Raw genomic sequence first — 55,702 nt, 5'->3', positions numbered from 1 at the left:
GTGCTGTAATGAAACGGCAGGGGATCGAAAGGAAGGCAGCGCGGCCGAGGGAGGCGTGCTGCACCATCTGGAGCGCGGACGCATGTCCTTGAATCCATCCACGGCCGGCTTGCGGCCCGTGCCGGGCGCGCGCAGCGCGCTCGCCGAACGCTTCGCGCGTGTCCGCGCGCGCACGCTGGCGCTGGCCGCCCCCTTGTCCGCCGAAGACCAGTGCGTGCAGTCCATGCCGGACGCCAGCCCCACGAAGTGGCACCTGGCGCACACGAGCTGGTTCTTCGAGGCCGTGGTGCTGGGCCCGCATGTCCCCGGCTACGAAGCGTTCGAGCCGCGCTGGCACCACCTGTTCAACTCCTACTACGAAGCGCTGGGGCCGCGCCATCCACGGCCGCAACGCGGGCTGCTCACGCGGCCCCTGCTGCCGTCGGTGCATCGCTACCGGGCGCACGTCGAAGCGGCCGTCGAGCAGTTCATGGCAACGGCGGACGACGCCACCTGGGATGCGGTGCACCCGCTCCTGGAGCTGGGACTGCAGCACGAGGAACAGCACCAGGAGCTGATCCTCACGGACATCCTGCATGTGCTGTCGTGCAATCCGCTGCTGCCCGCGTACGAGCCGCTGGAACAGCCCGCGCTGCGGCTGGCGGCCAGCACGCCACCGGTGGCTTGGGTGCAAGGGCCCGCGGGGCCCGTGCGCATCGGCCACACCGGCGAAGGTTTCGGCTTCGACAACGAGACGCCGCGCCACACGGTGTGGCTGCAGCCTTACCGCATCGCGGATCGACTCGTGACCTGCGGCGAGTACGCCGACTTCGTGGAGGACGGCGGGTACCGCACCGCGTCGCTGTGGCTGTCGGACGGCTGGGCGCTCGTGCAGTCGCAGCAGTGGCAGGCGCCGCTGTACTGGATCGCGCCGGACAACCCGCGCGCGCCCGCGTCGCAATGGCAGGTGTTCGGCCTCGACGGCGTGAAGCCCATCGACCCGCACGCGCCCGTGACGCACCTGAGCTTCTACGAGGCCGCGGCGTTCGCCGAGTGGGCCGGCGCGCGCCTGCCGACCGAGGCCGAATGGGAAGCCGCCTCCGAGCTGCCGGGCATGCGCCAGCTGGCCGACCAGGCGTGGCAATGGACGCGCTCTTCGTACGACCCGTATCCGGGCTACCGCCCGTGGACCGGCGCCGTCGCCGAATACAACGGCAAGTTCATGGTGGGCCAGGTCGTGCTGCGCGGCGGCAGCGTGGCCACGCCGCCGGGCCATGCGCGGCGCAGCTACCGCAACTTCTTCCCGCCGGCGGCGCGCTGGCAGTTCAGCGGGCTGCGCCTCGCGAAGGATGGGGCATGCTGAGCGAGTTCGCACGCGACCTGCAAGCCGCGCTGGCGAACCAGCCGCACGCGATCTCGCCGAAGTACTTCTACGACGCCGAAGGCTCGCGCCTGTTCGACCGCATCTGCGAACTGCCCGAGTACTACCCCACGCGGACGGAACTCGCCATCCTGGAGCGCAGCGTCGGCGAGTTCGCGGCGCTGGCCGGGCGCGGCGCGGAGATCGTGGAGTTCGGCGCCGGGTCGCTGCGCAAGGTGCGGCTGCTGCTGCAGGCCTTCGACGCGCCGGCGCGCTACCTGCCCATCGACATCTCGGGCGAGCACCTGCGCGATGCGGCGGCGATCCTGCGCGGCGAGTTCGCGGGGCTGGAAGTGCGCCCTGTCGTGGCGGACTACACGACGGACTTCGCGCTCGCGCCCCACGAGGGCGCGGGCAAGCGCATCGGCTTCTTCCCCGGTTCGACGATCGGCAACTTCACGCCGGACGAGGCGCTCGTCTTCCTCCAGCGTGCCGCGCGGCTGCTGCAGGGCGGCGCGCTGCTGCTCGGCGCCGACCTGGTGAAGGACCCCGCCGTGCTGCACGCCGCGTACAACGATGCGCAAGGCGTGACGGCGCAGTTCAACCTGAACCTGCTGGCCCGCGCCAACCGCGAGCTCGGCGCCGGTTTCGTGCTGCCGCAGTTCGCGCACTACAGCTTCTACAACGCGCCGCTCCAGCGCATCGAGATGCACCTCGTGAGCCGCGCGCGGCAGGCGGCGACGGTGGGCGGCGAGCGCTACGTCATCGAGGAGGGCGAGAGCCTGCACACCGAGAACTCGTACAAGTTCACCGTCGACGGCCTGCGGGCCCTGGCGGAGCGCGCCGGCTTCCGCCCCGGGCCGGTGTGGACCGATCCCGACCGGCTGTTCAGCGTGCACTGGCTGCACGCACCCCCAGGAGCTTCGCGATGAAGGCAGTGTGGAACGGCGTGACCGTCGCCGAGAGCGACGACACCGTGCTGGTGGAAGGCAACCACTACTTCCCGGCCGATGCGCTCAGGCGCGAGTACGTCACCTTCAGCAACCACCGCACGTCCTGTCCCTGGAAGGGGCAGGCGAGCTACTACTCGCTGCTGGTCAACGGCGAGATGAACACGGACGCGGTCTGGTACTACCCGGACCCGAAGCCCGAGGCCAGCATGGTGAAGGACCGGGTGGCGTTCTGGAAGGGCGTGGAAGTGACGGAGTAAGACGCCGTCCTCCCCGCGCAGGCGGGGATCCATGCAGGGTCCCTACGAGCAGCTCGCTCCCCCGCATCCGCTGATCTCCAGCGCCGGCAGCCTCTCCGGCTCCCGCACCTCGCCCGTCTCCGCGTCATAGCCGACGCCGCGCAGGTGCAGCGCCAGCGCCGCATCCATCGTCTGCGCGTGCTGCGGGAACCACGCCGCGAGCTCCTGGATCATCTGGCGCGCCGGCCGGAGGTCGCCGTCCCTGGCGCTGGCCGCGCCTTCGCGCAGCACGTGCAGCACCACCTTGTGCTGCGTGCTGTGGCAGTTGCCGCTGGCGAAGCCGGTGGAGAGCATCCACTCGTCCTCCCGGCCGAAGTGGTCGGCCGTGTGGGCGATGAGCTCGTCCCAGAGCGCCGGCAGCGCGTCGTCGCCGGCTTCCTCGCAGCGCGCGAGCAGGTCCACGAATTCCTTGTGGGTGTCGTCCATGAAGGACAGGCCGAGTTCGAGCGCGTCGGACCAGGGCAGGGCGGGCATGGGATCTCCTTCTGGCCGGCAGCTTAGAAGCCCGCGCGCGTGCCGATGTTGATGCACGTCACGGAATGGCGCCGCGTGCGATTTGGTTAAGCTAGCGCATGCTCCTGCGCCCCGCCTACACGTACCCGGACCAAGTCGCCACCCTGCTGCGCCAGCAAGGCTATGCCGTGCTGAGCCCCGACGGCGTGGGCGAGCTCGCCGGGTGCACGCGCGCCGAACTGCAGGCGCTGCTGCCGTCGTGGAACGGCCTGCCCCCGGACAACTACCTCAAGGACGGCGGGCGCTACCGCCGCAGGCGGCATTCCTGCTTCGTCGCGGACGGCACCGCCCTCACGCTGGCGCCGCATCGCGCGCACTGGCAGCCGGTGGAATACAACGCGCTGCACGGCGGCATGCAGCGCTGGTTCGAGCCCATGCTGCCGGAGATGGTCGCGCAGCCGGCGTGGACGCGCCTGCTGCAGGCGATGGCGCGCGTGGCGACCGACCTGCGCGGGCCGCAGCCCTGGTACATCGAGGCGCACCAGTTCCGCATCGACACCGAAGGCGGCATCGGCCGCCCCACGCCGGAAGGCGCGCACCGCGATGGCGTCGACCTGGTGGCGGTGTTCCTGCTCGCGCGCGAGAACATCAAGGGCGGCGAGACCCGCGTGTTCCAGGCCGACGGACCGGCGGGGCAGCGGTTCACGCTGACGGAGCCGTGGAGCGTGCTGCTGCTGGACGACGCGCGCGTGATCCACGAGACGACGCCGATCCAGCCGGTGGACGGGGCGGGGCATCGGGATACGCTGGTGCTGACGCTCAGGGCGAAGGGGTTCCAGGGGGATTGACGGGGGGTGCGTCATCGCTGGGGTGCGCGCGCTTCGCGGGCGCAACCCAGCCTACGGTGCGCGCGGGCTCGTAGGCTCGTAGCACCCGCCTCAATCCCGCACGTCCGCCACCGGGTTGCTCCCGAAATCCGGCCGATCCAGGAACGCGAGAACCCGCGCCGCCGCCTCTTCCGGCGACGCCAGCGCCCCCTTCTCCTTCAACCCCACGAAATTCCCCCGGTCCGGGAAGCGCTCGCCATCGGCTTCGCGCAGTTGCACCTGCATGTCCGTATCGATCACCCCCGGCGCCAGCGAGCACACGCGTGCCCCATTGGGCAACGCCGCCTGCTCCAGCGCCACGCAGCGCGTGAAGTGGTCCATGCCCGCCTTCGCTGCGCAGTAAGCAGCCTGCGACGCCATCGCGCGCCTTCCCAGGCCGGAGGAGATGTTCAGCACCCGGCGCGGCACCTTCCAGTCGGCCGTCGCGCGCAGGAACACGCTGGTGAGCAGGATCGGCGCCTCGAGGTCGACGCGCATGGCGTCCTTCAGCTCCGCCAGCGGGATGTCCTCGATCGAGGCGATGCGCGGGATCAGTCCCGCGTTGTTGATCAGCGTGACCGAGGCGAGCGTGCGCTGGTCCTGCGCGAGCAGCCAGGTGTCCAGCCGGCCCGCGGGGGTGTCGGCGCGCGCCAGGTCCTGCGGCCACTGCTCGCACATGCGTCCGAGGCGCCTGGCTTCGTCGGCGAGCGCGTCGCTGGTCTTGCGCGAGATGCACAGCAGGTCGTGGCCGGCCGCGAGCAGCTGGCGCGCCATCGCGTGGCCCATGCCGCGCGAGGCGCCCGTGAGGAGGGTGAGGTGTCGCTGGGTCATGGGGCGATCCTATGCGCTGGCGAGCACGATGGGGAAGTCGGCCTGCAGGCCTTCGCCCGAGCGGCGGAAGGGCACCGTCACCAGAGCGCGGTCCTCGCCGAGGTTGCGCCACAGGAAGTCGCGCTCGTTGTGCGGGTCGCCTTCCACATAGAGCTGGGTCGTGAGCAGCTCGCGGCGATCGAGCTTCACCTTGACGTGGATGTGCGGCGTGCGCCCGCTGTAAGGCGCGGGCCTGATCGTGCGGAAGCGATAGCGGCCGTCGGCGCCCACCGTCACGCGGCCGAAGCCCTGGAAGCGCGGGTCGGCGGTGCCGCGGTCGCCCGGGTGGTGGTAGTGCCCGGCCTGGTCGCATTGCCAGATCTCCACCTGCGCACCCGCGACGGGCCGGCCCTGCAGGTCGCTGACCGTGCCTTCCACCCAGGCCGGCTCGCCCAGCGTGTACTGCAAGGCACCGTTGCGCAGCAGGTCGGCGTCCGCGTCCTTGGGCAGGGCCACCGGATAGAAAGGGCCTTCGGTCTGGCGCGGCGTGGCGCGCAGGGCCGCGGAGGGCTGCGCGCGCGCGCCGCTCCAGCAGAAGGGCAGGGCGACGAGCGCGGCGGCGGCCGCGCGGCGGGAGAAGCTGGGCATGGCAGGCTCCGTCATGGCAGCCCCAAGCATCGCCGAAGTGCGCGTCGCTTGCTAGAACGGCACCGCGCTCGCGAAGGCGAGCGGCTCGCCGGTGGCCGGATGCGCGAGCTGCAGGGCGCTGGCGTGCAGCAGCAGCCGCGGCGCGCGCTGCACCGTTTCCGGCGGTGCGTACAAGGCATCCCCCAGGATGGGATGCCCGATGGCCTGCAGGTGCACGCGCAATTGGTGCGAACGGCCGGTCACCGGCTCCAGCGCCACGCGCGTGCTGTCCGCGTCCTGGGCGAGCACCGTCCACCGGGTCTCGCTGGGCCGGCCGTGTTCGCGGTCCACTTTCTGCCGCGGCCGGTGGGGCCAGTCCGCGACGAGCGGCAGGTCGATCACGCCCTGCGCCCCCGGCGACGCCAGCCGGCCCGCGACCACCGCCTCGTAGCGCTTGTGCACCCGGCGCTCCGCGAAATCGCGGCTGAGCACCCGCTGCATGTGCACGCCCCGCCCCATGAGGAACAGGCCCGAGGTGGCCATGTCCAGCCGGTGCACCACCAGCGCGTCGGGCCACAGGGCCTGCGCGCGGGCCGAGAGGCAATCCTGCTTGTCCTCGCCCCGGCCCGGCACGGCCAGCAGGCCCGCCGGCTTGTCCAGCACCAGCAGGTGCTCGTCCACCCAGACCAGCCCTTCCGATAATCCTGGCATGACCGCCATTTCCTCCTTCTCGCCTTCCCTGCAGACCGTGCTGCTGCTGGTGGGCTCCAACGTCTTCATGACCTTCGCCTGGTACGGGCACCTCAAGAACCTCGCGACCTCGCCCTGGTACGTGGCGGCCCTCGTGAGCTGGGGCATCGCCCTGGCCGAGTACCTGCTGCAGGTACCGGCCAACCGCATCGGCTTCCGCGACGCGGGCTTTTCCGTCGGCCAGCTCAAGATCATGCAGGAACTCATCACGCTCGCCGTCTTCGTTCCTTTCAGCCTGCTGTACCTCAAGCAGCCGCTCAAGCTGGACTTCCTCTGGGCCGGCCTGTGCATGGTGGGCGCGGTGTATTTCATATTCCGCAATTCCTGACAGGGTGCGGCGGGTAAACTCGCCGCGCACCCACTACAAGATTCCGAGCTCTCCCCATGCTCTTCAAGAAACTGCTGCCGAAGGAAGGCAACTTCTTCGAGATGTTCAACCAGCACGCCGAGCGCATGGTGGAGGGCGCGCACGCCTTCGCCAAGCTGGTGGCGAACTACAGCGACGTGAACCTGCGCGAGCAGTACAACCGCGAGGTGGACCACGCCGAGCGCTCCGCCGACAAGGTGACGCAGGAGGTCAACCGCCTGATCCACTCCACCTTCATCACGCCCATCGACCGCGAGCAGATCCACACGCTGATCAACACGATGGACGACGTGGCGGACCTGATCCAGGACTCGGCCGAGACCATGGCGCTCTACGACGTGCGCCACATGACCGAGGAGATCACGCGCCTCACCGACCTTTCGGTGCGCTGCTGCGAGCGCGTGCAGGAGGCCGTGCAGCTCCTGAGCAAGCTGTCGGACCACCAGAGCGCCGTCGCCGCGCTGAAGACCTGCGAGGAGATCGACAAGATCGAATCGGACGCCGACCGCGTGATGCGCTCCGCCCTCAGCAAGCTGTTCCGCGAGGAGCCGGACGTGCGCGAGGTCATCAAGCTCAAGGCCATCTACGAGCTGCTGGAGACCATCACGGACAAGTGCGAGGACGTGGCGAACGTCGTCGAAGGCATCGTCCTCGAGAACTCCTGAGGACGGCGCATGGAAGTGACGCAAGCGGCCCTCTGGGTCGTGATCCTGCTGGTGGCCGTCGCCATCCTGTTCGACTTCATGAACGGGTTCCACGACGCGGCCAACTCCATCGCCACCGTGGTCTCCACGGGCGTGCTGAAGCCGACCCAGGCCGTGGTGTTCGCCGCCTTCTTCAACATGGTGGCGATCTTCATCTTCCACCTGAGCGTGGCGGCCACCGTGGGCAAGGGCATCGTCGAGCCCGGCGTGGTGAACACGCACGTGGTGTTCGGCGCCCTGGTGGGCGCGATCACCTGGAACGTGATCACCTGGTGGTACGGCATCCCCAGCAGCTCCTCGCACGCGCTGATCGGCGGCATCTGCGGCGCCGTGATCGCCAAGGCCGGCGCCAGTTCGCTGATCGCGGCGGGCATCTGGAAGACCGTGATCTTCATCTTCGTGTCGCCGACGCTGGGCTTCATCCTCGGCTCGCTGATGATGGTGATCGTCTCCAACATCTTCCGCACCACGCGGCCGAACAAGGTGGACAAGTGGTTCCGCCGGCTGCAGCTGGTCTCGGCCGGCGCCTACAGCCTGGGCCACGGCGGCAACGACGCGCAGAAGACCATCGGCATCATCTGGATGCTGCTGGTGGCCACCGGCTACGTCGCGGCGGAAGCCGACCGTCCGCCGAGCTGGGTGATCATCGCCTGCTACATCGCGATCGGCCTGGGCACCATGTTCGGCGGCTGGCGCATCGTGAAGACCATGGGCCAGAAGATCACCAAGCTCAAGCCCGTCGGCGGCTTCTGCGCGGAGACCGGCGGGGCGCTGACGCTGTTCATCGCCACGGCGATGGGCATCCCGGTCTCGACCACGCACACGATCACCGGCGCCATCGTCGGCGTGGGCTCCACGCAGCGCATGAGCGCGGTGCGCTGGGGCGTGGCCGGCAACATCGTGTGGGCGTGGATCTTCACGATCCCGGCGAGCGCGTTCGTCGCCGCGATCGCGTACTGGGTCAGCCTGCAGCTGTTCTAGGGCCTCACGCGGCGAGCCGCCCCGCGCGGGCGGTGTCGCCGAGGGCGGGCACGTCCGGGACGTCCGCCGACCCATGTTCCGGCGCATGCCGCAGCGGCTCCGTCGCGGGCGCCAGGTGCGCCGGGCCGATCTCCGCGAGCGTCCGCGCACCGAGCAGCGCCTGGGTACGATCGATTTCCGCGTGCATCAGCGCCAGTGCGCGTGCTACGCCCCCTTCGCCGGCAGCGGCCGCGGCGAAGAGGATCGGTCGCCCCGTGAACGTGCACACCGCCCCGAGCGCCAGCGCCTTGGCCACGTCCGTGCCGCGGCGGATGCCGCCATCGAGCAGCAGGGGCAGCCCCGGCACCGCGTCGCGGATGGCAGGCAGCGCGTCGAGCGGCGCGATCGTTCCATCGAGCTGGCGGCCGCCGTGGTTGGAGAGCACCAGGCCGTCGGCGCCGAGGGCGCGGTAGCGCAGCGCGTCTTGCGCGCTCACCACGCCCTTGACCACCAGCGCGCGGTCCCAGCAGCCGCGGATGAAGCGGAAGTCGTCCCAGGAAAGCGGCGGATGCGCGGGGCCCGCGGGCGCGTCGGTCACGCGGTTCAGCGGCACGTCGTCCTGGTTCTCCATGCGCGGGATGCCGCCGGCCAGGACGGTGCGTGCCGCCGTGCCGAGCAGCCAGCCCGGGTGCAGCAGGGTGTCCGCCATGAGCCGCAGCCCCGGGCGCACGGGAATGGAGAAGCCGTGGCGCAGGCTCAGCTCGCGGCTGGGCGGCACTGGCGTGTCCACGGTGAGCACGAGCACCTGGCACGACGTGCGGTGCAGGCGCGCGAGGAGACGGGAGATGCGCGCGCGGTCGCCATCGACGTACGCCTGGAACCAGGCCTGCGGCCAGGCCGCGAAGATGCGCTCCATCGGCGTGAGCGATGCCCCGCTGAGGATGAAGGGCACGCGCGCCGCCGCGGCCGCGCGCGCCATGGCGGCGTCGGCGTCGAAGCAGAAGAGGGCGCTCACGCCGAGCGGCGGGATGCCGCAGGGCGACGCGAAGGACTGGCCGAAGAGGGTGAGGTCCTGCCGGCGCGTGGGGCCTGCGGCCAGCGTGCGCGGCACCAGCGCCCAGCGGTCGAAGGCCGCGCGGTTGTTCGCGGCGGACCAGCCGTCGGCGGAACCGCCGGCGACGAAGCCGTACAGGCCGCGGGGCAGGCGCGCGCGCGCCGCCGTTTCGAAATCGTGCAAAGACAGGTACCGCTCGTCCGCGTTCATGCGCGGGATCATAACGAGCAGCGCTGGATAATCGCCGCATGACCGAGCGACTGGACCTCCTCACGCTGCGCGTGGTGATCGCGGTGGCCGACTCCGGCTCGATCAGCGCGGGCAGCGACCGGCTGCAGCTGGCGGTCGCTGCGGCGAGCGCGCGCATCTCGTCGATGGAGGCGAGCCTGGGCATCCGCATCTTCGAACGCTCGCCGCGCGGCGTGGCGCTCACGCCCGCGGGCCGCATGCTGGTGCAGCGCGGGCGCGAACTGCTGGATGGCGCCGACCAGCTCGCCACCGACTTGCGCGACTGGAGCCTCGGCCTCGCGGGCCACGTGCGCATGCTGGTGAATGCGTCCGCGCTGCTGGAGGTGCTGCCGCCGCGGCTGGAAGCGTTCATGCGCAGCCATCCGCGCATCCACGTCGACGTGGAGGAGCGCATCAGCCCCGAGATCCTCGGCGCGCTGCTCGAAGGACGCGCCGACGTCGGCGTGGTCGACGTCGCCATCCAGTCGCGCGACCTCGCCTTCACGCCCTTCTTCCGCGACCAGCTCGCGCTCGTGGTGCCCGCGCAGCATCCGCTCGCGGGCGAGCGCGAGCTGCGCCTGCCGCAAATACTGGCCGAGAACTTCATCGTGCTGGCGGGCGCGAACGCCGTGGCCACGCGCCTCTTCAACGCCGCAGCGGCGATCGGCGAGCCGATCCAGGTGCGCATGCAGATGCGCAGCTTCGATGCGGCCTCGCGGATGGTGGCGGCCGGGCTCGGCGTGGCGGTGCTGCCCATGGAGGCGATCGCGCCGCAGCTCGCGCACCTGCCCGTGAAGGCCGTGCCGCTGGCGGAGGACTGGGCGCAGCGCACGCACTACCTCGCGCTGCGCACCGCGGTGGAGGCGCCGGCCGCGGCGCGCACGCTGGTCGAGGCGCTGCGCTCGGGGTAAACCCGGGGATTTCGCCTTTCGCGAAAGCCCCCTTCGCGCACACCGCTTGCCCGCGGGGCGGCCGAGCCCGCAGACTCGCCGCGGTATGAAGATCGCATCCGTCCGAGCGACCCCGCTCAACCTGCCCATCACCATGGGCACCGGCGCCCGCGCCAAGTCCACTTCGCTGTCCCTGTGCCTCGTCGACGTGGAGCTCGATGACGGCCGCGTCGGCACCGGCATGACCGCCATCACGGAGGAGGAAGTCATCGCCTCCGTCGTGAACGACGTCGCGGGCCACGCGCTCGTGGGCATGGACCCGCTGCGGCACGAGCAGATCTGGGACAGGTTGTACTGGCTGCTGACCCCGCGCGGCCAGTCGGGCTACGCGAGCCACGCCATCGCCGCCATCGACCTCGCGCTGTGGGACCTCAAGGGCCAGATCCTCGGCCAGCCGGTGTGGAAGCTGTTCGGCGGCGCGCGCGCGCAGGTGCCCGTGTACGCCACCTTCGGCTTCGCCTTCTTCGACCGCGAGGAGCTCGCGGCCGCCGCGAAGAGCTGGGTGGAGCGCGGGTTCAAGCGCCTGAAGATGACGGTGGGCCACCACGCGCTGCAGCGGCGCGACGAGCCGCGGCCGCTGGCCGAAGTGATCGCCGAGGACGTGAAGCGCATCGAGGCCGTGCGTTCCGCCGTAGGCCCCGACGTGCAGATCTTCATCGACGCGAACTGCAGCCTGGACTACTTCCACGCCTCGGCCCTCGCGCAACGCATCGAGGACCTGGGCATCGCCTTCTTCGAGGAGCCGGTGTCGCAGAACGACATCCCCAACATGGTGAAGCTGCGCCAGAAGACGCGCATCCCGCTCGCCGCCGGCCAGAACGAAGGCCTCGCCAGCCGCTTCCGCGACATGCTGGCGGCGCAGGCGGTGGACGTGGTGCAGCCCAACGCCTGCATCACCGGCGGCTACACGCAGTGCCTGCGCATCGCGGGCATGGCGGCCGCGTTCAACGCGCAGTTCGCCAACGGCGGCGCCTGGCCGCACCACAACATGCACCTGCACGCGGGTCTCGCGAATGGTTCGCTGGTGGAATACCACTCGGTGGCCGTCGAGGTCTGCAAGCAGGTCTTCGACGGGCTGCCCGAGCCGACCCATGGCATGCTGGCGCTGCCCGACACCCCCGGCCTGGGCTTCAAACCGAACCGCGAGCGCGTCGCCGAACTGGCCAAGCGCCCCGGATCGCGCGGCGTCGGCAAGGCCTGAGCCCGCAACGAACACGAACAGGAGACGAAGCAGTGAAGACATCCTTGACCCGCCGCGCCGTGCTCGCGGCTGCCCTCGCCGCCGCCGCCCCGCTGGCCGGCGCGCAGACGGACTTTCCGAACAAGCCGATCCGCCTGCTGGTGGGCTACAGCGCCGGAGGCGGCGTCGACGCGCTGGCGCGCATGCTGTCGTCGCGCCTGCCCGCCATCCTCGGCCAGCAGGTGGTGGTGGAGAACCGCCCCGGCGCCACGGGCATGATCGCCGCCGACCTCGTCGCGCGTTCCGCGCCGGACGGCTACACGCTGCTGATGGGGGAAAGCGGCCTGCTGATCGCGCCGTACCTGCAGGCGAAGAGCCCGGTCGACCCGTTGAAGGCGCTGATGCCGGTCGCCGGTACCTTCGTCGCGCCGCTGATGATCGTGGCGAACAACAGCCTGGGCGCGAGCAACCCGAAGGAACTCGTCGCGTTGCTGAAGAAGAACCCGGGCCGCTACTCCTACGCCACCTCCGGCGTCGGCACCGTGCACCACCTGGGCTTCGAGATGATGAAGGCGCGCACCGGCACGTTCATCGTGCACGTGCCTTACCGCGGCGCCTCGCAGATCATGCCGGACGTGATGAGCGGCCAGATCCCGCTGGGCGTCGTGAGCGCCACCGCCGGACTGGCGCAGGCGAAGGCGGGCAAGGTGCGCGCCGTGGCGCTGCTGAACACGGCCAAGCTCCCCGGTGCCGAGAACGTCCCCGCCATGGCCGATGCGCTGCCCGGCTTCGACGTGGCGCCGCGCCTGATGCTGCTGGCCCCCAACGGGACGCCGCAAGCCGTGGTGGAGAAGCTGAACGAGGCCGTGCGCACGGTGCTCGCGAGCGCGGACCTCGCGCAGGCCGCGGCCCTGCAGGGCACGATCCCGTCGTACATGCCGCCGGCGCAGCTCGGAACCGAGATGCAGCGCGAGTCGGTGGCCTGGGGCAAGCTGATCAAGGACCAGAAGATCTCGGCGGAATGAGCATGGCCACGCGCACACCCTGCATCGGCCTGGTGGTCCCGCCCGCGCACGGGCAGGTGCCGCAGGACGGGCCCATGCTCTATGGCGACCGCTACCGCTTCATCGCGCGCGGGCTCGGCATCGGCGGCGTGTCGCCGGAAGGCTTCGCGCCCGTCGTGGACGGCATCGTCGAACGCGCCGTCGAACTGCGCAAGGCCGGCGCCGAGGTGGTGTCGATGATGGGGACCTCCATCAGCTTCTACCGCGGCCCGGAATTCACCGAGTCGCTGCGCCGCGCGATGGAGGAGGCCACGGGCGTGCCCTGCACCACCATGAGCCATGCGATCGTGCGCGCCTTGCAGCAGCTGGGCGTGAAGCGCGTGGCGGTGGCGACGTCGTACATCGACGAACTGAACGACAAGCTGCAGGCCTACCTGACGCACGCGGGCTTCACCGTGACGGCGATCGAAGGCATGTCCATCACCGGCGTGAAGGAGGTCGGCGAGGTCAGCACCGAGCAGCTCGTCGCGCTGGCCAAGAAGGTGTATGCGCAGGATCCTTCCGCGGAAGGGATCTTCATCTCGTGCGGCGGGCTGCTGACGCTGGACGCGATCCGCCGGCTGGAAGACGAAGTCGGCGTGCCGGCGACGGCCAGTTCGCCGGCAGGGTTCTGGGACGTCGTGCGGCTGGCGGGCGGGGACGCCAGCAGCGCGGGCTTCGGCAAGTTGTTCGCCTGAACGCGCAACTGCGGAGCGCCCTCCGGTGGGGTTCGCTTCGCTCACCTTCCGCGGCTTCGCCGCGCCACCCTACAGGAGGTCCCGGCGTGCGCGGGCGAGAACGTCCCGGCGTGCGCCGGCCGCCACGAGTTACCGCGAGATCTCCCGCCCCGCTTCCACCTGGTCCTGGAAGTAGGCCTGGAAGCTCATGGCGATGCTGGTCATGAGCACCGCGGCGCCGATCATCAGCGACAGCACGATCGCCCAGATCGTCGCCCAGCGGGTGGCACCCGCGGGAGCTTCCGGATCCGCGCCCGGATTGAAGCGCGCGTTCCACTCCTCCGGCTTGCGCAAGCCGTACACGATGGCCGTGAGGCAGCAGCCGGCGAAGGTGAACCCGAGCACGGGCACGAGCAGCCAGCTCGCCACGTCGTCCTGCCCCAGGTTCCACATGCGCAGCACGCCGTAGGCGCCCAGGAGCGTGGGCACGGGCATCAGCCAGCCGAGCCAGTCGCCGAAGCCGTGGAGATAGAAACGGTGCAGCCCGAAGGGGCCGCCGAGGAACGCCAGCCAGGCCGCGAGGGTCTTGCTTTTCATTTCGGCGCCGCCTCGGGCGCCGTGCGGTTGCCTTCGCCGAGCGATTTCTCCATCAGCACGATGTCGAGCCAGCGGTCGAACTTCCAGCCGCAGGACTCGATGGTGCCCACGTGGCGGAAGCCCACGGCGCGGTGCACGCCGATGGAGCGCACGTTGCCCGAGTCGCCGATCACGGCGATCAGCTTGCGCACGCCCGCCGCTTCCGCCTGCTTCGCCAGTTCGGTCAGCAGCTTGTTGCCCAGGCGCTGGCCGGCCGCGTCGGGGTCGAGGTAGATGGAGTCTTCCGCGGAGAAGCGGTAGGCGGGGCGGGGCTTGAACCACTGGCAGTAGGCGAAGCCCACGACGCGACCGTCGAGGTCCGCGACGAGGTAGGGCAGGCCCTTGGCGAGCACGTCGGCGCGGCGCGTGGCCATGTCCGCCTCGGTGGGTGGCGTGGTCTCGAACGTGCCCGTGCCATGGGTGACGTGGTGGGAGTAGATGGCCGTGATGGCGGGCACGTCGGCGTCGGTACTGGGGCGAAGAATCAGGGGCATGGCGGAAAAGCTATAATCGCGGGCTTTTCGGCGTGTCGCTGGCCGGGTGGCCAGTCGCGTGTCTCAACGCCGGAAAATCATCGGCATGTTCCCGGAAGGAACCTGCCTCATCCACCCGAAGGATAAATCATGGTCGTCATTCGACTCTCCCGCGGCGGTGCGAAGCACCGTCCGTTCTACAACATCGTCGTCGCCGACAAGCGCGTGCGGCGCGACGGCCGCTTCATCGAGCGCCTGGGCTTCTACAACCCGGTCGCCAAGGACGGCGAGGAAAAGCTGCGCGTCGCGCAGGACCGCCTGACCTACTGGCGCGGCGTCGGCGCCCAGGCGTCCCCGACCGTCGAGCGCCTGCTGAAGCAAGCCCCGGCCGCCGGCGAAGCCGCGGCTCCCGCCCAGGCCTAAGCCAGCATGGCCGCACCCGGCCGGCCGGCAGCCACGCTGCCGGCAGCGATCGAGCCCGCGGACCTGCCCGCGGACGCCATCGAAGTCGGGCGCATCGCCGATGCATGGGGGGTCAAGGGCTGGTTCAAGGTCCTCCCCCACAGCGCCGAGCCCCAGGCGCTTCTTTCTTCCACCCGCTGGTACCTGCAGCCGTCCGAGAGAGGCGCCAAGACCTTCTCCGGGACGGTGCTGCTGCGCGTGCGCGAGACGAAGGATCATTCCGATTCGATCGTCGCGCGCGCCGATGGCGTGGAAGATCGCAACGGGGCCGAGGCGCTCAAGGGCGCCCGCATCTTCATTCCCCGCTCCTCCTTCCCGACGGCGGACGCCGACGAGTTCTACTGGGTCGACCTGATGGGCCTCGACGTGGTGAACCGCGAAGGCGTGCACCTCGGCAAGGTGACGGACCTCATGGCCACGGGCCCGCAGACCGTGCTGGTCGTCGGCTACGAGGAAGAGGGCAAGGCGCAAGAGCGCATGATCCCCTTCGTCTCGCAATACGTGGACGGCGTGGACCAGGCCGCGAAGCGCATCACCGTCGACTGGCAACCCGACTACTGAAGCCATGCGCTTCGACGTCGTCACGCTCTTCCCCGAGCTCTTCGCGCCGTTCCTCGCCGCCGGCGTCACCCGCCGCGCCTACGAGACGAAGCAGGTCGACGTGCGCCTGTGGAACCTGCGCGATTTCGCCGAAGGCAACTACCGGCGCGTGGACGACCGGCCCTTCGGCGGCGGCCCCGGCATGGTGATGCTGGCGGAGCCGCTGGCGCGCTGCCTCGCCGCCCTGAAGACGGACCGGGGCGATGCCGCGCCGGTCGTGCTCTTTTCCCCGATCGGCCGGAAGCTGGACCACGCCGGCGTGGAATCCTGGTCGGCGAGCGAGGGCGCCATCCTCCTGTGCGGCCGCTACGAAGGCATCGACCAGCGCTTCATCGACGCCCACGTGGACGTGCAGCTGAGCCTGGGCGACTTCGTGCTTTCCGGCGGGGAAATTCCTGCCATGGCCTTGCTGGACGCGGTGGCGCGCCTGCAGCCCGGGGTGCTGAACGACGCCGGCAGCCACCAGGAAGACAGCTTCAACCCCGCCCTGGACGGCCTGCTGGATTGCCCCCACTACACCCGCCCCGAGGAATGGGACGGGCGCAAGGTGCCCGAGGAACTGCTCTCCGGCCACCATGCGCGCATCGACGCCTGGCGCCGGCACCAGCGGCTGGCACTGACCGCGAAGCACCGGCCCGACCTGCTGGAAGCCGCCCGGAAAGCCGGCCGCCTGACCCGGGCGGACGAGGCTTTCCTCGCCACGCTATAATCGCCGGCTTCCCAGATCCTCTGTCCGGCCGTCCAGCCGCCGTCGCCACCTGCGACACCCGTGAGCCAGGACCTTTAGTGCAGCGCGGACACGATCACTGAGGTAAACATGAACCTGATCCAGACCCTCGAGCAAGAGGAAATCGCCCGCCTGGGCAAGAACGTTCCCGCGTTCGCCCCCGGCGACACCGTGATCGTTTCCGTGAACGTCGTCGAAGGCACCCGCAAGCGCGTGCAGGCCTACGAAGGCGTGGTGATCGCCAAGCGCAACCGCGGCCTGAACAGCGCGTTCACCGTGCGCAAGATCTCCAGCGGCGAAGGCGTGGAGCGTACCTTCCAGACCTACAGCCCGCTGATCGCCGGCATCGAAGTCAAGCGCCGCGGCGACGTCCGCCGCGCCAAGCTGTACTACCTGCGCGAGCGTTCCGGCAAGTCCGCCCGCATCAAGGAAAAGCTCTCGCACGGCCAGAAGAGCGCCGCCGCCGCCGAGTAAATCCCGGGGCAGCCCGCCAGAACCGCCGCCGGCCCTGCGCTCGCGGCGGTTTTTTCGTTTTCCGCCCATATGCCGATCGATCCTTCCGCCACCATCCCCCCGGACACCCCGCTGTCGAAGATCCCGAACTTCGACCCGCGCGAGGTGCCCGTGGTCGGCGTCGACACGCACCTGCCGCCCGTGAGCACGGCGCGCATGGCGCCCGACGCCCTCCGCTGGCGATTCGGGCATCCGCCGCACTGGCAGCCGGAGCTGCAGTCGGAGCGGCGCTTCACCGACCGCCAGCCCGCGGAAGCCTCGGTGCTGGTGCCCGTGGTGATGCGCAAGGAGCCGATGGTCCTGCTCACGGAGCGCACCGCGCACCTGACCACGCACAAGGGGCAGGTCGCCTTTCCCGGCGGCAAGCGCGACGACACCGACCTCGACGCGGCCGACACGGCGCTGCGCGAGGCGGAGGAAGAGATCGGCCTGCACCGCGACCTGGCGGAAGTGATCGGCACCATGCCGACCTACACCACCGGCACCATGTTCATCATCACGCCCGTCGTGGCGCTGGTGAAGCCCGATTACCGGCTGGTGCTGAACGAATACGAGGTGGCGGACGCCTTCGAGGTGCCGCTTTCCTTCCTGATGGACCCGCACCACCACCGCCGCCACGCGATCGAGCTCGGTGGCGTGCGCCGCGAGTGGTTCTCGATGCCGTACACGGACGAACGCAAGGAGCGCTTCATCTGGGGCGCGACGGCGGCGATGATCCGCAACTTCTACCGCTTCCTCGCTGCGTAGGCGCCGCCATGGGCGCGGCTATCATCGGCCCATGAGCTTCTTCGCGATCCTGTTCGCCCTGCTGATCGAGCAGGTGCGTCCGCTGGGAGCGCACAACCCCATCCACACCGGCCTGCGCGTCTGGGCGCGCTGGGTGAGCCGCAACTTCGATGCGGGCAAGCCGCAGCACGGGTGGGTGGCGTGGGCCCTCGCCGTCGTCGCGCCGGCACTCGCCGCGCTGGGCATCCATTGGGCGCTGACGCTGTTCGTCGGCTGGCCCGCGGGCATGGTGTGGAGCGTGATCGTGCTGTACGTGACGCTCGGCTTCCGCCAGTTCAGCCACCACTTCACGGAGATCCGCGACGCGCTGGAGTCCGGCGACGAGGGCAGGGCGCGCGAGCTGCTGGCGTTGTGGCAGCGCGTGGACGCGAGCGAGCTGCCCCGCAGCGAGATCGTGCGGCACGTGATCGAATATTCGGTGCTGGCCGCGCACCGCCACGTGTTCGGCGTGCTGGCGTGGTTCTCCATCCTGGCGGCCTTCGGCTTCGGTCCGGCCGGAGCGGTCCTGTACCGGATGGCCGAATTCGTGGGCCGCTACTGGCGCTGGCGCAACCGCACGCACGCGCAACCCGCGAGCGAGGCGCTGCAGTCCGCGGCCGCGCGTGCCTGGACGGCCGTCGACTGGCTGCCTGCGCGCATGACGGCCATCGCGTTCGCGGTGGTCGGCAGCTTCGAGGAGGCGATCGATTGCTGGCGCAACTATGCGCAGCGCTTCCCGAACGACAACGACGGCGTGATCCTCGCCGCGACGTCGGGGGCGATCAACGTGCGCCTGGGTGGGCAGGCGCTGCAGCCGGTGTTCGCGCCGAATGCGTCGGGGACTTTCCAGGCTTCCGGCCTGGGCATGGAGCCGCCGATCGGAACCGACAGCACGCCGGGGCGCGAAGCGGAAGTCGCGCACCTTCGGACGGTGGTGGGGCTGGTGTGGCGGTCCGTGGTGTTGTGGATGGTGTTGCTGGCGCTGTTGACGCTGGCGAGGTTGCTGGGGTGAGCGTCCATTGCTGGGGTGCGCTTCGCGCAACCCAGCCTACGAACCACAACGCCGGCATCGCCCCCACGTAGGCTGGGTTGCGCGAAGCGCACCCCAGCATTCCGCTACGCCGTCAAGCCGTACTCGCACTCCGCGCCAGCTGCCCCTGCGTCCACCGCACGATGTCCGCCGCGCCCATCGCGCCGGCCTGCCGCGCCACTTCGCGGCCGTTGACGAAAAGCGCCAGCGTCGGGATGCTGCGGATGTTCAGCCGCGCGCCCACGCCCTGCGCCTCGTCGGTATTCACCTTCACCACCTGCACCCGCGGCTCCAGCTGGGCCGCGGCCTGTTCGTAGGCCGGCGCCATCATGCGGCAGGGGCCGCACCACGGCGCCCAGAAGTCCACCAGCACCGGCAGCTGGCTGCGCGCAATGTGGCGCTCGAAGGCGGTGGCGTCGAGGTTGGCGGGATGGCCGGTGAAGAGCGCCTGGTGGCAGCTCCCGCAATCCGGGCCCTTGGCCAGGTCGTCGGACTGGACGCGGTTGGTGGTGTGGCAGTGCGGGCAGACGACGTGCAACTGGCTCATTTCGATGGGCGCCTCCTGATTCTTCTTAGATGCGGCCGCGGCGAAATGGTGCAAGGGCTCAGTAGCGTGGTTGTGTCAATTCCTCGTAGAGGCTGCTGTAGATGCGGTAACGGCTGGGCTCGATGCGGCCGGCGGGGGCGCCCGGCTGCTCGGCCACGGCCGCCATCACGCCGCAGCCGGGCTCGTGCCGGTGCGTGCAGTTGTAGAACCTGCACTGCGCCACATGCGGCTTGAGGTCCGGCATCAGGGCCGGCAGCTGGGCCGCATCGATGTGGTTGAGCCCGAATTCCTGGAAGCCGGGCGAGTCGATCAGCGCCGTCGTGCGTTCCGCGTCCACCCAGTACCAGGTCGTGGCCGTCGTCGTGTGCTTGCCCGAGTTGAGCGCCTGCGAGATCTCGCCCGTGAGCGCCTGCGCCTGCGGCACCAGCAGGTTGATCAGCGTGCTCTTGCCGGCACCCGAAGGGCCGAGCACCAGCGTCGTCTTGCCCTGGAGGTGGCGCAGCAGGTGCTCGCGGTCGGTGTCCTTCGACATCCTCAGGGACAGGGGCAGCACGCCGTAGCCCATGTGCTGGTAGGGCAGCAGGCGCCGCCATGCGCGCTCGAAGGGCTCGACCAGGTCGCTCTTGTTCAGCGCCACCAGCGGGGCGATGTGCTGCGCTTCCGCGGCGATGAGCGCGCGGGCCAGCTGCATCTCCGAGAACTCGGGTTCGGCGGCGATCAGCACCAGCACCTGGTCGAGGTTGGCCGCGAAGGACTTGGTGCGGATCTCGTCCTGCCGGTAGAACAGGTTGCGCCGCTCCTGGACGCCGGCGACCACGCCTTCGTCGCCGGTGGGACGCCAGCGCACGCGGTCGCCGACGACCGCCTCGTTCTTCTTGCCCTTGGCATGGCACAGGATCCGGCTGCCGTCCGGGGACTCCACCAGGCAGTGGCGGCCATGGCTCGCCACCACCAGTCCCTGTCGTTCGCCGTCCGTCACGCGAGCAAGGCGTCGGCCCGGGCCGCGCACTCGAAGTCGGTGTCCGAGATGCCGTGCACGGCGTGCGTGCGCAAGCGCACGACGCAGCGGTCGTAGTGCACGGACAGGTCGGGGTGGTGGTCCAGCCGGTGGGCGACGAGCGCCAGCGCGTTCACGAAGGCGATCGTCTCGTAGTAGTCGGAGAAGCGGAAGGACTTCTCGATCGCGACCTCGTCGCCGTCGCCGCTGAGCTTCCAGCCCGGATGGTCGGCGAGCCGCTTGACGATCTCGGTCGGCGTGAGTGCCCGCCGCGGTACCTGCGACCAGTCGCGCGCCTGCAGCATCGACGTCATGCCGCCCCCAGCCGCGCCAGCCGCTCGGAAGCAGGCGGGTGCGAGTAGTAGAACTTGACGAACACCGGGTCGGGCGTGAGCGTCGAGGCGTTGTCCTCGTAGAGCTTCAGCAGTGCGGTCCCCAGCTCCTGGCCGCTCGTCTGCTTCGCTGCGAAGGCATCGGCTTCGAACTCGTGCTTGCGCGAGAACCGCGCCATCAGCGGCGAGATGAAGTACGTGAAGACCGGCACCGCCAGCATGAACAGCAGCAGCGCGATCGCATCGTTCGGCCCTTCCAGGTTTGGCCGCACGCCGAGGCCCGTGTAGAACCAGACGCGGGTGGCCAGCCAGCCGAGGAGCGCGAAGCCGAGCAGGCTCAGCGCGAACATCGCCGCGACGCGCTTGACGATGTGCTTGTGCTTGAAGTGGCCGAGCTCGTGGGCCAGCACGGCATCGACTTCGCCGGGCGAGAGCTTCGCGAGCAGGGTGTCGTAGAAGACGACGCGCTTGGCCGCGCCGAAGCCGGTGAAGTAGGCGTTGGCGTGGGCGCTGCGCTTGCTGCCGTCCATGACGAACAGGCCCTTGGCGGCGAAGCCGCAGCGCTGCATCAGCGCGGTGACGCGCGCCTTCAGCGTCTCGTCTTCCAGCGGCTGGAACTTGTTGAACAGGGGTGCGATGAACGTGGGGTAGACCACCAGCAGCAGCAGGTTGAACCCCATCCACACGCCCCAGGCCCACAACCACCACCAGCTGCCCGCCGCACCCATGAGCCACAGGATCAGGGCGGCGATGGGCAGGCCGATCAGCGCGCCGAGCGCGGTGGATTTGACGAGGTCGGTGAACCAGAGCTTCCAGGTGATCTTGTTGAAGCCGAAGCGCTCCTCGATCACGAAGGTCGTGTACAGGGAGAAGGGCATCTCCAGCAGGCCGGAGATGAGCGCGAAGCAGGCGAGCAGCGCGAGCTGCTGGGTCATGCCCGTGCCGAGCCACGCGATGAGGCCGCGGTTCAGGGCGTCCAGGCCGCCCAGCAGCGTCCACGCGAGCAGCACCGCGGCGCCGAAGGCCGTCTCGAGCAGTCCGACGCGGGACTTCGCCACGGTGTAGTCGGCGGCGCGCTGGTGCGCAGAAAGCGAGATCGTGCCGGCGAAAGGCGCGGGTACGGCGTCGCGGTGGCGCGCGACGTGGCGCACCTGGCGCGTCGACAACCAGAACTTCACGGCGAGGCCGGCGACGAGGAACGCCGCGAAGGCCAGCGTGAGCGCGGAGGAGGGGTCCATCCCTTGATCTTACGGCCATCGGCGACAATGGCCGGATGTCCGAAACGAGTCCCGTCACCGCGCCCGCCACGCTCGCCAGGAGCGACCAGAACCTCGTCTGGCTCGACTGCGAGATGACCGGCCTGGACCCGGAGCGGGACCGCATCATCGAGATCGCGGTGGTGGTCACCGGCCCCGAGCTCCAGCCGCGCATCGAAGGGCCCGTGTTCGCCATCCACCAGAGCGAAGCCCAGCTGGACCTGATGGATTCCTGGAACAAGGGCACGCACGGCAAGAGCGGCCTCACCGAGCGCGTGCGCGCCTCCACGATCACCGAGGCGGAGGCGGAGCAGCAGCTGCTGCAGTTCATCAGCCAGTACGTGCCCAAGCAGTCCACGCCGATGTGCGGCAACAGCATCGGCCAGGACCGGCGCTTCCTGGTGAAGTACATGCCGCAGCTGGAGGCCTGGTTCCACTACCGCAACCTGGACGTGAGCACGCTCAAGGAGCTGGCGCGGCGGTGGAAGCCCGAGGTGTACACCTCGTTCAAGAAGCGGCAGCTGCACACCGCCCTGGCGGACGTGCACGAGTCGATCGACGAACTGGCGCACTACCGCGAGCATTTCCTGAAGCTTGGTTGAACGCTGGGGTGCGCCTTGCGCAACCCAGCCTACGGTTCGCTGTCGCGAAACCCAGGGCCGGTAGGCTGGGTTTCGCGCAGCGAACCCCAGCACCCGTGCGGGAAAACCCGAAACCTGCGATAATCCGTTCTTCGCCGCGACAAAGCGGCGTTTTCGCGCATCGCCTTCTTGCACCGCCTCACGAAGAGGCACACAGGCTCCCCTGCCTGCGTAGTCGTTGGAATGGTTGATGTCTACCAATCATTTCAATGACGGCGCGCCCGCCCCGGGCAGCGCCGGTGGAATCTTCATGACGGAACAAATCGAATCCGTGGCCAACGGCTTTGCCGTGTTGGGCCTCGCCCCCGAACTCCTCGCCGCGGTCGCCGACCTCGGCTTCACCCAGCCCACCTCCGTGCAGGAGCAGGCGATCGGCCGCGCCATGGCGATGGACGCCGAAGGCAAGGCGGTCAACGACCTGATGGTCTCCAGCCAGACCGGCAGCGGCAAGACCGCGGCCTTCCTGCTGCCCGTGCTGCACACGCTGATCCAGCAGAAGGCCGCCGAGATCGAATCCGAGCGCAAGGCCTACGAAGAGGCCGTCGCGCGCGGCGAAGCGCCGGCCAAGCGCAAGCGCGTCAACCCGACGAGCGCGCGCAACTTCAAGGCCGCCGTGCCCGGCGCGCTGATCCTGTGCCCGACGCGCGAACTCGCGCAGCAGGTGGCGCACGACGCGATCGACCTGGTGAAGCACTGCAAGGGCCTGCGCATCGCCAACGTGGTGGGCGGCATGCCTTACCAGATGCAGATCGCGCGCCTGCAGAACGCCGACCTCGTGGTCGCCACCCCGGGCCGCCTGCTCGACCTGCAGCGCTCCAGCCAGATCAAGCTGGACAAGGTGCAGTTCCTCGTCGTCGACGAGGCCGACCGCATGCTGGACCTGGGCTTCGCCGAGGACCTGGCCGAAGTGCACCAGCTGACCGCGAACCGCCACCAGACCATGATGTTCAGCGCCACCTTCGCGCCGCGCATCCAGCAGCTGGCCGTGCGCGTGATGCGCGAGCCGCAGCGGATCCAGGTGGACTCGCCGCAGGAGAAGCATGCCAACATCGAGCAGAAGCTGTTCTGGGCCGACAACGCCCAGCACAAGCGCCAGCTCCTGGACCACTGGCTGCGCGACACCAACATCAACCAGGCCATCGTGTTCGCCAGCACCAAGATCGAGTGCGACGGGCTGGCCGAAGACCTGCAGCAAGCCGGCTTCGCCGCCGTGTCGCTGCACGGCGACCTGTCGCAGGGCCTGCGCAACCGCCGCCTGATGGCGCTGCGCAATGGCCAGGTGCAGTTCCTGGTGGCGACGGACGTGGCCGCGCGCGGCATCGACGTGCCGACGATCACCCACGTCTTCAACTTCGGCCTGCCGATGAAGAGCGAGGACTACACGCACCGCATCGGCCGCACCGGCCGCGCGGGCCGCGACGGCCTGGCGATCACCTTCGCCGAGTTCCGCGACCGCCGCAAGATCGGCGACATCGAGTACTACAGCAAGCAGCGCTTCAACGCCGAGACCATCCCCGGCCTCGAGCCGAAGGCGCGCTTCGAGAACCGTCCGCCCCGCCAGGGCTTCGGCGGCAAGCCGGGTCGCCCCGGCGAGCGTCGCCACCAGGGTGGCGGCTTCGGCGGCGACCGCAACGGCTACGGCAAGCACTCGGGCTTCGGTGCCACGTCGGGCGCCCCGCGCGATGCGCGCGGCTTCGGCGGCGGCGAGCGGGACGCGCGCGGCTTCGGCGGCGGTGACCGCAGCTTCGGCGGCGGCGATCGCGGCTTCGGCTCGCGCGACCGCGGCTTCGGTTCGCGCGACGGCGGACGCGATGTCGGCCGCGGCCGTTCCTCGCGCTAAGCAGCTCATGCACAAGGCGGCCTCCGGGCCGCTTTTTTTTCGTCCGCTTCCCGTGTGGCCGGGCGAGATTGTCGTGGGACAGCTACCATCCCGCAGGTGAACGAAGTCCCCGCCGCCGCCCTGCAGCCATTGTTGATGGGCAGTGCCTCCCGTGGTGGCGCCGCCGCCGGTGTGACCGGCCAGCTGCTGCTGGACACCGACTGGGCCGCCACGCCGCTCGGCCCGATGGAGCGCTGGCCCCAGGCCTTGCGCATCGCCGTCAGCATCTGCCTGAACTCCCGCTTCCCCATGTTCGTGTGGTGGGGGCCGGCGGCGATCAACATCTACAACGACGCCTACATCCCCATCCTGGGCAAGCGGCACCCGGAGGCTTTCGGCCGGCCGGCGCAGGAGACGTGGCACGAGATCTGGGACGTGGTCGGCGCCCAGCGCGAAGCGGTGATGGAGCGGGGCGAATCGACCTGGAACGAGCGCGTGCTGCTCGTGATGGAGCGCAACGGCTTCCGCGAGGACACCTGGTTCACCTGGTCGTACAGCGCGATCTACGACGAGGACGGCAAGGTGGGCGGCATGTTCTGCGCCTGCTCGGAAGAGACGGGGCGCGTGCTGGCCGAGCGCGAGCGCGACCGCCTGGTGCGCGAAGCGCAGGACGCCGCGCGCACGCTGCGCACCTGGTTCGACAACGCGCCCGGCTTCGTCGCGCTCTTGCGCGGGCCCGACTTCGTGTTCGAGCTCGTGAACCAGGCGTACTACCAGCTCGTGGGCCACCGGCACCTGGAGGGCCGGCCCGCCCTGCGGGCACTGCCGGAGGTGGAGAGCCAGGGCTACTTCGACCTGCTGCAACAGGTGTACGAAACGGGCGAGCCCTTCGTCGGCCGCGCCATGCGCCTCGTGCTGCAGAAGACCCCCGACGCCGCGCCCGTCGAGCGTTTCGTCGACTTCCTCTACCAGCCGGTGCGCGATGCGCAGGGAGCGATCGTGGGCATCTTCGCCCAAGGCCACGACGTGACGGAGCAGGTGCAGGCGGCCGCGGCGCTGGAGGAGGCGAACCAGCGCAAGGACGAATTCCTGGCAACACTGGCGCACGAGCTGCGCAACCCGCTGGCGCCGATCCGCCAGGCGGCCCTGGTGGCCAAGACCTCCGGCGACGACAAGCGCAAGAAATGGGCGCTCGACGTGATCGAGCGCCAGGTGGGCCACATGGCGCTGCTGCTCGACGACCTGCTGGACGTGTCGCGCATCTCGCGCGGCAAGCTGCAGTTGCGCCCCGCGCCCGTGGACCTGAAGGCGGTGGTGGATGCGGCGGTGGAAACGGCCTGGCCCTTGATCGAGGCGAGGCAGCACCGGCTGGAGGTCGTGCTGCCGGAGGAGCCGATACAACTCGTGGCGGATGCCGTGCGCCTCGCGCAGGTGCTCGGCAACCTGCTCTCCAACGCGGCCAAGTACACGGACCCGGGCGGGCACATCCGGCTCTCGGCGGAACAGCGCGGCGGGCGCCTGCTGCTGCGGGTGCGCGACAACGGGATCGGCCTCTCGCCCGAGGACGTCGAGCCGATCTTCGGCATGTTCTCCCAGGTCACGGCCGCCGCGGAGCGCGCGCAAGGCGGGCTGGGCATCGGCCTGGCCCTCAGCCGCGGGCTCGTGCAACTGCACGGAGGCACCTTGCAGGCGACGAGCGCGGGACGCGGGCAGGGATCGGAATTCACCGTGACGCTGCCGCTGCCGGCGCGTCCCGCCGACGAGGCTCCGCCGGCGCCTGCCGCGGCGGGCGAACGCGCGGCGGGGCAGCCGCGCAGCGTCCTGATCGCGGACGACAACCCGGACGCGCTCTCCACGATGAGCCTGTTGCTGGAGATGGAAGGCCACGAGGTGCACAGCGCCGCCGACGGCGAGCAGGCGCTCGCGCGGGCCGAGGCGCTGCACCCGGACGTGGTGATCCTGGACATCGGCATGCCGCGCATGAGCGGCCACGAGGTCGCCGAGCGCATCCGCGCCTCCGACTGGGGCCGCGACGCCTTGCTGATCGCGCTGACCGGCTGGGGCCAGGCGCACGACCAGGAGCGCGCGCGTGCGGCGGGCTTCGACCACCACTGCACGAAGCCGGTGGATGTGGGCGAGCTGCTGGCGCTGGTGCAAGGGGAGTCGAAGTCGGAGGCGTGAGGAGGCGGCGGACGCGCTGCGCGCGCGGTGGGGTTCGCCGCTTCGCTGGCTCACCTTCCGCGGCTGGCGCCGCGCCACCCTACGGGGAACGCGGCCGGTATTCGTAGGGTGGCGCGGCGAAGCCGCGGCAGGTGAGCGAAGCGAACCCCACCGTCTCAACCGATTGCCGCCCGCCCCGTCTCCGGCCACCGCCACTTCACCACCAGCCAGCTCACCAGCCCCACGCCCATCATCAACAGCGAGGCCACGGCCAGCTGCCGGGTGGAGTGCATCACCAGGGGCGCGATCGCGCCGGCCACGATGCCGTTGGCGGCGGAGCCGATGAAGGCCTGCAGCGACGAGGCCATGCCGCGGCGTTCCGGGTGCAGGTCCAGCACGAGCAGCGTGACCACCGGCACCATCAGCGCCCACCCGAAGGCGAACACGGCGATCGGGATCAGGGCCCACCAGGCCTGCGGCGCGAAGAGGAAGTTGGCGAGCACGTTCGCGAGCGACACCGGCACCATCACGAGGAAGCCGTAGCGGATCTGGCGCTTCGGCTGGATGCGTCCGGCGAGCCGCCCCGATGCGAACGAGCCGAGCATGATCCCGGCGATCGTGAGCAGGAAGAACCAGAAGAACTCGGTGGGCGCCAGGTGCAGGTGCTCGCCCAGGAACGCCGGCGCCGCCAGCACGTAGAGGAACATGCCGTTGAACGGGATGCCGCTCGCCAGCGCGAGCAGCAGGAACTGCGGGCTCGCGCCCAGCTGCCAGTAGCCCCGCATCAGGTTGCGCACGTTGAAGGGCTGGCGGTGCGTGGCATGCAGCGTCTCGGGCAGCAGCTTCCAGTTGGCCAGCCACAGCGCCACGCCCACCGCGGTGAGGAACCAGAAGATCGCGTGCCAGCCCGCGTGCACGAACAGCCAGCCGCCCACGATGGGCGCGATCGCCGGCGCCACGCCGAAGTAGATCGTGACCTGGCTCATGACCTTCTGCGCCTGGTCGGGCGGGAACATGTCCCGGATCACCGCGCGCGAGACCACGATGCCCGCACCCGTCGACAGCCCTTGCAGTGCACGGAAGAACACCAGCTGCCCGATGCCTTGCGCGAGCGCGCAGCCCGCCGACGCCACCGTGAACACCGCGATGCCCCACAGCACCACCGGCCGCCGGCCGAAGCTGTCCGACAGCGCGCCGTGGAACAGGTTCATGAAGGCGAAGCCGAAGAGATACGCCGACAGCGTCTGCTGCATCTCCACCGGCGTCGCCCCGATCGCCTGCGCGATGCCCGAGAACGCGGGGATGTAGGTGTCGATGGAGAACGGCCCCAGCATGCCCAGCAGGGCGAGGAGGGCGGCGAGCGCCCAGCGCGGGGCAGTCCAGATCTGGCTGGCTTCGGGGTTCATCGACGGGGAGACGCGGAGGGAATCCCCGAGATTACCAAGCGTTCAGTGGGTGAGGACGATCGCCAGGCCGCCGACGAGGCCGACACCGAGCAGGATGCAGGTGTCGCGGTACAGCGTCCACGCGTCGAAGTCGTCGCGCGTGAGCTGGATGATGTCGGCATTGCGCAGGTGCGCGTGGTGCTTGCGCAGCAGGGCCCGCTTGCGCGGCGCGAGCCATGCCGCCGCGGCCGTGAGCCACAGCAGCATGCCCAGCAGGATCAGCGTGGCGCGCATGGCGGCCTCAGTCGGCGTCGGAGGTCTCGCTGGCGGCCTGGTCCAGCATCTCGCGCGTGATCAGCACCACGCCCGCGTCCGTGCGGTGGAAGCGCCGCGCGTCCTCGTCCGCGTTCTCGCCCACCACCGTGCCTTCGGGAATCCTGCAGCCGCGGTCGATCACCACCTTCGACAGCCGCGAGCCGCGGCCGATCACCGTGTCCGGCATGATCACCGCCTCGTGCAGGGTGCAGGCCGCCTCCACGCGCACGTTGGAGAACAGCACCGAGCGGCGGATGTTGGAGCCGATGACGATGCAGCCTCCCGAGATCAGCACGTTGGAAGTCTCGCCGTTGAGGCCGTGCACGTCCGGCACGAACTTGGCGGGCGGCAGCTGTTCCTGGTACGTCCACACCGGCCAGTCGCGGTCGTAGAGATTGAGCTCCGGCATGTCGGCGGCGAGGTCCAGGTTGGCGGCCCAGAAGGCGTCCACCGTGCCCACGTCGCGCCAGTACGGGCGGTGCCGCGTGTTGGCCGGCACGGCGGAGAGGTTCAGCGGGTGCGCCACCGCGCCGCCGTCCTGCACGATGCGCGGGATGAGGTTCTTGCCGAAGTCGTGCTCGGACGCCTCGTCGCGCATGTCGGCCTCGAGCAGCTTGTACAGGTACTCCGCGCTGAACACGTAGATGCCCATGCTGCCCAGCGCCTTGTCCGGCTTGCCCGGGATGGGCGGCGGGTCCTTGGGCTTCTCGAGGAAGGCGGTGATCTTGCGGTCCGCGTCCACGTGCATCACGCCGAGCGCCGTGGCTTCCATGCGCGGCACCTCGATGCAGCCCACCGTGACCTTGGCGCCGCTCTCCACGTGGTCCAGCAGCATCAGCGAGTAGTCCTGCTTGTAGATGTGGTCGCCCGCCAGCACCAGGATGTATTCCGGCCCGTAGGCGCGCAGGATGTCGATGTTCTGCGAGATGGCGTCGGCGGTGCCGCGGTACCAGAACGCCTCGTCCACGCGCTGCTGTGCCGGCAGCAGGTCGATGAACTCGTTGTGCGCGCCCTGCAGGAAGTTCCAGCCGCGCTGCAGGTGGCGCAGCAGCGAGTGGGACTTGTACTGGGTGAGCACGCCGATGCGGCGGATGCCCGAGTTGAGGCAGTTGGACAGCGCGAAGTCGATGATGCGGAACTTGCCGCCGAAGTACACGGCGGGCTTGGCGCGGCGGTCGGTGAGCTCGTAGAGCCGGGAGCCGCGGCCGCCGGCGAGCACCAGCGCGATCGTCTTCTTGGGCAGGTCGCGCGCGAGGATCATCCGCTGCATGGCCGTGTCGCTGGCCTCGCCGCCGACCGCGTCCAGGATGGTCAAGTTTTCCTTCATGGTGGTTCCCCCTGTAGACCCGGCGATCACTGTCGATCAGCCGCAGGACGAGCCATGTAGGACACTGCCGCCTTCCGCGCGCCAGCGTCCACCGCACGAGGCGGGCGTCAGGAGGCGGCGTTGGTGCTGCTCTCGTGTTCGCGGTGGCGGCGCACGGTGCGCTTCTCGACCAGGGCCGAGATGCCGAGCGCGGCGGCACCAATGACGAGCACGAGGATGAAGGCGTTGGCAAGCGTGATCATTCCGGTTGGGCATCCGCAAGCCGTCCGTCGTTCGTAGGACAAGCGCGCATCCTGACGAAGGGAGCCCCGCACCCGCTGCACGCGCGACGGCAGAGCCGCTAGCATGCGGCCCTTCGCCCGGAGTCCGCCATGCCAGCTGCCACCCGCTTGCTCGTCGCCTTCGTCCTGCTCGTCTGCGCCTTCGTGGTGCTGGTGGGGGTGGCGGTGTTCAGCCTGTACGTGGCGGGCGAAGGGATGCTGGCTGCCGTGGTCGCGACGGCCGGGCTGGCCGGCGTGGCAGCCGGGGGCGTGACTTACTGGTTCCTGCGCGGCGAGGTGATGGACGAGACGGTCGAGTTCGAGCTGGAGCCGCTGGTGCCGGCCACGCCGGCGCCTGCTTCGGTGAAGCGCGCCCAACCGGTGCTGCGCCGGACGCCGCTGCGCGTGCAGGCGATGCCCGTGGCCGACCTGCCGCCGGCGTACGTCGATGCGGTGATGCGCGGGGCGCAGGCGCGGCTGAATGCGTTGAAGGCGGAAGAACGCCAGCACCCGTCCTTGCAGTGAATTAGTTGCACGCGGGGCGTGTCATGCCGCCTTGAGCGCGGCCTCGCTCCTGCATCCAATGGCAGCCTGCACGTCAAGGCCCGCCATGAACCTCACGCCCGCATCCGATCGCCTGCAGCGGCTGACCGCCTACCTCCATGAAGACGCGAGCAACGCGGAGCTGCTCGCGGAAGCTTGCGACGCAGCACTGGCCTGCGGGCAGCACGATGCCGCCTCCGATTTCCTGGCCGCGGCGGCGCGCGTCGCGCCGCATGCGCCCGGGCTGCCGCTTCGGCGAGCGCACGTGCACATCGCGCGCGGCGACCTGCAAGCGGCGCGGGCGGCGCTCGAGGCCTTGCGCAGCCAGGGTGGCGAAGCGCACGGGCTGCTGCACGACCTGGCTTACGTGCACCTGCTGCAGGGCGATGCCCAGGCCGCGCATGACCTGCTGGAAGCCGCGGCGCCGGGGTTCTTCCGCGAGGCAGGCATGTCGCAGGAGCTGCTGCAGGTGCAGTGGCTTCGCGCGTGCCATCACCTGGGTTGCCTGGAAGATGCCTGGGAATGGGCCCGGCGCGCGGCAGCAGCAGGTGCCCTGCAGCCTGCTGCTGCGGGCATCGCCGCACTGGTCGCGCTGGACTGCGACCAGCCAGCCGCCGCGCGTGAATGGGCCGAGCGCGCGCTCGCCGTGGACGCGGGGCACCGCGAGGCGCTGGTGACGCTCGGCTCGCTCGCCCTCGCGGCGGGCGATCCCGCGCAAGCGCGCCGGTGGCTGGAACGCGCCCTCGAAGGGACCACGGGGGACGGCCGCACCTGGTTCACGCTCGGCACCGCCAACCTGCTGGATCGCAAGGTGCCGCTGGCGAAGGAGCAACTGCAGCGCGCCGCCGCGGCTGCGCCCACGCACGCCGCGTGCTGGCAGGCCCTCGGCTGGGCCACGCTGCTGCTCGGCGACGCGGAAGAGGCCCTGGGTGCCCTGCAACGTGCCGTCGACCTGGACGGCACGGCGGCCGAAGCGCAGGCCGCGCTGGCGATCGCCACGGGATTGACGGGCGGCGTGGCGAAGGCCGCACCGTTGCTCGCGCGTGCGGAGGCGCTGGACCCCGAAGACGCTACGGTGCAGCTCGCGCGTGCCTTCCTGGCCGGCGACAGCCGCCCCATGCAACGTTACGAGGCGCTGCAGTTGCTGCTGTCTCAGTGGAGGCCGCGGCCGTAGGCGGCCAGCAGCACGTGGCTGGCCGTGGGCTCGTCGGCCGGCGCCCCTTGCTTGCCGGACACCAGGCCGTGCACCGCCTCCAGCACCTGCCGGATGTCCGATGCGACGGCCGGATTCGCATCCGCGCAGGCGAGCCCGGACGCGAAATGCTGCGCGGATTCTTCGAGGCGCTCTTCCGCCAGGGCCGCGAAACCGCGCACGAAGTGCCCGAGCGAATCCGCAGGGCCGAGCGATAGCAAGGGCCCCCAGGTCACCAGTGCCATGGCTGCACGCTGCGAGCTGAATTGCAGCAGCCCGAGCTGGTAGCGCGCGAGCGGGAAGTCGGGCGACAGCAGCACCGCCGTGGCGAACGCCGCCTCGGCGGCGGCAAGGTCGCCCGCCGACGCGTGCTCGGACCCGATGAGGAAGTGCGGGATGCCCGACCCGGGCAACACCGCGCCGGCCTGCGCGTACAGGTCGAGCGCGGCCTCGCGCCGGTTGTCGCGGCTGGCGGCGAGCCCTTGGCGGATGAGGGCCTGGAAGCGTTCGTCGGCGTTCATGGGATCCGGCAGGAGTGCTGGCCAATACATCCGCGGTATTCCGCACCGGTTTAGCCGCTAAACCAGCCGCGCGCGACGAGGACGTATTGGGGTACCTACGTCCAGGGGCAAAGATGGTAGCGATCGTCAGTGGCATGCGCAGCGGCCTGGAGCTCGGCTCGCTGGAGGTCCTGGGGCTGCGCGAGAACGTCGGGGGCACCCTGCGCGGGAGCAACGGGCAGGGCGTGTACGTCAACGTGTCGCAGGGGCAGGTCGTCGTGCAGGACCAGGACGACCTGCTGGTGGCCCGCGGGCACGACGCCGCGTTGCTCCGCACGTACAACAGCAATGGGTCGATCAATGACGACAACGGGGACGGGTGGACGTCGGGCGTGAGCCAGTTGCGCGTGACGGGCACCGTCGGCGCGGTGGGCAGCACGATCCAGCGCATTGGAGCGGACGGTGCAGCCGCCATCTACGCCTACGATTCCTTCGCGAACCGCTACTTCACCACCGAAGGGTCCGGCGCCTACGACACCATCGCCTACGTCGCTGCCGATGCGCAGTTCGAATGGTGCGATGGCAGCACCGGTGCGTTGCAGCGGTACGAGGGCAGCGGGGCGATGCGCCTGCTCTCCAGCCGCGACACGAGCGGCAACGCCCTCACCTGCAACTACGGCGCGAACGGGTTCCTCTCCAGCGTCACCACGGCGAACGGCGACACCGTCTGGTACGACTACGCCGGGAACAACCTCTCGCAGGTGCGGACGACGGCTGGCGGCGTGACGACCACGCGCGCCCGGTACGCGTACGACGCCTTCAATCGCCTGGCGAGCGTCACGCTGGATCTCTCCCCGGCGGACAACAGCATCGCCGATGGCAAGGTGTACCAGACCAGCTACACGTATGACGGCGCGAGCAAGCGCATCGCGTCGGTCACGCAGAGCGACGGCACGAGCGTGGCGTTCACGTACCAGGACGTGGGCGCCGGGGTCTACAAGCTGGCCACCGTGCGCGACGGCCTGGGGCAGGCCACGAGTTTCACCTACGGCACGGGCTTCACCACGGTGACGGACCCGCTCGGTTTCGTCACCCGCTACGACCACGACGGCCAGGGACAGATCACCGGGATCACGGGGCCCGCGGTTGCTGGCACGGGTGCCAATCGCCGGTTCGTCTACGACACCTCCGGCAACGTCACCTCCGTCACCGACGGCGAGGGGCGCGTCACCACTTACGAGTACGACCGCGGCAATCAGACCCGGCAGCGGGACGCCGCCGGCAACACCGTCGACCGGACGTTCGACGCACGCAACCAGCTGGTTTCCGAGACCACCTACACGCAGCCCGATGCGGATGGTGCCGGGCCCGGCCTCCCCGGCGGTGCGCTGGTGTCGCGGCGCGTGTACGACGCCACTGGCCGCAACCAGCTGCGTTTCGCCATCAGTGCGGAAGGGCGGGTGACGGAGTACCGCTACGACGGTCCCGGGCAGCAGGTGTCGCAGATCACCTACGCCGGCAGCACGTACCCTTACCTCGGGGTGGCACCCGACGCCTCGTTCACCGAAAACGCCCTCGCGAGCTGGGCGGCCGGGCAGGACAGGAGCCGCACGCAGCGGGTGGACCTCGCCTACGACGTGCGGGGGCAGCTGCAGTCCCGCACGACGTTCGCGCGTGTCGGTGCCACCGGCGATGGCATCTTCGATGGCACGCAGGCGGTGGAGCGTTACGTCTACGACGCGGCCGGTCGCCTGCTGCAGACGGTCTCGCCCACCGGCGGCGTGACGAGCTACACCCACGACGGGCTCGGCCGGATGCTCACCGCCACCGATGCGCTGGGGCAGGTGACCATCACGCAGCACGACGACGCAGGTCGCAAGTTGCGCGTGAGCCTCGCGGGCGGGCTCGTGACCACCACCACGATGGACGCCGCAGGGCGGGTGACCGCCGTCGCGCAGTCGAACACCTCCGGCGCGGCGCTCGGCGAGACACGCTTCTTCTACGACGCGGACGATCGCCTGCGCATGACGCAGGACCCGACCGGCGTGCGCAGCTGGGTGCTCTACGACCCGGCGGGGCGCAAGACGGCGGAGATCGACGGCAACGGCACGATGACCGAGTACACGTACGACCGCCGCGACCTGGTCACCGGCATCACCACCTGGGGCACGGCCGTGAACACCGCGATGCTGGTGGATGCGGCGGGGCTGCCGCTGCTTTCGGCGACGGCTGCCGGCGTGCGGCCCCCTGCTTCGGGGGGAGATGCCGGCATCTGGCGCCAGTACGACGACGCTGGCCGGCTGGTGCGCGAAGCGAAGAGTGTCGGCACGTCGAGCAATGCCCAGGTCACGGAGATGCGCTATGACGGGGCGTCCCGGCTGGTGCAGACGGTCCGCTATGCCAACACGATCGTGGCCACGATCGGAACAGCCAACGGGGTCGTGATGCTGCCGGCCCCGTCGCCACAGGATCGCGTCACGCGCCATTTCCACGACGCCGACGGGCTGCTGGCCGGCACGCTGGACGCGGAAGGCTATCTCACGACCTTCCGGTACACGGCCGCGGGCCAGCTGCTGGAGCGCGTGGCGTACGCCACGGCGACGCCGTCCGGTGCGCGCGCGGCGGGGACGCTCGCGCAGCTCGTGCCGGCGTGGTCCCCTGCGGATGTCCGCGAGCAGACTGCCTACAACGCACGCGGCCAGGCCTGGATGCAGGTGGACGGCGAGGGCTTCGTCACCGAGACCGTGTACGACGCCAGCGGCAACGCCACGCAGGTCATTCGTTATGCCACGGCGGTGGCGGTCGGCATGCCCGGATCCACGACGCAGCCATCGCGTCCCGCGCCGTCACCGTCCGACCGCAGCACCTTGCGCAGCTTCGATGCCTTGAATCGCGTCGTGCGGGAGACGAGTCCCGAGGGCGTGGTGACGCAGTTCAGCTACGACGCCGCGGGCAACCTGGTCTCCACCGTGCGTGCGGCGGGCACCGGGGAAGTGCGCACGATCCTCGCGCGCTACGACGTCCAGGGGCGGCTGACCGGCGAGCTGACCGCGGAGGGGGCGGCGCTGCTCACGGGCGGCCAGACCCAGGCGCAGGTCGATGCGATCTGGGCGCAGTACGGCACCAGCCACGCCTATGACGCCGCGAGCCGGCGCATCGCCACCACCGACGCGCTGGGCAACCGCACGCTCTTCTTCTACGACGCGGACGGAGCGCTCACGCACAAGGTGAATGCGCTCGGAGAGGTGCAGGAGTCACGCTACGACGCCCGGGGGCGCCTGGCGGCGATCCTCTCCTACGCCGGCCGCATCGCGACCACCGGCCTCACGGGCGGGCTCGCCAGCAACGCGTTCACCACGGCGCTGGCCTCCATCGCCAACGCAGCCCTCGACAGCCGGACCACGCTCACCTACACGCGCGACGGGCGCGTCGCCTCGACGACGGACGCACTGGGCACGGTGAGCACCTCGACGTACGACGCTTTCGGCGACGAGGCGTCTCGCCAGCTGAGCGGGGCGGCGGTGAACCTGCTCGAGACCTACACGGTCGATCGCCGCGGGCAGCGGACCGGCACGCTGCAGAGCGTGGGCGGCACCCAGCTTTCCACGTCGACCGTCTACGACGCCTTCGGCCGCACGATCCGCTCCACGGACGCGAACGGCAACGTGCGCGAGCAGGCCTACGACCGCCTGGGGCGCGTCGTCTCCTGGAAGGACCCCGCGGGCGGCAGGCGCAGCGCAACCTACGATGCGTTCGACCGCGTGCTCACGCAGACCGACGCGCTCGGAAGCGTCACCCGCTACGCCTACGACGCCGCTGCGCGCAGCCTGCGCGTGACCACCGCGGAAGGGATCGTCACGACGACGTTCTACACGCGGCACGGCCAGGTGGAGCGCGTCGTCGACGCCAACAACCAGTCGACCAGCTACCTGTACGACCGCAACGGGAACCTGTTGCGCACGACGCTGCCGGTGGGCACGACCTCCAGCGCCTATGACGCCGCAGGCCGTGTCACGGAAACGATCGATGCCAACGGCACGCGGGTGGCCTACGCCTATGACGCGGCCCATCGTGTCCTGACGCGCCGGGTGGATCCGGCAGGTCTGAACCTGACCACCACCTACCAGTACGACGCGAAGGGGCAGCGGGTGTCGGTCACGGACGCCATGGGCGTGACCTCCACCGTCGAATACGACCGCCTGGGCCGCGTGCTCAAGCAGACGGTCGACCCGGCAGGGCTGAACCTGCAGACGGTCTCCACCTACGACGCCCGCGGCAACGTGCTCACGGTGCGCTCGCCGGGTGGCACGCTCACGCAGTACGTCTACGACGCGCTCGGGCGACGCACGCAGGAGCGCGTGGATCCCGCGGGGCTGAACCTGCAGCGCAGCTGGGCCTACGACCGCAACGGCAACGTCGTCTCCAGCACGGACCCGCGGGGCTACGTGACGCGCTACGCCTACGACGTGAACGACAGGCTGGTGTTCACCGTGGATGCCCTCGGCAACGTGCAGCAGCTGGCCTACGACGCCGCGGGCCGGGTGGTGAAGACGGTGACGTACGCGAAGCCTGCCGCGATCGGCACGCTCCCGCCGGCCCCCACGGCCGCACAGGTGGGCGCCCTCGTCACGCCGCAGCCAGCGCTTGACGCGGTGGAGCACCGGGTGTACGACAAGGACAGCCGACTGGTCGCCACCGTGGATGGCACCGGCGGCGTCGTGCGCTACGTGTACGACGGAAACGGCAACGTCGTTTCGCGCACCGCCTTCGCCAGCCCTCTCGCGATCCAGGCCTGGACACCCGGCACGCTGCCCGTGCCAGGCGCGGACTCCGCTCGGGACGCAACCCTGCGCACGGTGTACGACGGCATGAACCGCGCGATCTACACGATCGACGGCACGGGCGCCGTGGTGGCGAACAGCTACGACAACAACGGCAACCTGCTCCGTCGGACAGCGTATGCCGCGGCCGTGCCCGCAGGCACCGCTGCGACGACCTCGGCTCTGTCGACGGCCGTGGCACTGGTCGCCAACGCGAGCCGGGACGCCACCGTGAGCCATACCTACGACGCCGCGGGTCGCCTGACGTGGACGGTGGACGCCGTGCGCGCCGTGACGCAGCGCGTGTACGACCGGAACGGCAACGTCGTGCGGCGGGTGGAGTACGCGACCGCGTTGCCGCAGGGCGGAGCGGCGAGCAGCGTCGCAGCCAGCGCCGGGGACCGCTCCACCACGATGGCGTACGACGCTGCGAACCGACTCGTGTTCGAGGTGGACGCGCTGCGCGGCGTCACCGAACAGGCGTACGACGCGGACGGCCACGTGACGCGACGCACAACCTACGCCGCACCCATCGCGAGCGTGCCGACCCCTGGCCAAAGCGGGACCGCCGACGCGATCCGGTCCTTGCTCGCAGCCAATGCCGGAGCCGACCGGTCCACTCGCTTCGGCTGGGACGCGGCGGGGCGCCAGGTGCTGGTGGTCGACGCCCTTGGCGCGGTGACCGAGACGCAGTACGACGGCACCGGCAACGTGGTCGCGACGATCGCGTATGCGAAGACGGTCGACGCGGCGGTGCTGGGCGCGAATCCGACGCTCGCCGCCATGAAACTCCTGGTGCGCGCGACACCCAGCGCAGACCGAACGAGCCGCACTGCCTACGACGCGGGCGGGCGGGCGGTGTACACCGTCGATGCGCTGGGCGCCGTTCGCGGGAGCCAGTACGACGGCGTGGGCCGCCTCGTCCGCACGGTCAGGTATGCAGTGGCCGTAAACCCTGGCACGACCGGCGTCGACGCCATCGCGACTGCCCTGCGGCCCGACCCGTCGCGCGACCCGGGGGAGTTCTTCACGTACGACGCGGCGGGCCGCCTCATCACCGCGGTGGACGCGCATTGGAACACCGAATCCTTCGCTTACGACGCGCTCGGCAACAAGCTGACTTTCACGAACAAGAAAGGGGCGAGCTGGACGTACGCGTATGACGCCGCGGGCCGGCTGATCACGGAGACTTCGCCGGAGGTGCCCTTCTCCCCAGTGCCGCTCCCGGATGGCGCTCTTGTCGCCAGTGCTGCCGAGAACAAGCGCATCGTCACGCGCCTTGCCTATGACGCCTTGGGCAACCTCGTCCAGCGGACGGAGGCGTCCGGCCTCTCCGGCGAACGCACCACCCGCTACGAGTACGACGCGCTCGGCCGCCAGGTCCGGGTGATCCATCCACCGGTGGGGATCTACGACCTCGCGGCGGACGCGCTGACAACCAACGGCGCGACCTATCTTGCCGGGCGGGTGGAAAGGAACGTGCAGCTCACGAGCGAGACCTTCTACGACACGCTTGGCAACGCCGTCGCGAACCGCGACGTCGGCAATGCGGTCAGCCAGAAGGTCTACGACGTGCTGGGGCGCTTGGTGTACGAGGTCGATGCGCTGGGGTACGTGACGGGGTACACGCACGATGCGTTCGGCGACGTGACGCAGCTTGTGCGATATGGCACGCAGACGGCCCTCACGGGGGCAGGCCTCACCCAGAGCGCACAAGCGGCGAGCCGCGCGCAGGTCAACACGGCATTGGCCGCCGCCGGATTCGACCATTCACGCGACCGCGTCCTGGTCTCCACCTACGACCGCCTGGGGCAGCTGGTCGAAAAGACGGAGCCCTCGGCGTTCTTCTACGACTCCAGTGCGGATGCGGCCTCGCAGACCGGCACCGCGGGCCGCAAGACGCAGAACACCTACGACGCCTTCGGCCAGCTGGTGAAGTCGCGCGTCCTGCGCAACCAGAAGACAGATACCTGGGCCACCACGACCCGCTACTACGACCGGCTGGGGCACGAAGTCGCGATGGTGGATGCCATGGGGTACCTCACCGAACGCGCGTTCGACACGATGGGCAACCTCACGTCCTTCACCGAATATGCGAACGCGGTGGCGGGGGCGTGGACCGTGGACGGCTACACGAAATCGGCCACCAGCCCGGACGACCGTACCACGGTGTACACCTACGACGGGCTGAATCGCAAGACGAGCGAGCGTCGGGTGCAGGTGGAGATCAGCATGCGGCCGGACGGCACGCCCGACCGCGCCACGCCCGTCACGAGCTTCGGCTACGACGCCGTGGGCAACCAGACGTGGGTGTCGGATCCGCTGGGCAAGGTCACCTACACCTATTACGACGCCCTTGGCCGCGTGGTCGCCATCGCCGCGCCGCCGCGCTCCAGCACCGCAAGCGGTGTTTCGCTCACGCCGCTGACGACCTTCCTGCGCGATGCGTACGGAAATGCGGTGGCGGTCGTGGAGCATGCCCGTGGCACGGCGAGCGCCACCGGCGAGCGCTGGGAGCCGCCGATCGCCGACGGCGCCGACCGATGGACCATCTCCACTTTCGACAGCTTCGGGCGTGCCACGCAGGTGCAGGATGCCGCCGGTTCGAGCACCTACTTCTCCTATGACGCGTACGGGCACGTTGCCAAGCAATGGCAGGGCGCCACCGGCGACGATACCGTGACGCGCACCGCGTTCCAGGTGCACGAGTACGACCCGCTCGGCCGGCTGGTGAAGACGCACACGCCGGCTTCCACGTCCGTGTGGCAGGCCGGCGTGGGCGTCACGACCGTCAGCCAGGCACAGGCGGGGCTCGTCACGGCCGCCATCGAATACAACGCCTTCGGCGAGATCACCCGCAAGGGCACGCAGGGCGGCTGGCAGGAATACTTCGACTACGACAACGCAGGGCGCCTGTGGCGCACCAACACGGGCGACGGCGTCGACCGCATCCAGTTGTACGACCTGCAGGGCAACGTCACCTCGGAGATCCGCAGCGGCGGCAAGGGCGGAGGCGACGTGGACCTCCGGACGTTCGCCAATGCGGAGGCCGCCGCCAACCATCCGTACACGCGGCGCGTGGACATGCAGGTGGACATGCTGGGCCGGGTGACGAGCAAGGCCGAAGCCGTGCGGCAGGAGACGCAGGGTGGGCTGTCCGTGCAGCACCAGTACACGACGGCGACGGTGCTGCAACGCGCCGATGGCCCGTATTCGCAGAACCTGATCGCCCTCACGTGGAACAGCCTGGCGGCGCTGGGAAGCGGCGACATCCGCATCACCCTCGAGTACACCACGCCCGTCTACATGTTGGCGGATCACACGACCGGGGGCGGCACATGGCGAACGTTCACCACGGGCGTCATGGAGGGCGACCGGTGGAACGCCGGCGGACAGCTCGGGTGGAACAACGGACTGGCGGACTGGGGTGTCGACAAGATCTACCGCATCGCCGTCGAAAAGAAGGACAAGTACGGCAACTGGCAGTTGATCCTCGACCAGCCGCCGGGCCACGGCCGCAACAGCATCACCGTGCAGGTGTCCCCCGACCCGAATGCGATCGTGGAGCTGTACCTGCACCCCGCCAGCAACACCGCGAACCCTGACTACTACTACGCGGGCCTCGTGAACTTCGGCATGGGTGCGCGCATGGATGCGTCCGGGCTTGCGCCGGGCGACTACGACTACGCGATCATCACGTGGGATCCGCTGCGCACGGACAACCGCATCACGACGATGGGCAGGTTCACCGTTTCCCTGCCGCCGCTGAACTCCATCACCGGCCTGCGGTACTTCCAGCAGAACGTCCCGCCAGGCTTCATCACCTGGCCCAACCCGCCGCCCGCCACCACGCAGGTGTTCCGGTACCGCCCGAACGGCAGCACGGGCGCGTGGTCCACACTGGAAGTGACCCCCCCTCGAACCTTCGATCCCTTGCGCGAGGTGACGAGTGCGGTGGATACGAGCGCGTTGCGAGGCTCGTATCAGTACGAGCTGCTCTGGACGTACGCCGGCCAGAACGCGCCGGGCGCGCATGCGACGGGCTACTTCGAGTATTGGGGTCCGACGCAGGCGGGCGTGAGCGTCACGACCTCGCCTGGCTCGCCCGCGATCAGCACCAACGAAGGCATCGTGATCGGCGGCCAGACGGTCTCGATGGACGCGGGCGCCCGCTCTCTGCGGCCCGTCGTGTCGCAGAAGGTCGATCGGTGGGGCAATGTCGTGGAGATCACCGACCCCCGCAACGCGGCCTGGAAGACCACCTACCGGTACAACGCGAACAACCAGGTCGTGCAGCAGGTCCTGCCGGACGCCGGCCAGGGGGCCGCGACGACGACCATCTACTACGACGCGCACTGGCGGCAGATGGCGGTGCGCGACGCCAACGGCCGCATCAACTGGCAGTTCTACGACGAAGGCGGCAACCTGGAAAAGGAAATCCAGGCGGACTGGGGCGAGGTGCGCCACCAGTACAACGCGTTCGGGGACAAGGTGCGGACCATCGACGCAATGGGCAAGGCGGTCGGATACGCCTACGACAAGATGTCCCGCGTGGTCAGCATCGACAAGGGCGTGGCGAGCGTCTGGCGGGCGGACTGGACCGCAGCGACGGTGGTCGGTACGCGCATGCTGACCGAGGTGATGCGATACGACCAGCTCGGTCGCAAGCTGTCGCAGACCAACGGCAATGGTGAAACGACGCTCTACGCCTACGACGCCGCCGGCAATCTCATCGCCACGACCCAGCCGCGGGGACAGGTGACGCGCGCCGCCTACGACGCGCGCGGAAACAAGACTTCGGAGCACGACGCCAACGGTTCCGTGGCGAGCTGGTCGTACAACTATTTCGGGCAGGTCCTGAAGCACTGGGACCTGGGCGGAAGGGAGTTCACGTACTCGTACGACAACGCCCGCCAGCTCGTCTGGCAGGGGAGCCCCGGCGGGCAGTCCATTAGCTACGACTACGACGCCGCGGGGCAGGTGGTGAACATCCGCGACTGGGCCAACGGCAAGACGACCACCTACGTGTACGACCTGTCCGGACGCAGGCTGCGGGAGCGCGTGGACCAGGGCGGCATCACGTACCAGGACAACTCGCTCGCCTACGACACGCGCGGCAACCTGCGCGTCGCCACGGACGGCCACGCCGTGGCGCTCATGGAGTACGACCAGGTCGGGAATCGCACGCGCGTGTGGACTCACGTGGGCTACGACGGCGTGAACGGCGAGCGGGCCGTGTCGACGGACCGCTACTTCCGCTACGACGAGATGAACCGGCAAATCGTGGTGGACGCCGTCGACGCCGCCGGCAACATCGGCCGGCAGGGTCACCGGGTCACCTACGACAAGAACGGGAACCGGACGAGCGACACCTTCTGGGGCCAGCGGATCATCGCGGCGGATGGAAGCTCCGTGGGCAACTTCGACCAGTACGGCACGGGCTACTACACCAACCTGTTCGCGACCTACCTCTCACGCGAGGACGAGGTGCAGGAGACCTACCGCTACGACGCGCTGAACCGGCTCGAGAGCGTGATCCGCGACGGCGTGCAGATCGACATCCGTCGCTATGACGCCGCCGACCGTGTTGTGCAGTCCGGGCCGGGTACCTCCCTGCCGGTGCGGTACGCGGAGCTGATCAACCAGGGCCTGTCGCCGGAGCAGATGAACGGGAAGGAGACCCGGATCAACCACTACGACACCAATGGGTGGTTGGTGCACCAGACGGTGTTCAAGAGCGACAACACGCGCAAGCTGGACATCGGCTGGGGGTGGACGCTCTCGTACTACGGCCAGAGCTGGGCGGGTAGCCGGGATGCAGTCGGTAACGCCAACGCGTATGTCGTGGTGAACCACGAGGGCGGGTACATGAACAAGTTCACTACCACCCGCTTCGCGAAGTACGACAAGTACGAAGCAGAAGTCACGACCGCCCAGTCCACGAAGCTGCTGCCGGGATCGTCCACGCAGCGGTACGACGCGAATGGCTTCCTGGTCGGCGTGGAGGACGCGACGCAGCCGGCCAACAACCGCTGGTTCGTGAATGACGCCACGGGCAAGGCGCTGTACGCGAACCAGGGCTGGCGCATCCAGCGGCAGTTCATCGTCGACGGCGAGGTGCTTGGCCTGTACGGCCAGGGCGTCGATCCGATGACGCCCGCGACCGGATACAACAACGTCCCGAACTTCAGGAACGTGGAGGACTTCGACTTCGGTTACTCGCCGATCGGTGCGAATTACCCGGCGCCGAGCCCGGGCGCCTACATCGTTCGCAGCGGTGACACGTTACAGGGGATTGCGCAGGGTGCGTACGGTGACAGCGCGCTCTGGTTCCGGATCGCGGAGGCGAATGGCCTCGCCTCGAGCAACGACCTGCGCGTCGGTCAGGCACTGACCATCCCGAACCGCGTCTCGACGATCCACAACAACGCCACGACGTTCAAGCCCTACGACCCGAGTCGGATCGAGGGGGACAAGACGCCGAGCATGGCGATGCCGCAGCCGAAGAAGAAGAGCAGTTGGTTAAAAAAGCTGCTGATGGCGGTGGTCGCGGTCGCGGTCGCGTACCTCACCGGACAGTGGTACTTGACCAACTTCGGAAGCGGGGTGAGCGTGGTCGCGGCAACCGGGGAAATGACCACGGTGTGGACGACCACTTCTTTAGGGGCAGCGGGCGCCTTGGGCGGGGCAGTGGGTTCCATCGCAGGTCAGGCTGTAGGTATCGCAACCGGTGAACTTGACCGCTTCGACTGGAAAGGTGTTGGCCTCTCCGCGATCGGAGGTGGTATCGCGATGGGTCTGGGAGGCGTCAACGGCACCGGCGGCGTTAGCTCTGGGCCCCTCACGAATCCTGCGATTCGTGCAGTAGTGACGTCTGCAGCCACCCAAGCAATAGGCGTGGCCACGGGCTTGCAAGATCATTTCAGTTGGAAGTCAGTCGCGGCAAGCGGTGTCGGGGCGTTTGTCGGGGCTGGTGTCGCGCCTGAGGCGGGTGAAAGTTTCGGTGGGCGTCTAATCACTGCGTTGGCCGCAGGTGCTGCAGCGGCGGTGGCCAAGGGTGGAAAGGTCACTGTGCAGCAAGTGGCAGTAGACGCATTTGGCAATGCGTTGGGGGCGAGTTTGGCGACTGCGTCAAGCGAGGCTCCGACAACGCCGTCGGCGGTTGGTTCTGACGATTCGCTGGGGGACTTCATCACCAAGAACAACAACTGGGCGCACGTGGACGTCGGGCCCATCCCGGCGCTTGTGAGCGGCCGAACGTTCTCGGAAAGCATTGCCGAACGGAAGGCTGCAAACAATCCTCATGAGCTCCCGACCTTTAGCCGAGAGGCGCACGCGGATGCGCCAAGCAGTGAGCAACTTCAGGCGATTCAGAGCTACTCCGGCGTGCCGGCAGCCGAAGCGCAACGACTGCTTGACTCCGGCTATAGGGTAACGACGGAAGGCCTTCGCAACATGCAAGCCCTTGACAATCCCGAAGGACGGCCGACGGGATTTCTTCCAGCCATATTTGGTACGGGCAGCGCAGCCGGCAGTGGCGGCATCGTTGGCGGCGGGTACCAGGCTGTGCGTCCTCAAGGAACTGGTGCGCCTCCTCCCTTCATCGACCCAAGGACCGACATGCCGACCGGTGCGCCGGGATTTGCGCCAGCAGATCCGAGTCTGACTTGGGGGGTATCAGGCAAGCCGATTTTCGAGCTTCCTTCAATTGACTGGACCAAGCTACCCCCGTTGCTCCAGGCCCCCAAAGTACTCTCGGATTTCTTGACGTACATGGTGGCTGGAGGCTCCGATCGGAAGACTTTTGAAGTCACTGCGCCTGTAGAGATTACTGGTAAAAGCCCAAGGGAGTGGGCCCGAAGTTATGAGGCCGGCGTTCGAGGTCTCTACGGCCAGACGGAAGAACAGCGGTATAAGGTAATACTTGATGGGAAGGTGAGAGATGGCCGTGCTGACGCAACGACGGTGATCGGCGGAAAGGAAGCCGCCGTCGAAGCCAAGTTCGTTAGTGACTGGGAAAGGTCTCCCAGAAATCCGGCCAATACTCGACCGTGGATGGACCCACAGGAGCAAGCGGCGATGTTCAATCAGGCCAGACGTTATTCGGCTGCATATGAAGGTGGTGCCATCTATCACACCAACAGCGTCGAACTCGCAAAGCACTGGTCCAAGGTGTTCGCCGATGCAGGCTTAAACACTAGATTCCTCATTACGCCAGCGCAAAGAAAGTGAGAGACGAATGAATAGTCCGCGTGAACAAACTGAAAGAGCCTTGGGTGAAAAGATCGAGCCACTAGCTGAGCAACAGCTGCCAGGGCTGGTGCCGTCGTCAACGGCGGAGGTTGTTTACTTTCAGGATGATGGTCGACTGAGTCTCTATGACCAGTTTGATCGCCTCACTGAGCATATCGCCCCCCCGCTAGCGAAGCACGGCGGTGTGACGACCACTAAACACACACTCAGAGTGCCTGATGGTCAACTCTTTCATGCTATCAAGTACCGTGGCGACGTTGAAGGGTGGCGGCGCCAGATTGCTGAGGGCGCAAAAAAGCTGGGAGTGATACTTGGCAGCATCCAGAACGGTTCGACGTTCATACTCTCAGATGGCCGAGCATTTGTCCTTTCTGACTGCAAGCACGGTACCGTTTAGAAGAAAATCCCCCTGCTGAGAGCAGGGTTCCAAATAGAGGAGGCCGCGATGCGGCACCTTTACTGCGCCTACCCGACCGCGTTCAGCGCCCGATCTCGATCAGCTCGATTTCCTTCTTCAGCAGCTTTGACGAGGGTAGACAGCTCTACGCCTTTGGCGCTGGCCAGAGCTGCGAGCCGCGCCTGCACCTGCCGTTCCAGGTGCACCGGCAAATTGAGCTGCGCGCCGGCTTGGTAGAACTTGCCGCGCTTGCCCCCCGGAGAAGTCGATCTCCGCGGGCATCTCGTCGTCGCGGGGCGTGGTCTGGTTCATGGTGTCTCCCTACCTGGGTTCGTCCTCATACTGCTGCCGCTCGCGCCGGGTGGCGTCTCATCCTGATTTCGAGGGGCGGAGCTCGCTAAACGAGTCCCTGGCCACTGAGCGGGTACGCCGACAGGGCACGACCTCGCCGTCGTTCTTTCGTTCAGCGCCCGCCTGACGTTTTCTTCTTTTCCTCCGGTGGCACAAACCCTATCGGCCGTTTGGTCGGCTCGGGGGGCGTCATCATCTCGCGCAGCGCATCGAACACCTGTTTGAGCTGAACGCGGGTGTTGCGGCTGAAGGTGTCATGCTGCAGGGCGAGCGCCTCGGTTTTCTCTTCCAGTGCGTCCAGTCGCTTGGCGAGTTCCTGGTGGTTGGCTGCGAGTTCGCGCAGCCGTACAAAGGCGCGCACCACGTACATCGACACCTCGATGGCGCGCGGGCTGTTCAACACCGAGGCAGCCATGATGGCGCCGTGCTCGGTGAAGGCCCGGGGGCGGTAACGCCGACCACCGCGCCCAGCCGGGGCGTTTGAGGTCGCAATTTGCGACCTCAAAGCCTCGAACTCCTCGGCCGAGAGCTGGAACATGAAATCGGCCGGGAACCTGGCCAGGTTGCGCTTGACGGCCTCGTTAAAGCGCTTGGTTTCCACTCCGTAGAGGGCGGCCAAGTCTGAGTCGAGCAGCACCTTCTGGCCACGCACCACCGTGATGCGATGAGTGATCGCCTCCAGCGGCAGCACAGAGTGTTGCGCGGTGCTCACCGATGCGCCACTGTTTGAAGTAACCGATGGCGATCCATTGAATTCCCCTCTTGGTCCTCCGACCGACGCCGTCCTTGGAACGCAGAGTAGGGGATTCAGAACACTTTGGATCGCGTGTGTCCAGAGCTCACAGCCACCGCGGTAGTACTGCGCACGGTCGCCAGGGGGTTCAGGCGCTCGGCGTCCAAGGGGAGCCGAATGCCCGTCAAGTATTCGTCTGCTCCGGCTGCACCCTCTCCGGCATCGCCTGCGTATCCTTCCCCTCCGCAAACGCCCCCGGCACCTCCATCCCGACGAGATAGCTCGTCATGCTCAACGACCCCAGCGTTCTCCCCTCCGCGAACGCCTGCGGCTTCTCCCCCGCAGCCGCAGCCATCCCCGCGATATACGCCAGCGGCAGGAAATGCTCCGCCGTCGGCACCGCCAGCGCGCAGTCCGGATCCTTCGCCACTTCCCCCAGTTCCGCCGGCCGGGTGGTCATGATGTCGCGCACATGCGCATCGAAGCGCTCCGCCCAGTCGAAGCCCCGATCGCCATACGCACGATTCATCATCCGCAGGTTGTGCACCACGTTCCCGCTGCCCACGACGAACACGCCGCGATCCCGCAGCGGTGACAGCATCGCGCCCAGCTCGATGTGATACGCGAGCGGCGCACCCGAATGGATGGACAGCTGCAGCACCGGGATGTCCGCCTGCGGAAACACATGCGCCAGCACCGACCATGTGCCGTGGTCCAGGCCCCAGCTGTCGTGGTCCAGGCCCAGGTAGGTCGTGGGCTTCAGCAGGTCGACGATCTCCTGCGCCAGCTGCGGGTCGCCTGGCGCCGGGTAGTCGAAGGCGAAGAGTTCCGGCGGGAAGCCGTAGAAGTCGTGGATGACGCGCGGCCTGGCCATCGCCGTCACCGCCGTGGTCGGCACGAACCAGTGCGCCGACACGCACAGCACCGCGCGCGGCCGCGGAACCGCCTGCCCCAGCGCGCGCCAGGCGCGCGTGAAGTCGTTCTGCTCCAGCGTGTTCATGGGCGAGCCGTGGCCGATGAAGGCCGCAGGCATGCGGGGAAGGGCGTTCATGGCGTGTGCTGCGTCAGGTCATGCAAGGGCCGGCTTTGCAGCTCCGGCGCCGGCGGCAGCCCGGTCGCCTGCAGGATCTCCTGCTCGCCCACCGTCTCCTTCTCCAGCAGCGCGCGCACCAGTCCATCGAGCGCGGCGCGGTGCTCGCGCAGCAGGCGCAGGGCCTGCTGGTGGCATTCCTGGATGATGCGCTGCACCTCGTCGTCGATCAGTTTCGCCGTCTCGTCGCTGAAGGGCTTCTCGCCGCCGAAGGCGCCGGCCTGGCCCAGGTAAGCATTGCCGCGCGGCGCGAGCTGCACCATGCCGATGGCTTCGCTCATGCCCCAGCGCGTCACCATGTTGCGGGCCAGATTCGTGGCCTGCTCGATGTCGTTTTCGGCGCCCGTCGTCTTGGTGCCGTACACCACTTCCTCCGCCGCGCGTCCGCCCAGCATGCCGATGATGCGCGCGCGCAGGTAGGCCTCGGGGTAGTTGTAGCGGTCGGTCTGCGGACGCTGGTAGGTGACGCCAAGCGCCTGCCCGCGCGGCACGATGCTCACGCGGTGCACGGGGTCGGCGCCCGGAACCACGAGGCCCAGGATGGCGTGGCCGCTCTCGTGGTACGCGATGCGTTCCTTGTCGTCCGGTGACAGCAGCAGCGGCCGCTCGGGGCCCAGCACGATCTTCTCCAGCGCGTCGAGGAAGTCCTTGTGGTGCACTTCCGTTTCGTCGCGGCGCGCCGCCAGCAGCGCGGCTTCGTTGACCAGGTTCTTGAGGTCGGCGCCGGAGAAGCCCGGCGTGGACTGTGCCAGTTCCTCCAGGTGCACGTCGGCGGCCAGCGGCACCTTGCGCACGTGCACCTTCAGGATGGCCTCGCGGCCCGCCTTGTCCGGCAGGTTCACCACCACGCGGCGGTCGAAGCGGCCGGGGCGCAGCAGTGCGCGGTCCAGTACGTCGGGCGTGTTGGTGGCGGCCAGCACGATGATGCCCTCGCGGCCGCTGAAGCCGTCCATCTCGGTCAGGATCTGCTGCAGCGTCTGCTCCTGCTCGCTCGCCCCGCCGATGGCCACCTGGCCGCGCGCGCGGCCGATGGCGTCGATCTCGTCGATGAAGATGATGGCCGGCGCGTTCTCGCGCGCCTGCTTGAAGAGGTCGCGCACGCGGGCCGCGCCCACGCCGACGATCATCTCCACGAACTCCGCGGCGCTCATGCTGAAGAACGGCACGCCCGCCTCGCCCGCCACCGCCTTCGCGAGCAGCGTCTTGCCGGTGCCGGGCGACCCGATCAGCAGCACGCCCTTGGGCGAGGTGCCGCCCAGGCGCGTGTACTTCTGCGGGTTCTTCAGGAACTCGACGATCTCCACCAGCTCGGTTTCGGCTTCGTCGATGCCGGCCACGTCCTCGAAGGTCACGCGGTTGGCGGCGTCGGCGTTGTCGTAGCGCTTGGCCTTGCTCCGCCCCAGGCCGAACACGCCGCCGCCCATGCCGCCCATGCCTCCTTGTTTCGCAGCGCGCCGGTACATCCAGACGTAGAAGCCGATGATCAGGATGGCGGGGCCGAAGCCATAGAGCAGCGTGGCGAGCAGGCTGCCCTGGTTGATCGGCACCGCACCGATTTCCACGCCGTGGTCGATGAGGAACCTCTCCAGGTCCTTGTCGAAGAAAGTGGGCAGCTCGGTGGTGAAGGTCGTCGCCGTGCGCGAGGGGCCGCGCGGCTCACCGGGGATGGGGCGCACGCGCGGCGCCTCGGGCTGGCCCGGTTGCGCGGCGGGCTTGGCCGGCGGCCAGGTCACCGCGTTCTTGAAGCGGCCCTCGATCGTGTTGCCGCGGCTGTAGATGGAGCTCACGTTGCCCGCGCCGGCCTGCTCGCGGAACTCGGTGTACGGCACCGTCACGGGCGCATCGCCCGGGAACAGATAGCTGCTGATCACCCAGTTCACCAGCAGCACCGCGGCGAAGAGCAGCCAGAAGCGCCTTGGCGGCATCGGCGTGCGCTGGACGTTGGGTTTGCCGGGCGGGTTGGTGCTGGTGTTCTGGCCGTTCATGGCTGGGCTGGAGATTTAACACCCCATCATGCCGCGCCTTGCCCTTCCGTGGGCGAGCGCGACTGGCGCGCATGCGCGTCGGCCAGCATCTCGCGCAGGGTGTGACGCTCGTGGATCATGGCGCGGTATTCCTCCGGGAGGGCGCGGACGGCCTTCTCCGCCGCCACCAGCGCCTCGTAGGCGGCCGCGCGGTCCGCGGCCGCGGCGTGCCTGGCGTCCAGCTCCTGCCACACGGCGAGGCGCCGGCGCAGGCGGCCCACGGCGGTCTTGGCCTTGCCGCGCGGGCTGAAGAGGGACAGCAGCACGGTCACGACCAGGATGCCGACGATCACCACCAGCGAGGTGATGGTGGTGATCTCCACCACGTTCACGGGGTTGCCGTCGTTGATGAAGGGCACGTTGTTCTCGTGCAGGGCGTGCAGCACCAGCTTGATGCCGATGAACGCCAGGATGGCGGCCAGGCCGTAGGAGAGGTACAGCAGGCGTTCCAGCAGGCCCTCGATCAGGAAGAACAGCTGGCGCAGGCCGAGCAGCGAGAAGGCCGTGGCCGTGAAGACGATGAAGACGTCCTGCGTCAGGCCGAAGATCGCCGGGATGGAGTCCAGCGCGAACAGGATGTCGGTGAGGCCCAGGGCGACGACCACCAGCACCATGGGCGTCATCACGCGCTTGCCGTCGCGCACGGTGAAGAGCTTGTCGCCGTCGTATTCGCAGCCTTCCGGCATCAGCTTGCGCGTCATGCGCAGCACGACGCCTTCGGACTCCTCGCCGTGCCGCTTGTCCTCGGGCACCATCATGTGCCCGGCCGTCATCAGCAGGATGATGCCGAAGATGTAGAACACCCAGGCGAAGTGCTCGATGAGCGCGGCGCCGACGAAGATGAAGCCCGCGCGCGCGACCAGGGCGATGACGATGCCGATGAGCAGCGCCTTCTGCTGGTCCTCGCGCGGCACCTTGAAGCTGTTCATGATCACGAGGAACACGAACACGTTGTCGACCGAGAGCGCCTTCTCCGTCAGGTAACCCGCGAAGTACTGGACGCCCAGCTCGCTGCCGCCGAAATACCAGACGGCGCCGCCGAAGGCGATGGCCACGCTGACGTACAGCGCCGACCAGCGCGCGGCCTCGCCGATGCCCGGCACGTGCGCCGCGCGGACGTGGAAGAAGTAGTCGTAGAGCAGCAGCCCCAGGATGAGGACGAGCGTGAGCTCCCAGGCGATGGGGGCGTGCGGCATGACGGGGTTCTCCGGCCGGTGGGTCGCGCCATCATGCCGGGGTTCCCGGCCGCGCGGGGCCGGGGCCGGTGCGCGTCAGAGATAGCGGCGCAAGGGCAGCATGCGGTTGGAGCCCGGGGCGCTTTCCACCGACCGCCAGTAGCAGCCCCGCGTGCCCGCCTGGTGCAGGTAGGCGAAGAACTGCACGCAGCCCTGCGCGTCGATTTCCATGACCGGATTCGAAAACCCGCCGGGTCCTTCCAGGATCTGCGGCTCGGTCCACCAGCGGCCGCCGACGGCGTCCTGCCGCCGGCAACGCACCACGCCGGACGGGTCGATCGTGAACAGCACCAGCCGCTGGTCGGGCGCCATCATCATGCAGGCGTCGGCCACCGGCTGGTCCACCAGGTCCCACCGCTCCCAGTGGCCGTCGGCCTCGTTGGAATGGCAGCAGTAGAGGCCCGAGAGGATGGTCTGCGCGAGCACGGTGAGCTTGCCGCCCGAATTGAGCGCGGAGAAGACGCGCTCCACCTTCTGCTCCGGCAGGGCCTGGATCACGTAAGGGTCGCGGCAATAGCCGCCCGGGTACTGCGTGAGGGCCCACACCTGCGCATCGGAGCCGATGTGCAGCACGATGACCGTGTCGTCCGCGCAATGGGTGACGGTCATGCTCGGCTTCGTGATGCCGGCGCCGCCCACCAGCCCCCAGCCGCCCCAGCCGGATCCATCGGCGCGCTGCCAGAGGTTGTACAGCTTGCCGTCGGTGCCGATGCCGAAGATGTCGAACCGCCGCCCCTGGTCCGATTGGGAAGCCTTCCAGGCGATGAGGGGGATCGCTTCGTTGATCGGGTCCGGCTGGCTCCACCCGCCCTGGGCGTCCTGCTGGCAGAGCCTGATGCCGCTGTCGCGCCCATTCCCGAAGGCTTGCGGGATTCCCTTCGCGTCGGGAACCACGACCACATGGTCCATGAGGGACGCGGCTTGCGACAGCGCGACCCAGGGCGCCCACGCCTGGCCCGCCAGGGGCTGGCGCAGCATGTACAGCCGGCCGTTGACCTGGTTCAGGAACAGTTGCAGCGACCTGTCCTGTGCGGGCATGCAGACCAGGCGGTCGTAGCCCTGGCTCGGGTCCGGCGAATGGTAGACGGTGGGGATCAACGCCCTGGCCTCCGCGTACTTGTCGGCCATCCAGGCCGCCCAGCTCCAGAGGATCGGGGCCGCCCAGCGGACCCGGTCACCGACGGCCGCGCCCGGACACAAGGCTTGCCAGACCGCTTCCAGCCAGGGGATCGCCGGCCAGGACGTCAGGTACGCGTAGTCCCCGTACTGCGCGATCTGGTGGTACAGCAAGGGGAACACGAATTCCTCCGGGACCGCGACGCCCGGGCGATCGGTGGCCAGGGCGAACCGCGGCGTGCCGTTCTGGCGCGCCTTGACCACCAGCCATTCGGGCGGGATCGTTTCCTCGCTGGACCACGCCGGCAGCCCCTCCAGGCCGGCACTCCGCAGGATGCGGTCGCCTGCTTCCGCCAGGGACACGCATTGCGTCGAAAAGGTCCGGGTCTGGTCGGGCCGGGGCGCAGGAACGTCCTCCAGGTAGATGTCGCTGAAGGAAGCGAACAGCGCGTCCACCATGCGCTGCCGCTCGGCAGGCGGGACGTCGTTCAGGCGGCGGCGCGGCATGGCGTTCCCTTCGCGGAGCGAAATTGCGAGTATGGATAGCGGCCGAGCTTCTTCAAGGCGTGCGGATGGGCGGTGCATGCGCGGACGCGCGCGAGCCCTTGATCCGGCGCATTGCGGCCGCCGCCGGGGGGCACTACCGTGGGGGCACTGCGTGAGAGGAGTTGCCGATGCGAATCGTCCTGAATGCGGCCGGCCTTGCCGCCGGCCTTCTGTGCGCCGCTGCCGCCGCGCAGCAGCCTCCGCCTCCCGCCGATCCCGCCTCCGTCGTGCGTGCGCCGCGGGTCGGCCCGGAGTACACGCCGGGATGGGACATGATGACCGACAAGGAGCGCCACGATTACCGCCAGCGCATGATCGCCGCGCCCACGCGCGCCGAATGCCAGCGCATGCGCGACGAGCAGGTCCGGCTGGCGGCCGAGCGCGCCCGCAGCCGCGGCATCAAGGACGTCCCGAATCCGCGGCTCGAAGCCTGCGAGTAGCGGCGCGCGCTGCGCGGGCGGTTAGCATGCGCGTTTGCCCCGTGCCGCCTGCCCATGAACCGACTGCGGGAGTTCCTCGCCCGTGAGCTGCGCGAGCTCGCCCGCATCAACGCGAGCAACCGGCCGTGGGAGATGCCGCTGGCCGCCGCGGCCGCGACCGCGCTGCCGGTCTTGATCGGCGCCGCCTTCGGCGAACTCGCCCATGGCCTGGCGGCTTCGCTGGGCGGCCTCGTCTTCCTGCACCTGCCGGGCACCGTGCTGTCGCACCGCATGGCGTGGCTGATGGCGTGCGCGTTCGGGCTGATCTCGAGCTATGCGCTGGGCGTGCTGAGCAACGTGTACGAGCCGCTCACGATCCCGGTGCTGGCCGTGATCGCCGCGGTGGTCACGATGGTGTGCCGCTTCTATGCGGTGCCGCCGCCGGGAAGCCTCTTCTTCGTGATGGCGGCGGCGATCGGGGCGTACACGCCTGCGTCGGGTGCGGCCACGGTGCTGCAGGTCGGGCTGGTGAGCCTGGGGTGCGTGCTCGCGGTGGGCATCGCGTTCCTCTACAGCCTGTACCTGTTGCGGCGACAGGCGCCGGGCGCTGCCCCAAAAGCGGTGCACGACTTCGACGTGGTGGTGACCGAGCCGGTGCTGATCGGCGCGTTCGTGGGCCTGTCCCTCGCGTTGGCGCAGGCCCTGCAGTTGCCGCGGCCTTACTGGGTGCCGGTGAGCTGCCTCGCGGTGATCCAGGGCGTGACCCTGCGGGCCGTGTGGACGCGGCAGGTGCAGCGCATCATCGGCACGGGGCTGGGGGTGTTGCTGTTCTGGGGGGTCGCGGCCCTGCCGCTGAATGCGTGGACCGTCGCGGTGGCGATCTTCACGCTGTCCTTCATCATCGAGACGCTGGTCGTGCGCCACTACGGGATGGCGGTCGTCTTCATCACGCCGCTGTCGATCCTGCTGGCGGAAGCCGCCCACCTGGGGAGCATCGACGCGCACGTGCTGATGCAGGCGCGGCTGCTGGATACCGTGCTGGGTTGCGTCGTCGGGTTGGCGGGCGGGGCCTGCCTGCACAGCGACGCCGTGCGGGGCAGGGCGGGCGCGCTGCTGCGCCGGATGGTGCCGCAGCGCGTGGGCTGAGCGGCGCCGTCAGGCGGCCTGCATCAGCTCCTTCTTCAGGCTGGATGCTTCGGCGTGCGCGCGCTGGATCGCCTGCTGCAGGCGCGGGTCGACGTTGCCGGCGCTGCGGCAGGCCTGCATCGCGCGGTCGGCGGTTTCCTCGAGCTGCAGGAGGTCCTGGCGCAGGCTGTCCTGCGTGGCGGACTGCTGTCCTTCGGTCGCGTGCTTGGCGGCGCTGGCCTGCGAGTGCAGGTTCGTCACGCACTCCTTCAGGTCCTGCGCCACTTGGCCGGCGTTCTGGCAGGCGCGCTTGGCGTCGTCAGCGGCTTGTTCGAGGGTGGCGATGCGCTGCTTCAGCTGTTGGTCTTGCATGGGTTCTCCTTGTTTGCGTGGAGGACCACTGTAGGAAGGGGCGTGCGTTGCGCGTGTAGTCAGTGCCGCAGGCGGGTCGTCGGACAGGGTGGGCGAGCCGTGGGATGACAAACGGGCTTTGGCGGTGGGGTTCGCTGCCGCTCACCTTCCGGCGCTGTCGCGCCGCCACCCTACGAATGCCGGAACCGGGATGTAGGGTGGCGCGGCGCCAGCCGCGGACGGTGAGCGCCAGCGAACCCCACCGCCCGCCCGCGGGTCAGCTCCGCGAACTGCGCGAACTGCTCGAACGCGAGCTGCTGCTGGCCCTCGGCTTGCTGCTCGAACGCGAACTGCTGGACTTCGATCCGCTGCTCGCCTTGGGCTTGCTGCTGCTGCTGGAACGCGAGCTGCTGGATTTGGAGCTGCTGCTGGCCTTGGGCTTGCTGCTGCTGGAACGCGAGCTGCTGGACTTCGAGCTGCTGCTGGCCTTGGGCTTGCTGCTGCTCGAACGCGAGCTGCTGGATTTGGAGCTGCTGCTTGCCTTGGGCTTGCTGCTGCTGGAACGCGAGCTGCTGGACTTCGAGCTGCTGCTCGCCTTGGGCTTGCTGCTGCTGCTCGAACGCGAGCTGCTGGACTTCGCACTGCTGCTTGCCTTCGGCTTGCTGCTGCTGCTCGATTTCGACCCGCTGCTCTTCGCACTCGCGCGGCTGGAGCTGCTGCGGGACTTGGATCCCGACTTGGAGCTGCTCGAGGTCTTCGTCTCGCCTTTCTCGGCGCGCTCCTTGTTCACCGTGCGCGCGGCGATCTCGGCGGCACGGCCCTTCTGGCCGCGCTTCTCGTAGCTTTCCTTGATGTGCTCGTACTGCCGTTCTTCCTTGGGCGTGGAACCTCTGGGCATGCTGTCTCCTTTCGCTGCTCCGCGCGACGGCGCGGCGCCACCACTCTAGGGCTGGGTGGCGGCCGCGCCTTGTAGGAGCACGCCGCCTCTAGGGCAGCACGGTGCTGTTCTGCGCCGACGTGATGTACGCCTGGGCGTCCGCATCGAGCAGCAGCCGCTGCGCCTTCAGCGCATTGGCGGCGGCGGTGACGGCAGCCACGTAGCCCGCCTTGTTCACGTAGCGCTCCTCCAGCGACAGGCGCGGATCCCCCGAGGCGACGCGCTGCGACAAGGTGGTGGCGAACGAGATCATCTGCCCCGATGCCTCGCAGCCATCCGGCCCGCCGAAGGCCGTCGCGCGCAGGCCCCAACCCGTGGTGGTGGCGATCGGCGCCGCCACCGGCGGCAGGCGCACGCCGGCGATCTCGTTGCCGTCCACATCCACTTTCGAGACGAAGGAGGGATACACCTTGCCGGTGGCGGTGGGTGGCTGCTTGTCGAGGATGCCGGAGGCGAAGCGCGATCCGAAGTCGAACAGGTTGCGCACCGTGACGAGACCCGTGTACTGCACGCCGGGGATGTTCGGCCAGCCGAGCGACGCTTGCGGCACCACGCCGATGCCCAGCGC

50 protein-coding genes (1 of these 50 running past the window's edge) are annotated in these 55,702 nt (G+C 69.1%); 27 read left to right on the top strand and 23 right to left on the bottom strand.

Annotated features, from left to right (window positions below):
* Window positions 1-82 precede the first annotated feature (82 nt).
* Genes egtB through H8N03_RS15035 form a run of 3 tightly spaced genes read left to right on the top strand, consistent with a single transcriptional unit; the run spans window position 83 to window position 2,549 of the window.
* Window positions 83-1,342 carry an ergothioneine biosynthesis protein EgtB gene (egtB, locus tag H8N03_RS15045; RefSeq protein WP_187077017.1) on the top strand — a complete coding sequence of 420 codons (1,260 nt, stop codon included), beginning with the start codon at window positions 83-85 and terminating at the stop codon, window positions 1,340-1,342.
* The gene (egtD, locus tag H8N03_RS15040; protein WP_187077016.1) at window positions 1,336-2,271 is read left to right on the top strand and encodes an L-histidine N(alpha)-methyltransferase; all 936 of its coding nucleotides are present in this window, start codon (window positions 1,336-1,338) and stop codon (window positions 2,269-2,271) included. The genes egtB and egtD overlap by 7 nt, the downstream gene beginning before the upstream one ends.
* Complete coding sequence (locus tag H8N03_RS15035) at window positions 2,268-2,549, top strand: DUF427 domain-containing protein (protein WP_187077015.1); 282 nt, start codon at window positions 2,268-2,270, stop codon at window positions 2,547-2,549. Before egtD ends, H8N03_RS15035 begins: the two co-directional genes overlap by 4 nt.
* A 42-nt stretch (window positions 2,550-2,591) precedes the next feature.
* Here H8N03_RS15035 and H8N03_RS15030 read toward each other — a convergent pair whose 3' ends face one another.
* A complete protein-coding gene (locus H8N03_RS15030; protein ID WP_187077014.1) occupies window positions 2,592-3,062 on the bottom strand; it encodes a bacteriohemerythrin in 471 nt (156 codons plus the stop codon).
* Window positions 3,063-3,160: 98 nt separating this feature from the next.
* On the opposite strand from H8N03_RS15030, the gene H8N03_RS15025 reads away from it, so the two are divergent.
* Window positions 3,161-3,889, top strand: a complete 729-nt coding sequence (locus H8N03_RS15025) for a 2OG-Fe dioxygenase family protein (RefSeq protein ID WP_187077013.1) — start codon at window positions 3,161-3,163, stop codon at window positions 3,887-3,889.
* A 90-nt stretch (window positions 3,890-3,979) separates the two neighbouring features.
* Here H8N03_RS15025 and H8N03_RS15020 read toward each other — a convergent pair whose 3' ends face one another.
* From H8N03_RS15020 to H8N03_RS15010, 3 genes are read right to left on the bottom strand one after another with little or no spacing between them, the layout of a single operon-like run.
* On the bottom strand, window positions 3,980-4,738 hold the full coding sequence (locus H8N03_RS15020; RefSeq protein ID WP_187077012.1) for an SDR family NAD(P)-dependent oxidoreductase: 759 nt from the start codon (window positions 4,736-4,738) through the stop codon (window positions 3,980-3,982).
* A 9-nt stretch (window positions 4,739-4,747) separates the two neighbouring features.
* Complete coding sequence (locus H8N03_RS15015) at window positions 4,748-5,365, bottom strand: protocatechuate 3,4-dioxygenase (RefSeq protein WP_255428229.1); 618 nt, start codon at window positions 5,363-5,365, stop codon at window positions 4,748-4,750.
* A 51-nt stretch (window positions 5,366-5,416) separates the two neighbouring features.
* A complete protein-coding gene (locus H8N03_RS15010; protein ID WP_187077010.1) occupies window positions 5,417-6,055 on the bottom strand; it encodes a pseudouridine synthase in 639 nt (212 codons plus the stop codon).
* Here H8N03_RS15010 and H8N03_RS15005 point away from each other — a divergent pair.
* From H8N03_RS15005 to H8N03_RS14995, 3 genes are read left to right on the top strand one after another with little or no spacing between them, the layout of a single operon-like run.
* Entirely contained in the window at window positions 6,054-6,422 is a 369-nt protein-coding gene (locus H8N03_RS15005; RefSeq protein WP_187077009.1) for a DMT family protein, read from the top strand. The two genes, H8N03_RS15010 and H8N03_RS15005, sit on opposite strands and share 2 nt — an antisense overlap.
* Window positions 6,423-6,478: 56 nt before the next feature.
* On the top strand, window positions 6,479-7,126 hold the full coding sequence (locus H8N03_RS15000; protein WP_187077008.1) for a DUF47 domain-containing protein: 648 nt from the start codon (window positions 6,479-6,481) through the stop codon (window positions 7,124-7,126).
* Between the two features lie 9 nt (window positions 7,127-7,135).
* Window positions 7,136-8,146 (top strand): inorganic phosphate transporter, encoded by a 1,011-nt coding sequence (locus tag H8N03_RS14995; RefSeq protein ID WP_187077007.1) that lies wholly within the window; start codon window positions 7,136-7,138, stop codon window positions 8,144-8,146.
* Between the two features lie 4 nt (window positions 8,147-8,150).
* Here the strand turns inward: H8N03_RS14995 and H8N03_RS14990 are convergent, their stop codons facing one another.
* Window positions 8,151-9,389: an alpha-hydroxy acid oxidase gene (locus tag H8N03_RS14990; RefSeq protein ID WP_187077006.1), complete on the bottom strand. Its 1,239-nt coding sequence runs from the start codon at window positions 9,387-9,389 to the stop codon at window positions 8,151-8,153.
* A gap of 38 nt (window positions 9,390-9,427) precedes the next feature.
* On the opposite strand from H8N03_RS14990, the gene H8N03_RS14985 reads away from it, so the two are divergent.
* The 4 genes from H8N03_RS14985 (at window position 9,428) to H8N03_RS14970 (ending at window position 13,278) form a co-directional block, all read left to right on the top strand.
* Window positions 9,428-10,318 (top strand): LysR substrate-binding domain-containing protein, encoded by an 891-nt coding sequence (locus H8N03_RS14985; protein ID WP_187077005.1) that lies wholly within the window; start codon window positions 9,428-9,430, stop codon window positions 10,316-10,318.
* An 85-nt stretch (window positions 10,319-10,403) separates the two neighbouring features.
* Window positions 10,404-11,558, top strand: coding sequence for a mandelate racemase/muconate lactonizing enzyme family protein (locus tag H8N03_RS14980; RefSeq protein ID WP_187077004.1), 1,155 nt, complete (start codon window positions 10,404-10,406; stop codon window positions 11,556-11,558).
* A 32-nt stretch (window positions 11,559-11,590) separates the two neighbouring features.
* Window positions 11,591-12,562, top strand: a complete 972-nt coding sequence (locus tag H8N03_RS14975) for a tripartite tricarboxylate transporter substrate-binding protein (protein WP_187077003.1) — start codon at window positions 11,591-11,593, stop codon at window positions 12,560-12,562.
* Window positions 12,563-12,564: 2 nt separating this feature from the next.
* Window positions 12,565-13,278, top strand: coding sequence for an arylmalonate decarboxylase (locus H8N03_RS14970; RefSeq protein WP_187077002.1), 714 nt, complete (start codon window positions 12,565-12,567; stop codon window positions 13,276-13,278).
* Window positions 13,279-13,407: 129 nt separating this feature from the next.
* Here H8N03_RS14970 and H8N03_RS14965 read toward each other — a convergent pair whose 3' ends face one another.
* The gene (locus H8N03_RS14965; protein ID WP_187077001.1) at window positions 13,408-13,854 is read right to left on the bottom strand and encodes an NINE protein; all 447 of its coding nucleotides are present in this window, start codon (window positions 13,852-13,854) and stop codon (window positions 13,408-13,410) included.
* Window positions 13,851-14,387 carry a GNAT family N-acetyltransferase gene (locus tag H8N03_RS14960; RefSeq protein WP_187077000.1) on the bottom strand — a complete coding sequence of 179 codons (537 nt, stop codon included), beginning with the start codon at window positions 14,385-14,387 and terminating at the stop codon, window positions 13,851-13,853. The genes H8N03_RS14965 and H8N03_RS14960 overlap by 4 nt, the downstream gene beginning before the upstream one ends.
* A gap of 129 nt (window positions 14,388-14,516) precedes the next feature.
* Here H8N03_RS14960 and rpsP point away from each other — a divergent pair, with 129 nt between their 5' ends.
* From rpsP to H8N03_RS14930, 6 genes are all read left to right on the top strand, one after another.
* On the top strand, window positions 14,517-14,789 hold the full coding sequence (gene rpsP / locus H8N03_RS14955; protein ID WP_187076999.1) for a 30S ribosomal protein S16: 273 nt from the start codon (window positions 14,517-14,519) through the stop codon (window positions 14,787-14,789).
* 6 nt (window positions 14,790-14,795) lie between these two features.
* Window positions 14,796-15,389: a ribosome maturation factor RimM gene (rimM, locus tag H8N03_RS14950; protein ID WP_187076998.1), complete on the top strand. Its 594-nt coding sequence runs from the start codon at window positions 14,796-14,798 to the stop codon at window positions 15,387-15,389.
* A gap of 4 nt (window positions 15,390-15,393) precedes the next feature.
* Window positions 15,394-16,137: a tRNA (guanosine(37)-N1)-methyltransferase TrmD gene (gene trmD, locus H8N03_RS14945; protein WP_187076997.1), complete on the top strand. Its 744-nt coding sequence runs from the start codon at window positions 15,394-15,396 to the stop codon at window positions 16,135-16,137.
* A gap of 108 nt (window positions 16,138-16,245) precedes the next feature.
* Window positions 16,246-16,629: a 50S ribosomal protein L19 gene (gene rplS, locus H8N03_RS14940; RefSeq protein ID WP_187076996.1), complete on the top strand. Its 384-nt coding sequence runs from the start codon at window positions 16,246-16,248 to the stop codon at window positions 16,627-16,629.
* A gap of 69 nt (window positions 16,630-16,698) precedes the next feature.
* Window positions 16,699-17,415: a CoA pyrophosphatase gene (locus tag H8N03_RS14935; protein ID WP_187076995.1), complete on the top strand. Its 717-nt coding sequence runs from the start codon at window positions 16,699-16,701 to the stop codon at window positions 17,413-17,415.
* A gap of 31 nt (window positions 17,416-17,446) precedes the next feature.
* The gene (locus tag H8N03_RS14930) at window positions 17,447-18,445 is read left to right on the top strand and encodes a CobD/CbiB family protein (RefSeq protein WP_187076994.1); all 999 of its coding nucleotides are present in this window, start codon (window positions 17,447-17,449) and stop codon (window positions 18,443-18,445) included.
* Between the two features lie 112 nt (window positions 18,446-18,557).
* Here the strand turns inward: H8N03_RS14930 and trxC are convergent, their stop codons facing one another.
* Genes trxC through H8N03_RS14910 form a run of 4 tightly spaced genes read right to left on the bottom strand, consistent with a single transcriptional unit; the run spans window position 18,558 to window position 21,577 of the window.
* Complete coding sequence (trxC, locus tag H8N03_RS14925; protein ID WP_187076993.1) at window positions 18,558-19,010, bottom strand: thioredoxin TrxC; 453 nt, start codon at window positions 19,008-19,010, stop codon at window positions 18,558-18,560.
* A 58-nt stretch (window positions 19,011-19,068) separates the two neighbouring features.
* Window positions 19,069-19,989 (bottom strand): ribosome small subunit-dependent GTPase A, encoded by a 921-nt coding sequence (rsgA, locus tag H8N03_RS14920; protein ID WP_354005133.1) that lies wholly within the window; start codon window positions 19,987-19,989, stop codon window positions 19,069-19,071.
* Window positions 19,986-20,321 (bottom strand): 4a-hydroxytetrahydrobiopterin dehydratase, encoded by a 336-nt coding sequence (locus H8N03_RS14915; protein ID WP_187076991.1) that lies wholly within the window; start codon window positions 20,319-20,321, stop codon window positions 19,986-19,988. The genes rsgA and H8N03_RS14915 overlap by 4 nt, the downstream gene beginning before the upstream one ends.
* A complete protein-coding gene (locus H8N03_RS14910; RefSeq protein ID WP_187076990.1) occupies window positions 20,318-21,577 on the bottom strand; it encodes a M48 family metallopeptidase in 1,260 nt (419 codons plus the stop codon). The genes H8N03_RS14915 and H8N03_RS14910 overlap by 4 nt, the downstream gene beginning before the upstream one ends.
* 35 nt (window positions 21,578-21,612) lie before the next feature.
* On the opposite strand from H8N03_RS14910, the gene orn reads away from it, so the two are divergent.
* The 3 genes from orn to H8N03_RS14895 all read left to right on the top strand — a co-directional run bounded on the left by orn (window position 21,613) and on the right by H8N03_RS14895 (window position 26,236).
* Window positions 21,613-22,197 (top strand): oligoribonuclease, encoded by a 585-nt coding sequence (gene orn, locus H8N03_RS14905; protein WP_187076989.1) that lies wholly within the window; start codon window positions 21,613-21,615, stop codon window positions 22,195-22,197.
* 289 nt (window positions 22,198-22,486) lie between these two features.
* Entirely contained in the window at window positions 22,487-24,076 is a 1,590-nt protein-coding gene (locus H8N03_RS14900) for a DEAD/DEAH box helicase (RefSeq protein ID WP_255428228.1), read from the top strand.
* A 96-nt stretch (window positions 24,077-24,172) separates the two neighbouring features.
* Complete coding sequence (locus tag H8N03_RS14895; RefSeq protein ID WP_187076987.1) at window positions 24,173-26,236, top strand: hybrid sensor histidine kinase/response regulator; 2,064 nt, start codon at window positions 24,173-24,175, stop codon at window positions 26,234-26,236.
* Between the two features lie 155 nt (window positions 26,237-26,391).
* Here the strand turns inward: H8N03_RS14895 and H8N03_RS14890 are convergent, their stop codons facing one another.
* From H8N03_RS14890 to H8N03_RS26350, 4 genes are all read right to left on the bottom strand, one after another.
* On the bottom strand, window positions 26,392-27,621 hold the full coding sequence (locus tag H8N03_RS14890) for a multidrug effflux MFS transporter (protein ID WP_187076986.1): 1,230 nt from the start codon (window positions 27,619-27,621) through the stop codon (window positions 26,392-26,394).
* A gap of 42 nt (window positions 27,622-27,663) precedes the next feature.
* Window positions 27,664-27,894: a hypothetical protein gene (locus H8N03_RS14885; RefSeq protein WP_187076985.1), complete on the bottom strand. Its 231-nt coding sequence runs from the start codon at window positions 27,892-27,894 to the stop codon at window positions 27,664-27,666.
* A 7-nt stretch (window positions 27,895-27,901) separates the two neighbouring features.
* On the bottom strand, window positions 27,902-29,176 hold the full coding sequence (glgC, locus tag H8N03_RS14880) for a glucose-1-phosphate adenylyltransferase (protein ID WP_187077217.1): 1,275 nt from the start codon (window positions 29,174-29,176) through the stop codon (window positions 27,902-27,904).
* A 173-nt stretch (window positions 29,177-29,349) separates the two neighbouring features.
* Window positions 29,350-29,484: a hypothetical protein gene (locus H8N03_RS26350; RefSeq protein WP_255428227.1), complete on the bottom strand. Its 135-nt coding sequence runs from the start codon at window positions 29,482-29,484 to the stop codon at window positions 29,350-29,352.
* 129 nt (window positions 29,485-29,613) lie between these two features.
* On the opposite strand from H8N03_RS26350, the gene H8N03_RS14875 reads away from it, so the two are divergent.
* Complete coding sequence (locus H8N03_RS14875; protein WP_187076984.1) at window positions 29,614-30,027, top strand: hypothetical protein; 414 nt, start codon at window positions 29,614-29,616, stop codon at window positions 30,025-30,027.
* An 85-nt stretch (window positions 30,028-30,112) separates the two neighbouring features.
* Window positions 30,113-31,219: a tetratricopeptide repeat protein gene (locus H8N03_RS14870; protein ID WP_187076983.1), complete on the top strand. Its 1,107-nt coding sequence runs from the start codon at window positions 30,113-30,115 to the stop codon at window positions 31,217-31,219.
* Here the strand turns inward: H8N03_RS14870 and H8N03_RS14865 are convergent.
* A complete protein-coding gene (locus tag H8N03_RS14865) occupies window positions 31,198-31,758 on the bottom strand; it encodes a tetratricopeptide repeat protein (protein ID WP_187076982.1) in 561 nt (186 codons plus the stop codon). The two genes, H8N03_RS14870 and H8N03_RS14865, sit on opposite strands and share 22 nt — an antisense overlap.
* Before the next feature lie 113 nt (window positions 31,759-31,871).
* Between H8N03_RS14865 and H8N03_RS14860 the strand changes: the two genes are divergently transcribed.
* A complete protein-coding gene (locus H8N03_RS14860; RefSeq protein ID WP_187076981.1) occupies window positions 31,872-44,789 on the top strand; it encodes a LysM peptidoglycan-binding domain-containing protein in 12,918 nt (4,305 codons plus the stop codon).
* Window positions 44,790-44,796: 7 nt separating this feature from the next.
* On the top strand, window positions 44,797-45,207 hold the full coding sequence (locus H8N03_RS14855; protein WP_187076980.1) for a hypothetical protein: 411 nt from the start codon (window positions 44,797-44,799) through the stop codon (window positions 45,205-45,207).
* Between the two features lie 463 nt (window positions 45,208-45,670).
* Here H8N03_RS14855 and H8N03_RS14850 read toward each other — a convergent pair whose 3' ends face one another.
* From H8N03_RS14850 to H8N03_RS14830, 5 genes are all read right to left on the bottom strand, one after another.
* Complete coding sequence (locus tag H8N03_RS14850) at window positions 45,671-46,270, bottom strand: ORF6N domain-containing protein (RefSeq protein WP_187076979.1); 600 nt, start codon at window positions 46,268-46,270, stop codon at window positions 45,671-45,673.
* A 205-nt stretch (window positions 46,271-46,475) separates the two neighbouring features.
* Entirely contained in the window at window positions 46,476-47,342 is an 867-nt protein-coding gene (gene ygiD / locus H8N03_RS14845) for a 4,5-DOPA-extradiol-dioxygenase (protein ID WP_222623003.1), read from the bottom strand.
* The gene (gene ftsH, locus H8N03_RS14840; RefSeq protein WP_187076978.1) at window positions 47,339-49,366 is read right to left on the bottom strand and encodes an ATP-dependent zinc metalloprotease FtsH; all 2,028 of its coding nucleotides are present in this window, start codon (window positions 49,364-49,366) and stop codon (window positions 47,339-47,341) included. The genes ygiD and ftsH overlap by 4 nt, the downstream gene beginning before the upstream one ends.
* A gap of 26 nt (window positions 49,367-49,392) precedes the next feature.
* Entirely contained in the window at window positions 49,393-50,601 is a 1,209-nt protein-coding gene (locus tag H8N03_RS14835; protein ID WP_187076977.1) for a TerC family protein, read from the bottom strand.
* Window positions 50,602-50,676: 75 nt separating this feature from the next.
* On the bottom strand, window positions 50,677-52,263 hold the full coding sequence (locus tag H8N03_RS14830; protein WP_187076976.1) for a DUF8189 domain-containing protein: 1,587 nt from the start codon (window positions 52,261-52,263) through the stop codon (window positions 50,677-50,679).
* 167 nt (window positions 52,264-52,430) lie between these two features.
* On the opposite strand from H8N03_RS14830, the gene H8N03_RS14825 reads away from it, so the two are divergent.
* Both H8N03_RS14825 and H8N03_RS14820 read left to right on the top strand, forming a co-directional pair.
* Window positions 52,431-52,742 carry a hypothetical protein gene (locus tag H8N03_RS14825; RefSeq protein WP_187076975.1) on the top strand — a complete coding sequence of 104 codons (312 nt, stop codon included), beginning with the start codon at window positions 52,431-52,433 and terminating at the stop codon, window positions 52,740-52,742.
* Window positions 52,743-52,796: 54 nt separating this feature from the next.
* Window positions 52,797-53,867: an FUSC family protein gene (locus H8N03_RS14820; protein WP_187076974.1), complete on the top strand. Its 1,071-nt coding sequence runs from the start codon at window positions 52,797-52,799 to the stop codon at window positions 53,865-53,867.
* 9 nt (window positions 53,868-53,876) lie between these two features.
* On the opposite strand, the gene H8N03_RS14815 is transcribed toward H8N03_RS14820, so the two are convergent.
* A complete protein-coding gene (locus H8N03_RS14815) occupies window positions 53,877-54,218 on the bottom strand; it encodes a hypothetical protein (protein ID WP_187076973.1) in 342 nt (113 codons plus the stop codon).
* A gap of 221 nt (window positions 54,219-54,439) precedes the next feature.
* Here H8N03_RS14815 and H8N03_RS14810 point away from each other — a divergent pair, with 221 nt between their 5' ends.
* Window positions 54,440-55,039 (top strand): hypothetical protein, encoded by a 600-nt coding sequence (locus tag H8N03_RS14810; protein WP_187076972.1) that lies wholly within the window; start codon window positions 54,440-54,442, stop codon window positions 55,037-55,039.
* A 144-nt stretch (window positions 55,040-55,183) separates the two neighbouring features.
* On the opposite strand, the gene H8N03_RS14805 is transcribed toward H8N03_RS14810, so the two are convergent.
* Window positions 55,184-55,702 carry the final stretch of an alpha/beta hydrolase domain-containing protein gene (locus H8N03_RS14805; RefSeq protein ID WP_187076971.1) on the bottom strand. It continues 1,560 nt past the right edge of the window, so only the last 519 of its 2,079 coding nucleotides appear in the window; its start codon lies off the right edge, out of view — the gene reads right to left on this strand; the stop codon is at window positions 55,184-55,186.

Origin of the sequence: Ramlibacter cellulosilyticus, from assembly GCF_014297465.1 — a bacterium.
In the GTDB taxonomy this organism is placed as follows: domain Bacteria; phylum Pseudomonadota; class Gammaproteobacteria; order Burkholderiales; family Burkholderiaceae_C; genus Ramlibacter; species Ramlibacter cellulosilyticus.
This window is presented reverse-complemented; position numbering and strand designations above follow the sequence as displayed.

Excerpts from the sequence above, each read along its gene's own strand:
- egtB (WP_187077017.1), top strand. The coding sequence starts at position 83 with ATGTCCTTGAATCCATCCACGGCCGGCTTGCGGCCCGTGCCGGGCGCG.
- egtD (WP_187077016.1), top strand. The coding sequence starts at position 1,336 with ATGCTGAGCGAGTTCGCACGCGACCTGCAAGCCGCGCTGGCGAACCAG.
- H8N03_RS15035 (WP_187077015.1), top strand. The coding sequence starts at position 2,268 with ATGAAGGCAGTGTGGAACGGCGTGACCGTCGCCGAGAGCGACGACACC.
- H8N03_RS15030 (WP_187077014.1), bottom strand. The coding sequence starts at position 3,062 with ATGCCCGCCCTGCCCTGGTCCGACGCGCTCGAACTCGGCCTGTCCTTC.
- H8N03_RS15025 (WP_187077013.1), top strand. The coding sequence starts at position 3,161 with ATGCTCCTGCGCCCCGCCTACACGTACCCGGACCAAGTCGCCACCCTG.
- H8N03_RS15020 (WP_187077012.1), bottom strand. The coding sequence starts at position 4,738 with ATGACCCAGCGACACCTCACCCTCCTCACGGGCGCCTCGCGCGGCATG.
- H8N03_RS15015 (WP_255428229.1), bottom strand. The coding sequence starts at position 5,365 with ATGCCCAGCTTCTCCCGCCGCGCGGCCGCCGCCGCGCTCGTCGCCCTG.
- H8N03_RS15005 (WP_187077009.1), top strand. The coding sequence starts at position 6,054 with ATGACCGCCATTTCCTCCTTCTCGCCTTCCCTGCAGACCGTGCTGCTG.
- H8N03_RS15010 (WP_187077010.1), bottom strand. The coding sequence starts at position 6,055 with ATGCCAGGATTATCGGAAGGGCTGGTCTGGGTGGACGAGCACCTGCTG.
- H8N03_RS15000 (WP_187077008.1), top strand. The coding sequence starts at position 6,479 with ATGCTCTTCAAGAAACTGCTGCCGAAGGAAGGCAACTTCTTCGAGATG.
- H8N03_RS14995 (WP_187077007.1), top strand. The coding sequence starts at position 7,136 with ATGGAAGTGACGCAAGCGGCCCTCTGGGTCGTGATCCTGCTGGTGGCC.
- H8N03_RS14990 (WP_187077006.1), bottom strand. The coding sequence starts at position 9,389 with ATGAACGCGGACGAGCGGTACCTGTCTTTGCACGATTTCGAAACGGCG.
- H8N03_RS14985 (WP_187077005.1), top strand. The coding sequence starts at position 9,428 with ATGACCGAGCGACTGGACCTCCTCACGCTGCGCGTGGTGATCGCGGTG.
- H8N03_RS14980 (WP_187077004.1), top strand. The coding sequence starts at position 10,404 with ATGAAGATCGCATCCGTCCGAGCGACCCCGCTCAACCTGCCCATCACC.
- H8N03_RS14970 (WP_187077002.1), top strand. The coding sequence starts at position 12,565 with ATGGCCACGCGCACACCCTGCATCGGCCTGGTGGTCCCGCCCGCGCAC.
- H8N03_RS14965 (WP_187077001.1), bottom strand. The coding sequence starts at position 13,854 with ATGAAAAGCAAGACCCTCGCGGCCTGGCTGGCGTTCCTCGGCGGCCCC.
- H8N03_RS14960 (WP_187077000.1), bottom strand. The coding sequence starts at position 14,387 with ATGCCCCTGATTCTTCGCCCCAGTACCGACGCCGACGTGCCCGCCATC.
- rpsP (WP_187076999.1), top strand. The coding sequence starts at position 14,517 with ATGGTCGTCATTCGACTCTCCCGCGGCGGTGCGAAGCACCGTCCGTTC.
- rimM (WP_187076998.1), top strand. The coding sequence starts at position 14,796 with ATGGCCGCACCCGGCCGGCCGGCAGCCACGCTGCCGGCAGCGATCGAG.
- trmD (WP_187076997.1), top strand. The coding sequence starts at position 15,394 with ATGCGCTTCGACGTCGTCACGCTCTTCCCCGAGCTCTTCGCGCCGTTC.
- rplS (WP_187076996.1), top strand. The coding sequence starts at position 16,246 with ATGAACCTGATCCAGACCCTCGAGCAAGAGGAAATCGCCCGCCTGGGC.
- H8N03_RS14935 (WP_187076995.1), top strand. The coding sequence starts at position 16,699 with ATGCCGATCGATCCTTCCGCCACCATCCCCCCGGACACCCCGCTGTCG.
- H8N03_RS14930 (WP_187076994.1), top strand. The coding sequence starts at position 17,447 with ATGAGCTTCTTCGCGATCCTGTTCGCCCTGCTGATCGAGCAGGTGCGT.
- trxC (WP_187076993.1), bottom strand. The coding sequence starts at position 19,010 with ATGAGCCAGTTGCACGTCGTCTGCCCGCACTGCCACACCACCAACCGC.
- H8N03_RS14915 (WP_187076991.1), bottom strand. The coding sequence starts at position 20,321 with ATGACGTCGATGCTGCAGGCGCGCGACTGGTCGCAGGTACCGCGGCGG.
- H8N03_RS14910 (WP_187076990.1), bottom strand. The coding sequence starts at position 21,577 with ATGGACCCCTCCTCCGCGCTCACGCTGGCCTTCGCGGCGTTCCTCGTC.
- orn (WP_187076989.1), top strand. The coding sequence starts at position 21,613 with ATGTCCGAAACGAGTCCCGTCACCGCGCCCGCCACGCTCGCCAGGAGC.
- H8N03_RS14900 (WP_255428228.1), top strand. The coding sequence starts at position 22,487 with ATGACGGAACAAATCGAATCCGTGGCCAACGGCTTTGCCGTGTTGGGC.
- H8N03_RS14890 (WP_187076986.1), bottom strand. The coding sequence starts at position 27,621 with ATGAACCCCGAAGCCAGCCAGATCTGGACTGCCCCGCGCTGGGCGCTC.
- H8N03_RS14885 (WP_187076985.1), bottom strand. The coding sequence starts at position 27,894 with ATGCGCGCCACGCTGATCCTGCTGGGCATGCTGCTGTGGCTCACGGCC.
- glgC (WP_187077217.1), bottom strand. The coding sequence starts at position 29,176 with ATGATCCTCGCGCGCGACCTGCCCAAGAAGACGATCGCGCTGGTGCTC.
- H8N03_RS26350 (WP_255428227.1), bottom strand. The coding sequence starts at position 29,484 with ATGATCACGCTTGCCAACGCCTTCATCCTCGTGCTCGTCATTGGTGCC.
- H8N03_RS14875 (WP_187076984.1), top strand. The coding sequence starts at position 29,614 with ATGCCAGCTGCCACCCGCTTGCTCGTCGCCTTCGTCCTGCTCGTCTGC.
- H8N03_RS14870 (WP_187076983.1), top strand. The coding sequence starts at position 30,113 with ATGAACCTCACGCCCGCATCCGATCGCCTGCAGCGGCTGACCGCCTAC.
- H8N03_RS14865 (WP_187076982.1), bottom strand. The coding sequence starts at position 31,758 with ATGAACGCCGACGAACGCTTCCAGGCCCTCATCCGCCAAGGGCTCGCC.
- H8N03_RS14860 (WP_187076981.1), top strand. The coding sequence starts at position 31,872 with ATGGTAGCGATCGTCAGTGGCATGCGCAGCGGCCTGGAGCTCGGCTCG.
- H8N03_RS14855 (WP_187076980.1), top strand. The coding sequence starts at position 44,797 with ATGAATAGTCCGCGTGAACAAACTGAAAGAGCCTTGGGTGAAAAGATC.
- ygiD (WP_222623003.1), bottom strand. The coding sequence starts at position 47,342 with ATGAACGCCCTTCCCCGCATGCCTGCGGCCTTCATCGGCCACGGCTCG.
- ftsH (WP_187076978.1), bottom strand. The coding sequence starts at position 49,366 with ATGAACGGCCAGAACACCAGCACCAACCCGCCCGGCAAACCCAACGTC.
- H8N03_RS14835 (WP_187076977.1), bottom strand. The coding sequence starts at position 50,601 with ATGCCGCACGCCCCCATCGCCTGGGAGCTCACGCTCGTCCTCATCCTG.
- H8N03_RS14830 (WP_187076976.1), bottom strand. The coding sequence starts at position 52,263 with ATGCCGCGCCGCCGCCTGAACGACGTCCCGCCTGCCGAGCGGCAGCGC.
- H8N03_RS14825 (WP_187076975.1), top strand. The coding sequence starts at position 52,431 with ATGCGAATCGTCCTGAATGCGGCCGGCCTTGCCGCCGGCCTTCTGTGC.
- H8N03_RS14820 (WP_187076974.1), top strand. The coding sequence starts at position 52,797 with ATGAACCGACTGCGGGAGTTCCTCGCCCGTGAGCTGCGCGAGCTCGCC.
- H8N03_RS14815 (WP_187076973.1), bottom strand. The coding sequence starts at position 54,218 with ATGCAAGACCAACAGCTGAAGCAGCGCATCGCCACCCTCGAACAAGCC.